The sequence below is a fragment of the Nonomuraea sp. NPDC049684 genome, assembly GCF_044465345.1.
Taxonomy (GTDB): Bacteria; Actinomycetota; Actinomycetes; order Streptosporangiales; family Streptosporangiaceae; genus Nonomuraea.
Genome location: NZ_JBITLO010000007.1, coordinates 112,767 through 167,196, shown reverse-complemented (window position 1 = coordinate 167,196; position 54,430 = coordinate 112,767). Strand labels below are relative to the sequence as shown.

Sequence of the window (54,430 nt, the reverse complement as noted above, 5' to 3'; positions counted from 1 at the left end):
CCTCCCGTCCACGTGAAGGTCCGGTCGGTCACGCTGACGCCGTAGGTGCCCAGGAAGCGGTAGTCGCCGGGGCTGAGGATGAGGTCATAGCGGGCCCAGTCGCCGGTGTAGCTGAAGGCGACGCCGTGCCGCCCGCCGGCGTCGACCGCGTCGGGGGTGACCTGCACCCCCTCGATGGCCGGCAGGGCGCGGAACAGCGCGGCCCGTACCCGCGGGGGCAGCGCCTGCTCGCCCATCAACTGGTAGATCGCCTGGAAGAGCCGCTCGTTCATGGGAGGCGGCGGGTCGCCGGCCGACGCGTCGAGCGGGCGCAGGGCGGCCATGAGCCGGTCGGTCACGGTCTCAGGGGTGACGGGCTCGGCGGCCAGCTCGGCGGCGCCGATGCCGGGGTGGGTGTACTGGACGAGAAGCTTGCCCTTGTCGTCGTACCAGGCGATCTTCTTGCCGTCGACGCTCGTCCACACCTCCGAGGTGATCCGCCTGCTGGTGTCGACGCCGTACCCGCTGTAGGCGCCGGGGGCGGCGTTGAGCTCCTTGACGTAGAGCCACTGGTCGCCGCGGGCTCCCGGTCCTGGGGCGTCCTCGGCCGCATCGGCGGCCCATTCGCTCAGCTGTTGCACGCTCGCCACCGGCGTGGCTCCGGGCTCACGGGTCGCGGCCCAGCCGAGGCCCGCCAGGACGGCCAGGACGGCCGCCGTCACGAGCCGCCACACCGGGCGCGCGGGGCGCCGCCGGGGCGGCGCGGTTCGCACGGGCGTCCGCACGGGCGTCCGCACAGCGGTCAGCAGCCTGGCCCGCGCCGCGCTCTCCGCCTGCGGCGTCATCGCCGGGACGGGGCGGCGCACTCGCCTCACCGCGTTCAGGTCGTCCATCAGTTCTCCTCCTCCGCGGGAAGCACGGCCTTGATCTTCTTGCGCGCGCGGTGCATGCGGGAGCGCGCCGTTCCCGCCGGGATGCCCAGGACCTGCGCGGCCTCCTCCAGGCTCATGTCCTCCCACGCGACGAGCAGCAGGACGTCGCGGTCGCGGGGTGACAGCCCCGCCAGCGCCGCGAGCAGCCGGCGCTCCTCGCCCTGGGCCGCGACGCGCCGGGTCACGACGTCCCCGAGCGGCTCGGGCAGCGGCTCGGCCCCGGTACGGCTCAGCGCCCGCAGGAGCCGTTCCTCGTCGCGCCGGTGCCGGGCGATCAGCCTGGTGGCGATGCCGTACAGCCAGGGCCTGGCCAGGCGGGCGGCGGGATCGTAGGAGCCGCGGCGGCGGAAGGCGGCCAGGAACGTCTCCGCCACGATGTCGTCGGCGGCCTGCGTGCCGAGCCGGCGCGCGACGTAGAGGTGGATCTGCCGGGCGTGGCGGTCGAACAGCGCGGCGAACTGTTCGGGGTCGTCCCGGGAGCGGAGGATCACCTCCGCGTCGTCCTGCTCCGAGAGGTTCTGCAGGGTCACATCGTTCCTTCCACGGGGACGGCGGTCACCTCGCTGTCTCCCGCAGGCCGCATCATCGTTCACGGCGGGGGCGGGGAGGCCGTCGGGGGCCGTCCGGGGAAGGTCAGGGGATGCGGGCCACGGCTCCGTAGTTGCCGGACGAGGAGGGGGCGTCCGCGCAGGCCGGGTCGCCGCCGTCGGGTCGCCATTCGGGCACCCACACCAGGCCCGGCTCCAGCAGGTCGAGGCCGTCCAGCAGGTCGGCGACCTCGGCGCGGGTGCGCACGTTCAGGCCGGGCAGCGTCATGGCCAGCATGCCCCGCACGGCCGGGGCCAGCTCCCCCGGCACGCCGTCGAACGTGATGTGCAGCAGCCCGAGGAAGCTGCCCTCGGGGACGGCGTGCCGCAGCCGCTTGACGACGGTACGGGCGCATTCGTCGTCAAGGCTGTGGGCCGACAGCAGCAGCACCGCGATCGGCCGGTCCCAGTCGAGGAACGTCTGCACCACCGGGTCGCCGAGCATCTCGTCCATCTCCCGCACGTCGCCGTCGACCACGCGCACCAGGTCGCAGAAGGGCTCGATGGTGGCCTGGGCCAGCGTCAGGGCCATCGGGTCGCTCTCGACGTACACGACGCGGACGTCCGGGCCGGGCGAGGTCAGGCGGGCCACCTCGTGCAGGCGGCTGCCGCCCGAAGGGCCGTTCGGCACCCCGCTCCCCACGATCATGAATTGGTCCACGCCTTCGACAGCGGCCAAATGACCGATCACCCGCGACAGGTATTCAAGAACGGCACGGGCCGCGGTGGTGGCGACGGGAGTTACTTGATCGAAATGGCGAACCAGGTCTCTGTCGGCGAGGAAGTTGTTCTTCCCGCCCGCGGCGGCGTCAAGTATCCGCGTGATCCTGGCGTGCGCCGTGCCAAGCCTGGCCAAGTTGCGGACAGCACGCTGGCGCATGAGCGTTGCCCCTTTCCCCTCGCCGCCACCCTCTTGCGGTAGGCGATCTTTGGACTTCACTCGTGACTCAGACCATATGTTCCAACAATTCCAGTTAATGACAATGGGGCAGACCGGTTATTTCGGGAAATGTTTGTTACCAGAACTTACGGGCTAGATCATCGGGCCGCCGTACGCGCGTAGGATCGGCGGATCGACATGGAGGTGGCCGTGGCAGAGGAGCAGGCCGCACCGCTGGCCGGGATGCGAGTCGTGGAGCTGTCCAGCTTCGTCGCCGCGCCGCTGGGCGGGATGACGCTGGCCCAGCTCGGGGCGGAGGTCGTCCGGGTCGATCCGGTCGGCGGCGGGCCCGACGCGCGGCGCTGGCCGCTCGCGCCCTCCGGCCGCAGCCTCTACTGGGCGGGGCTGAACAAGGGCAAGCGCTCGGTCACCGTCGACCTGCGCTCGGCCCGGGGGCGCGCTCTGGTGGCCGACCTGGCCGTCGCGGCGGGCACGGTGCTCACCAACGCGCCGCCCAGGGCCGGGCTGTCGTACGAGGAGCTGGCCGGGCGCCGCCCCGATCTGGTGTACGCGCGGCTGCTCGGCCACCGCGACGGCCGTCCCGCCGTGGACTACACGGTCAACGCCGGGCTCGGCCTGCCGTACGCGACCGGCCCCGGCGGCCACGAGGGCCCGGTGAACCACGTCCTGCCGGCCTGGGACGTCGCCTGCGGCCTGTACCTGGCCGTGGGCCTGCTCGCGGCCGACCGCCACCGGGCCGCGACCGGCCGGGGACGCCGCCTCGACGTGGCCCTGCACGACGTCGCCCTGGCCACCATGGGCAACCTGGGCTTCCTGGCCGAGGCCCAGCTCCGCGGCGCCGGCCGGCCGCGCATCGGCAACGACCTGTACGGCGACCTCGGCCGCGACTTCGCCACCGCCGACGGGCGGCGGCTCATGGTCCTGGTGCTCACCGAACGCCACTGGCGCGACCTGGTCGCCGTCACCGGGCTGTCGCGCGTGGTGTCGGCGCTGGAGGAGGCGCTGCCCGCCGACTTCCGCTCCGAGTCCGACCGCTACGCCCACCGGGAGGCGCTGGGCGGGCTGCTCGCGCCCTGGTTCGCCGCGCGTACGGCGGCCGAGGCCGAGGAGGGGCTGAAGGGCACGTCGGTGCTCTGGTCGCGGTACCGGACGCTGGAGGAGCTGGCCGCCGGCGGGGCGGCGGCGCTGCGCGCCGAGCCGCTGATGGCCGTGCTCGACCAGCCGGGCGTCGGCCCCCATCTGGCCCCGGGCGGCCCCCTGCTCCTGGACGGCCGCCAGACCCCGCCGTCGCCCGCGCCGGAGCTGGGCGAGCACACCGACGAGGTGCTGGGCGAGCTGCTGTCTCTTTCCCCGGCACAGGTGGCCGGCCTGCGCGCGGAGGGCGTGGTCGGCTGACACAATTTGGGCATGCCCGAAACAAGGGTTACGGGCCCGAAAGATGGGAAGTCGCGGGAGCGCTCCCAACAACCCGGAACGCCCGACACGCTGCACCAATGCAGAGACGGTTCAAGATTCACGCAAAAACCGCCGAGCGGAATGCCGTCCGCCCGGACTCCCCGCCGGGTCTTGACATCGCAGGCAGGCCCTTTGCGGTCACTGTTCTCCTGCATCGTTCCAGCCATCGCCTTATGGACGATGACCTGGACTTTCAGGCGGACACTACTGTTAGTCAGCAGGTCCGCAAGTTCCGGTGGGTCCGTTATCCGATATTGCGGTGGCCGCCGCCGGGACAGGTGACATACTGCGTTGGGAGCGCTCCCGTGACCCTTCGATGACGCCCACGAGGACCGGTAGTGAACCATCCCGACCCCCTGCTCGACGCCCCGCGCCCCTGGGCCGCCCACATCTGGTGGATCGCCCTGGCCGTCGGCGCGGCCGGCTTCGCCTTCGTCTGGCTGGCCACCCCGCACGCCCGCGAGATCGACGCCGCCTGGCAGCTCGCCGCCAAGCTGCTCGCCTTCGCCTGCCTGTGCTGCGCGATCGCGTTCTTCCCCTGGGTGTCGCCGCGCCTGCACTGGCTGCTCTACGCGCCGTTCCTGTTCCTGACCGGCTACCTCATCCCGAGGATCAGCTGGTTCTACTACGGCGACGGCGCGCGGGCCCACGGCGACGACTTCTACACCCACCTGTACCTGCTGCTCTACCCGGGGATCGTGCTGACGGTCGCGGCCGCGTACCGGATCGGGGGCGGCTCGCCGGGCCGCTGCCTGAAGATCATGGCGAGCGGGGTGCTGATCGTGTTCTCGGGCTTCCTCGACGTGATGTGGCAGGTGGTCAACCCGGTCGAGATCCCCGACCGGATCGACGCCCCGCACATCAACCTGTTCACCGGCGGGCCGATCCCGTTCTGGGGGGCGGTGGTGTTCACGCTGGCGCACGTCCCGATCCTCGCCGGGATCAACCTGCTGCCCCTGGACCGCTGGATCGGGCGCCTGACCGGGGCCGGCGCCGGCCCGGACGCCACCCGGAGGAGGTGACCCCTTGCCGAACAGGCCGGCCGTCGACGTCTCCGTGGCGGCACCCGCGTACAACGAGGCGGACAACATCGCGGCGGCGGTGACGGAATGGCGGGAGTACCTGGAGCGCCATCCGGGGGTGGCCGCGTGGGAGATCGTCGTGTGCGACGACGGCAGCTCCGACGCGACCGGGCGGATCCTGCGCGAGCTGCGGGAGGACTGCCCGCAGCTCGTCGTCGTCACCTTCGCGCGCAACCGGGGCGCGGGGGCCGCCATCGCCGCGGCCGTCGCGCGCACCCGGCTGGACTGGGTGGTGCTGCTCGACTCCGACGGCCAGTTCCCGATCGCCAACCTCGACGCGTTCCTGGAGCGCATCCGGGCCGGCGGCGGGCCCGCCTTCTCGGGGGCGCGGGTCAGGAAGGCCGACAGCCTGCCGTACCGGTGGGGGTCGGCGGCCAGCGGCGCGGTCAGCAACCTGCTGCACCGCACCCGCTACCGCGACTTCAACTCGATCTTCAAGGTGGTGCGCGGGCCGCTGTTCAGGGCGCTGCCGCTGGAGTCGGCGGGGATGAACTGCTCCACCGAGATCACCGCCCGCGTGGCCGAGCTGGGGCACGTGTGGGAGGAGCTGCCGATCGAGCACCGCGAGCGGGGCGGCGGCAGCAGGGGCTGGCGGTTCTGGCGCGGGGCGCGCGACCGGGCGCTGTTCGTCGGCTACCTCGGGCTGCGCCGCTGGTTGCTGCGCCGGGGCGTGCTGCGGGCGCCGCTCGCGCCGTTCCCGCTGGGCCGCTCCTCGCTGGAGGAGGTGCGATGAGCACGGTGACGCGCACGGTGACGCGCACGGTGTCGGTGGCCCTGTTCGGCGGCGGGCGCGGCGGCGCGGGCATCGCCCGCGCGCTGCTGCGCACCCCGGGGACGAGCCTGTCGCTGCTGGTCAACGGGTACGACAACGGGCTGTCCACGGGCGCGCTGCGCCGCTGGCTGCCCGGCATGCTGGGCCCGTCCGACTTCCGCAAGAACCTGCTGCTGCACCTCGACCCCGGCGACCCGCGCCACACGCTGCTGGAACGCCGGCTCCCGCCCGGCGCCACCCCGGCCGACCTCGACACGCTGATCGGCGACGTCGCCGCGGCGGGCCCGGCGGAGGCGGCGCGGGAGCTGCGGGTCGTCGCGGCCCGCCTGGCCGCCCGGCCCGGCGGGCTCGACCTGGCCGACTGCGCGCTGGGCAACCTGGTGTTCGCGGGGGCGTACCTGCGGCTGGGCGAGGACTTCAACGCGGCCGTACGGGAGTGCGCGCGCACGTTCGGCTCGCCGGTGCGGCTGCTGAACGTGACCGGCGGCGAGAACGCGTTCCTCGTCGCGCTCAAGCAGGACGGCCGGGTGCTGGCCGACGAGGCCGACATCGTCGCGCCGCAGGACGACGTGCCCATCACCGGCCTGTTCCTGCTGCGCGAGCCGCTGTCGGCCGCCGACCGCGCCGCGCTGGCGGGCCGCCCGGCCGAGCGGGTGCGGGAGCTGCTGGCCCGCCGGTCCGCCGAGGTCACGCCGAACCCCGAGGCGCTGCGGGCCCTGGCCGAGGCCGACCTGATCGTGTACGGCCCCGGCACCCCCCACTCCTCGCTGCTGCCCAGCTACCTGACCCCGGGCCTGGCCGACGCCCTGTCCGGGAGCGGGGCCGGGAGCCGGGCAGCGGCCAGGGTGTTCGTCGTGAACGTCGGCGGCGACCACGACGTCCAGGGTCTGACGGCCACCGACCTGGTGGACCGCACGCTGGCCTACCTGGGCGACCCGGGCAACGAGCGGGCCACGATCACGCACGTGCTCAGCGGCCGGGGCGCGGGCGCTCCCGCCGTGCCGGCCCGCGTGCTGGACCGGGGTTCGTGGGCGGGGGCGCGCTGGATCAGCGCCGACCTGGAGGACCCGGCCCGGCCCGGCGCCCACCGCGGCCCGCGTACGGCCGAGGCGCTGCTCGCGGTGCTCGGCGAAGCGCCGCTGGCGCGGGCCGGGTGAGCCGGATGCTGCCCTGGACGGTCTGGCTGTGCGACCTCGACGGCACGCTGGTGGACTCCGCCCCCGCGCACGAGGCCGCCTTCCGCCACGCCCTGGCCGAGCACGCGCCCGGCGCGCTGGACGGCTTCCGCTACGCCGACCACGCGGGCGTGAGCACCGCCGCGGTGGCCGCCCGGCTGACCGGCGACCCGGCGACGGCCGGCCGCCTGGCGCGGCACAAGCAGCGGCTCTACCGCGCCTACGTCGAGGCGGGCCTGGTGCGGCCGTTCCCCGGCGCGCGCCGGCTGCTGGACGCGCTGGAGGCGGCGGGCCGGGCCGCCTACCTGGTCACGGGCGGCAGCCGGGCCTCGGTGGAGCGGGTGCTGGCCGCCTGCCCGCTGCCGGTGCGTGGCGTGCTGACCGCCGACGACGTGCCGGTGAGCAAGCCCGACCCGGGGTTCTACGCCGCGGCCTGCCGCCGCTGGGGCGTGCGCCCGGCCGCGGCCGTCGCGCTGGAGGACTGCGCGCACGGCGTGGCCTCGGCCGTCGGCGCCGGGCTGGCGACGCTGCACGTGCACGCCGCCGAGCCCGCGCCCGGCGCGGTCGCGGCCCCTGACCTGGACCACATCGTGTCCCTGCTGGAGAGGTGATCGGCGACGTGAGTGAACGGCGGGTGTGCGCGGTGATCCCGGCCGCCGGACGCGGGACGCGGCTCGGCCACGACCTCCCGAAGATCATGATCAGCCTGGCCGACGGCGTCACGGTGTGGGACGTCCTGCACCGGCGGCTGCGCCCGGCGGCCGGGCACGTGCACGTCGTGGTCTCCCCGGCGGGCGCGGGCCCGTTCGGCGAGCTGGTGGCGGGGACGCCCGGGGTGTCGGTGAGCGTTCAGGAGCGGCCGACCGGGATGGGCGCGGCGATCTTCGGCGCGGCCGGGCACTGGGCCGGGTACGAGACGATCCTCGTGGTCTGGGGCGACCAGGCGAACCTGTCGGCGCGGACCGTGCGCCGGGTCGTCGCCGCCCATCCGGGCCAGGGGCTGACCCTGCCGCTGGTGCCGATGGACGACCCGTACGTGGAGTACGAGCTGGCCGGGGAGCGGCTCGTCCGGGTGCGGCAGTCGCGCGAGGGCGACGCGTGCCGGCCGGGCGGGCTCAGCGACATCGGGGTGTTCTGCCTGGCCACCGCGGGCCTGCAACAGGCGTGGGAGCGGTACGCGGCGGGCGCGGCGCGCGGCGCGGCCACCGGCGAGGTGAACTTCCTGCCGTTCCTTGCGCATCTGTCGCGGGCCGAGGGATGGCCGGTGACGGTGGTGCCGGTGACCGACCCGGCCGAGGCGCGCGGCGTCAACACGGCCGACGACCTGGAGTTCGCCCGGCGGGCGTACGCGCGGTGCACGGGCTGAGGGGCCGCGCGGCGGGCCTGGTCCGGGGGCACCGGTGGGCGGCGGGGCCGACGCTGGTGAGCACGGCGGCCAGCGGCATCGCGGCGGCCACCACGCTGATCGTCGCGCGCGGCGCGGGGGCGAGCGCGTTCGGCCGGTTCACGGTGGTGCTGTCGATCGCGCTGATCGTCACCGTGGTCATGCTGACGAGCCTGCACTACGTCGTGCTCCAGGAGCTGCCGCGGGCCGCGCCGGGCGAGCGTCCGGCGCTGGTCACGACGGCGCTGGCGGCGACGCTGGCGATGAGCGCCGGGCTGGCCGCGCTGGGCCTGCTGGCCGCCCCGCTGCTCACGCCCGCGCTGAACGTGGACGTCCCGGCGCTGGCCTACGGGCTGGCGCTGGCGGTGTCGATGACGGTCAACCAGCTCGCGGACGGGTTCCTGCGGGGGCTCGGCCGCTTCGCGCTGGTGGCCCGGCTCAAGCTGGCGGTCGCGGTCGCCTACCTGGGCGCCGCCTGCTTCTGCCTGCTGGTGCTGGGGATCAGGGACGCCGGGCCGTACCTGGTCGCGCTGATCGCGACGAACGTGGCGTTCGCGGTGGCGGCGACGGCGGCGGCCGGGGTGCGGCCGCGGGCGTTCTCGGCGCGGCTGGCCCGCTCGCTCTACCGGCACGGCGGGTACGTGACGGCCGTCGCCGCGCTGACCGGCCTGCTGTTCGGCGTGGACGTCCTCTACCTCAACCACTGGGCGGCCCCGGCCGACGTCGGCGTCTACGCGGTCTACAACGGCTTCCCCAAGCGGCTGCTCGGCGTGGTGTTCACCGACGGCGTGCTGCTGGTGCTGCTGCCCAGGATGGCGACCGCCGACAAACCGGCGCTGATGCGGCGGATCGCCCGGCTGGCCCCGGCCGTGGCGGGGGCGACGGCGGTCTTCTCCTTCGCCGCGAGCACGGTGTTCTTCCTGCTGATGGGCGGCGAGTACCCGTACGCGACCGGGCTGATGACGCTGTCGGCACTGGGCATCGGGGCGCACACGGCGTTCAACCTGTATTCGGTGGCGCTGTCCATGGACGGGGTGCGCGGCGCCCGCGTGCTGATCGGCTGCCTGCTCGCCGGCGCGCCGGTCGCGCTCGCCGTCCCGGCCTGGTGCGTGCGGTGGCACGGGGTGGCCGGCGGGCTGGCCGGGTTCGCGCTGGTCAACCTCCTCCTGCTGGCCGTCGTGGCGGTGACGGCCGGGCGCGTCTATCTGAAGGACCTGTCATGAGAATCGCCTGCGTCGTCAACCAGTTCCCGCCCAACGTCACGGCGGGGCTCGGCCGCTACGTCGAGCTGATCACGCCCTGGCTCGCCCGCGACCACGAGCTCACCGTCCACACGCTCAACGTCGGCGACCTGCCCGTGCACGAGCGCGTGGACGGCGTCACCGTGCACCGGCCGCGCGTCCGGCTGCCCGGCGCGCGCGGGCGGCGGCTCAACCGCACCCGCCGCGCCGAGTTCCTGCTGCTGGCCGCGCAGGTCGTGGTCAGCGACTGGCGGTACGTGCGGCGGCTGCGCCGCGGCGCCCGGCCGGACCTGGTCGCCGTGCACGACTCGACGAACTTCCTGGCCGCCCTGCTCTGCCACCACCTGCTGCGGCTGCCGGTGGTCCTGCACGTGCACACCACCGAGTACGGCGTGGCGGCGCAGCGCAGCATCCGCGACCCGCTGAACCTGTTCGCGGCGCTGGAACGCCACCTGGCCCGGATCTCGCGGCGGGTGGTGGTGGCCACGCCCGAGGTGCGCGAGCAGCTGCTGGCCGCGGGGTGGCGGCGCACGCCCGTCGACGTGGTGCCGCTCGGCGGCACGTACGAGCGGGTCGTCGCCGATCCGGCCTTCGACCGGGACGCGCTGCGGCGGGGCGCGGCGGCGCTGCGGCGGCGGCTGGGGTTGTCCGAGCAGGACAAGGTGCTGCTGTTCGTCGGCAGGATCGAACGCCAGAAGGGCGTCTACCAGCTCCTGGAGGCGATGCGCGCGGCGTCGGCCGCCGTGCCGGGGCTGCGGCTGCTGATCGTCGGCGAGGGGGACGAGGTGGGCGTCCGGCGCATCGTGGCCGCGACCGGGCTGCGCGGGCGGGTGCTCACCTCGGGCCGCTTCGTCACGGGCCGCGAGCTGCTGGAGTACTACGAGCTGGCCGACGCGTGCGTGTTCCCCTCGCTGTTCGAGCCGTTCGGGCTGGTCGCGACCGAGGCGATGGCGCTGGGACGGGCGACGCTCCTGGGCGACGGCTTCTCGCGGATCTTCCTCGGGGACGACCCGGCGCGGCCCGCGGCGCGGTTCGTCCGGGCCGCCGAGCCGGCCGACATCGCGCGCGGGATCATCGACGTCATGTCGGACGAGGCGCTGCGCCGGTCGCTGGGCGAGCGCGGCGAGCGGTTCGTCCGCGAGAGCCTGAGCTGGGAGCGCGCGGCGGCGGCGACTGCCGCGGTCTACCGGGCGGCGCTCAAGCCGCCCGGCTCCTGAGGGTCAGGCCGGGCCGCCGCGCAGGACGCGCAGGGAGCCGACGGCCAGGCCGGTGACCAGCACCACGTGCACGGCCAGGTGCACGGCCATGAAGTAGGCGGTGAAGGCCGGGCCGCGCTCCCGGTGGACGAACCGCAGCAGCTCCGGATCGGCCACCACGAACCACCCGACCAGCACGACCGGCACCGCGAACAGCGCCGGCGCGAGCAGGCCGAGCGGCAGGCAGGCCAGCGCCAGCGCGCAGGCGAGGATCCCGGCCCGGCTGTTGGCGTTCTCCGGCTTGGCCGCGCCCCGCCTGGCCGTGGCCAGCGCGAGCGGGATCAGCGGCAGCGCCCGCCGCCACTGCTCCGACAGCACGGGCAGGAAGCGGTGGCCCTCGTCGTGCCGGCCGGCCACGGCGTCGGTCAGCACGATCCGGGTGTGGACGGCCAGGCGGCTGCTGTACTCGACGTCCTCGCAGTCGCGCAGGCTCTCGTCGAGCCGGCCGGCCCGGGCCAGCACCTCGCGGCGGATGGCGGCCAGGGCGAACACGACGCTGTTGACCTCGCCCAGGTGCCGGCGCCGCCAGTGGACCTGGTGCAGCAGCCGGTACCACTCGACCGGGCCGTCGTCGATCAGCGGCTCGGTGTCGTAGACGCCGTGCACGCAGCCGACGCCCGGATCGGCCTCCAGGATCGCGACGGCGTTGGCGACCGCGTCGGGCCGCAGCGCCACGTCGCTGTCCAGGAAGAAGATCACCTCGCCGGTCGTGTGCTCGACGCCGGCGTTCCTGGCCGCCGACACGCCCCGGTTGGCGGGCAGGCGCACGACCCGGCAGCCCAGCTCCTCGGCGATGGCCGCCGAGCCGTCGGAGCCGGCGTCGTCGACGACCACGATCTCGTCGGGCAGGCGGGTCTGGGCCAGCACCGACTCCAGGCACAGGCGCAGGGTCCTGGCCGCGTTGTAGCACGGCACGATCAGCGAAACCGTCGTCACGAGCGTTGCCCTCCGGCGAGTTCCCGGTCGCGGTCACCACGGCCCGCGGCCCTGCTCCATGATCTCGCACGGACCCCCGTCTCAGCCAGTCATGATCCCGCCGAGCACGTCGTCCAGGGTGACGACGCCGAGCACCTGCCCGGACTCGTCGGCGACGGCGGCGAGCTGGGCGCGGCGGGCGCGCATGACGGCCAGCACCTGGGCCAGGGTGGCGGTGGCGGGCACCTGCGGCAGCGCGCGCACGGGCAGCGGCTCGCGGGCGCCGTGGCCGTTCAGCGCGTCCAGGACGTGCAGGTAGCCGCGCAGTTCGGCGGGGTCGGCGCCGTGCACGGGGAAGCGGGAGTGGCCGTGGCGGCCGGCGTACCGTTGCAGGCCGGCGCTGTCGATGGTTTCGGGCACGCTGACGACCTCGCTCATCGGCACCATCACCGAGCCGACCGGGCGGGCGTGCAGGGCGAGGGTGGCGATCAGGCGGTCGCGTTCGTCCTGGCGCAGCAGGCGGTGGCGGCGCGACTCCTCGATGAGCACGGGCAGCTCGCCGGAGGTGTAGACCGTACGGACCTCCTCGGCGGACGGGACGCGCAGCAGCCGCAGCACCACCCCCGCCATGGCCTTGACCAGCGTCAGCACCGGCCGGGTGGCCCTGGCCAGCACGAACAGCGGCGGCACCAGCCACAGCGCGGCCACGTCGGGCGCCGACAGCGCCAGGTTCTTCGGCACCATCTCGCCGATGATCACGTGCGCGGCGACCACCAGCAGCAGGGCCAGCGCGAAGGCGATCGGATGGACCAGCCGCTCGGGCAGCCCGGCGGCGGCCAGCAGCGGCCCGACCGCCCCGGCCACCACCGGCTCCCCTGCCGCGCCGAGCACCAGCGAGGCCAGCGTCACGCCGAGCTGCGCCGCCGCCAGCATGGTCGGGACGGCGTTCATGGCGGCGAGCACGGCCTGCGCCCGCCACGACCCGTCGCGCGCCCGCGGCTCGATCAGGGTGCGGCGGGCGGAGATGAGCGCGAACTCCGCGCCCACGAAGAAGCCGTTGACGGCCAGCAGCAGCACGATGACCAGCCCTTGGGCGAGGCTCACCGGCGCTCCCCCGCCCGGCCCGGGGCGGTCAGCGTGACCTGCTCGATCCGGCGTCCCCGCATGGTCTCCACCCGCAGCACCCATTCGCGCACCGCGACCTCGTCGCCCGGGTCCGGGATGCGGCCGAGGGCGGCCAGCACCAGCCCGGCGAGCGTCTCGTAGGGGCCCTGCGGCATGCGGAAGCCGGTGCGCTCCTCGACCTCGTCGGCGCGCAGCAGGGCCGGCAGGCTCACCGAGGCGCCCGGCGCGAGCAGCACGGGCGAGGGCTCGTCGGACTGCTCCTCGGGCAGGTCGTACTCGTCGGCGATGTCGCCGATCAGCTCCTCCACCAGGTCCTCGACGGTCACGACGCCGGCCAGGCCGCCGTACTCGTCGATCACGACGGCCATCTCGGCGCGGGCGGAGGCCAGGCGCTCCTGCACGACCTCCAGCCGCAGCGTCTCGGGCACCTGGAGGGCGGGCCGGGCGATGGCGGCCACCGGGGTCGTGTCGCGTTCGGACGGGGGCACCGCGCAGGCGCCGGGGACGCTGGCGATGCCGAGGATGTCGTCGCGTTCCGCGCCGCAGACCGGGATGCGCAGGTGGCGGCGGCTCCTGGCCAGCTTGAGGAAGTCGGCGACGCTGGTGGTGCCGGGGACGGTCACGCAGTCCGTACGCGGGGTCATGGCCTCGGCCGCGGTCTTGCCGCCGAAGCGCAGGGCCCGCTGGAGCATGGCGGCGGTGCCGGGCTGGAGCACGCCGGCCTCGGCCGACAGGCGTACCAGCAGGCCCAGCTCCTCGGGCGAGCGGGCGGAGGCCAGCTCCTCCTGGGGCTCGGCGCCGAGCCGTCGGACGATCGCGTCGGCCACCGCGTTGCACAGCCGGATCAGCGGCCCGCACGCCGCCGAGAACGCCCGCTGCGGCGGCGTCGCCAGCCGGGCCACCGCGAGCGGCCTGGACAGGGCGGCGTTCTTGGGCACCAGCTCGCCCAGCACCATCTGCGCCACCGTGGACAGCGCGATCGCCAGCACGACCGGCGCCACCGGGACGCCGCCCAGCAGCGGGTCGAGCAGGTCGGCGATGGCGGGCTCGGCCACGACGCCGAGCAGCAGCGAGGTGACGGTGATGCCGAGCTGGGCGCCCGACAGGTGGAACGACAGCCGTTGCACCGCGGCCTCGACGCCCTGGGCGCCCCGGTCGCCGTCCTCGGCGAGCTGGCGGACCTGGCCGCGTTCGACGGTGACGAGGGAGAACTCGGCCGCGACGAAGATGCCGTTGGCCAGGATCAGGGCCAGGGCCGCGAGCAGGTGGACGGCGTCGAGGAGCACGTCAGCCCGGGCCCTCGGGTAACGCTCCGGGCGGGGCCGCGGCGGGCCGTCGGCCGTACTCAGACTCCACGGGCGAAAGCTAGCATCCGGCTCGGGCCCACGGAAGTCATGACGAACCGCCAGTGATCAGACGTTGCCCATCACGCGCGTCACCCGGATCTCCAGCACCACCCTGGACGGGTTGGGCCGGGGCGGCTTGTAGCGGGCGGTGTACCGGCGTTCGGCGTCGGCGACCTGCTCGGGCTCAGTGCGCACCACGGCCCGCCCCTCCAGGGTGGACCAGCGGCGGCCGTCGACCTGGCACAGCGACACCGCCTCGCCGTCCGGGCCGTTCGCGCCGATCAGGCGGGCCTTGCGGGAGGAGCCCGAGGTGATCACGCGGGCGGTCGCGGTGTCCAGGTCGAGGGTCGCGCCGACAGGAACGACGTGCGGCGGTCCGCCGTCGCGGGCGGTGGCGAGCGTGCACAGGTGCCGCTCCCGCCAGAACGCGGCGAACTCCTCGCCCAGCTCGGCCAGGTCCACGATCCTCCTCAGGGGTTCCGGGCGAGCGTCATCGTACCGGGCCCGCCGGGGCCGGATCGGGGCGGCTCAGGACGGCGGGCCCTGGCGGGCGTGCGAGGTGTAGATCCCGACCTCGTCGGGGCGGATCAGGCCGTCCTGGATGGCGCAGATGAGCAGTTTCTCCTTGGTCGGCGCGGGCCGGCCGGCCGCCGCGTACTTCACCCTGGCCCGGTCGATGTACTGGCGCACGGTGCGTTCCTTGATGCCCATGCGGGCCGCGACCGACGCCTTCGACATCGACTGGAACCAGAACAGCAGCGCCGCCCGCTCCTTGTCCGACAGCTGGGGGCGGTGGGGGCCCTCGTCCGTGGCGATGGCCTGGGCCATGGGCAGCGTCACGGACGGCCGGTCGGCGGCCACCTCCATGATCGTCTCCAGGCAGGACTCGCGGGTGGCGCGTCCCTTGCCGATGAACGCCGACGCGCCCGCGTCCAGCACCGCCCGGACGATCTCGGGCTCCTCGTGCTCGGAGAAGACGATCACCCGCTGGCCGTCCGCGCACAGGCCGCCCACCCGGTCGGCGACCATCGTGCCGTTGAGGTTGAGGTCGAGCAGCAGCACGTCGGCGGCCACGCCGCGGACCGACTCGATCGTGGGCCCCTGGGCGACCAGCTCGACGCCGCTGCCCGGCCCGAACCAGGAGCGCACGCCGTCCACCACCACCTGGTGGTCCTCGACCAGGGCGACCGTCACGGGCGCTGCCAGATGCTGTTGACCCATACCTCCCCTCCCTGGCGCTGATAGGTGACCACGACCCCGCTGGGCTCGCGCACCGGGATGGGGCTGACCGGCAGGTCGTCGTTGTCGGCGACGACGGCCACGCTCACCATCGCCGACATCGCCGACACGGTGACCCTGGCCCGCGAGCGGGCGCCGTCCAGCGCCAGGACGGGCGCCCTGAGCAGATCCTCCCGCACGCCCTCGGGCAGCGCGGGCAGGTTCTCGCCGAACGGCGGCGCGGTCACCAGCACCTGGCGCCGCTCGGCCGCGTCGATGCGCTCGCGCAGCGCGGCCACCAGCGCGTCCGGGACGTCCTCGCGCTCGGTGATCAGCCGGCGCAGCCGCATGGCGCCGGCCGTGCAGTCCTCGCGGACGCGCGGGTCGCCGGGGTCGGCGCCGTCGGCGAGCTGCTGGAGCAGCGACTCGGCCACGTCCCTGATGGCGGCGTACCTGCGGATGCGGTCGGCGTGGATGCTCCTGGCCGACTCCCGCCAGGCGTCGTCGGCGGCGAGCCGCCGGGCCAGCAGCACGGCGTCCTCGGCGCGGGCGCGCAGCAGGGCGCAGCCGGCCGTGTAGCCGAGCTGCATGGTGACGCCGCCGACGACGACCACCAGGTACTTGGCGATCGAGACCCGGTCGAGCGCCCCGGCCACGGCCATCGCGGCCAGCATGACGGCGGCGTTGACGGCCAGGAAGGCGCCCAGCTCCGCCCGCCAGCGCGGCCGGTTCCAGGCCAGCATGACGCCCAGCCAGCCGACCGACCCCCATCCCCAGTCGCTGATGCCGAGCAGGTCCTGCGGGCGGCAGGCCACGATCACCGCGACGTCGGCGGCCAGCGCCGCGACCGCCAGGCCGAGGACGCGGTCCGGGCCGCGCGAGGCGCGCGAGAGCGACAGGCCCGCGATCACGCCGACCGCCGTGTAGACGACCCAGGCGGCCGCGGCGAGCAGCGGCCAGCGGAAGGAGCTCCAGCCGGTGACGGTGACGGTGAGGTCGTAGCCGGTGTGCCAGAAGCCGGCGATGACGGCCGCGCCGAGCGCGGTGTAGCGGGCGTAGCGCTGGGCGACCTGCTCGATGTCGTCGGTCACGGCCGCCACCACATGCTCACCCGCGTGCCGGTGTCGCCGGAGGAGATCCGGGCGCCGCCGCCGCGCAGCGCGTTCATCGTGTCGAGGATCGAGCCGCGCACGCCGAACCGGTCGGGCGGCAGGCGGTCCTGGTCGAAGCCGTGGCCCGCGTCGGCGACCTCCACCCGGATCTCGCCGTCGTGCCCGCTGGAGACCAGGACGGCCTCGGCCACGCCGGCGTGCAGCGCGACGTTGGCCAGGGCCTCGGTGACGGCGCGGGCGAAGTGCTCGGCGACGTCGCCGGGGACGGTCTGCGGGATCAGGCGGCGGCGCACGTCGAGGCCGGGCACGCGGCCGGCCACCTCGTCGAGCAGGGCGTCCAGGGCGATGGGGGAGGTCTCGGGGCGTGGCCGGTCGCGCAGCTTCTCCAGCGCGGCCAGGTCGGCGCCCACCTGGGAGCGCAGGGTGGGCGACGGCTCGTCGTAGGTGCCGAGGCCGACCATGGTCAGGGTGTGCAGGGCGGTCTCGTGGATGCTGGCGACCTGGCGCAGCTCGTCCTCGCGGCGCAGGCGTTCGACCATGAGGGCGATCTCGGCCCGCGCGCTCTCGCGCAGGAACGCGTCGGCGGAGGCGGCCGAGCGGCGCAGCAGGGTCATCAGGATCACGATCGCCAGGAGCTGGACGAGGTGGATGCCCAGCGTGCCGGCCACGTCCTGGGACGGCGCGGCCAGCCGCACCCCCGCCAGGTACGCCCCCGCCACGGCCAGCCCGGCCGGCACGGCGATCCGGGGCCGCCAGGTCACCCCGATGACGACGATCGTCATGGTGACCAGCCCCGCGATCCAGCTCGACCCAGCGTCGAACGCCCGGACCGGCACCAGGTGGCGCTGGGCCAGGCAGGCCGCCACGGTGGTCGCCGCGTCACCGGCCACCAGCCAGTGCGGCAACGGCTCCTCGCCGCGTAACCGGCGCAGGTAGAGCCCGGTCCACACCAGGCCGGCCGCCAGCGCGGGCGCCAGCCACGCGGCCGAGACCGGCGGGACCGCGCCGAGGCCGGCCGCGACCACCGCCACCAGGCCGACGGCCCCGCGCGCGCCCGCGGCGGTACGCGCGACGGCCTTGTCGAGCTGCCGGGTCGCGGAGTCGTACCTCGTGTCGTGTCTCGGGTCGTGTCTCGGGTCGAGCCTCTTGCCGTGACGCGTGGAGCCGGGGTGAGCCATGTGCGATCCGCCCGCGAAGAGGGCACAGGACGGGTCCCACAATATCGACTTTGAACAGGCTTGTTCCCGTCATGACGGTCGGCTGTTTCCATGGCTCTTCCTCGGGGGGCCGGCGGCTCTCCGGCGCGGGTGCGCCGCCCTGCCTCACTGTGGGTCGCGCGGGCCCCGGGCGGCATGACGGCTGATCGGCCGTCGTGCTGCCACGACGGCTGATCGGCCGTCAGTCGCATTCCACGCAAGAGGGATGTACTGGACAGGTGTCGTCGCGTGCGACGGGAGGGACGATCATGACTGTTTTCTCGATCTCTATTCTGCTCGGCTGCCTCTCGGTGATGGCGGTCCGTGGCCGCCGGGGGGACTGGCCGCCCGGCATGCCCGCGGCGCGGCCCCGGCTGGTGACCGCGGGCGGCACGTACGACGGCTCGCACGGCCATCCCTCCGACGCCTACGTCGTCCAGGAGCGGCTGATCGCGCTGGCCGACGGGCAGGGCGGCACGGAGGTCGCGCACACGGCGGCCGCGCTGGCCCTGGGCGCCGTGGTCGCCGCCCGGCCGCAGCACTCCGCCCGGCGGGAGGAGGACCTGGACGAGTGCGCCCAGGCCGCCCACCGGGCCGTCCGGCGGGCCGCGTTGCGCACGCCGTCCAGGCCGGCGCTGGTGACGACGATGGACCTGCTGGTGCTCGTCCCCGGGGAGACGCCGTGCCTGCGCTTCGCCCACGTGGGCAACGGCGCGATCTGGCATTGCGCCAAGGGCGGCAAGCCGCGCCGGCTCACCACGTCGCACTCCTTCGACGACGGCCCGCTGCTGCGCGGGATCGGGCTGGCCTCCACGCTGAACCCCGAGGTCGGCACCGTGCCGCTGCGGCCGGGCGACCGCGTGGCGGTGGTCACCGACGGCGTGCTGAAGGCGCTGGGCGAGCACCGGCTGACCGAGCTGCTCGCCGTCGGCCCGTCCCCGGCAGCCTGCCTGGACCGGCTGTACGACGAGGTGGCCGCCGCGGCGCCCAAGGACGACGCCACGATGGTCGTCGCCGACTTCGTCACCGCCTGACCTCCGGACGCCTGTGGAACGTGCCACCCGACACGTAGGCGGGGGCCGGGTGGCACGCCGGGGATCAGGCCAGGCGCTGGAGGAGCCCGTAGACGAACAGGGCGCGGCGGGGCGTGCCCTCGCAGGCGAAGTCGACCGCCCAGTGGTGCGGGGCCGACCCCTCGCCCTGGAAGCTCACCGGGAAGCTCGCGCCGACGTCGGCCACGACGCATCCCCACGGGGTCAGGTCGGCGGCCGACAGCCGCCGGTCGCCGCCGGGCCGCACGAACCACAGGTTCCACACCTCGCCGCCGGGGCCGGTCAGCGCCTCGAACTCCAGCTCCGGCCAGGACGGCAGCCGCCAGCGGGCCACGTCGCAGGTCAGGCTGCCGAACGGGGCCGCGCCCGCGTGCGCGGGCGGGCCGAGCGCCATCCGCAGCGCGGCCCGGCCCTTGGGCGCCGCCGGGGAGTGGGCCAGCCGGGTCCAGTGAGCGTGGGCGGCGCGCAGCTCGGCGCGGGAGGCGTCCATGTCGGCCAGCGCCTGCTCGACGCGGCCCGGGTTGAGGTCGCGCATGCGGTGCATCAGGGCCAGCTCGAACTGGCGTACGCCGAATCGCATGGCCCCCAGCCTGCCAGGCGTCCTGACCTGCGTATGCTCCCCGTCATGAACAAACGGGGGCAGATCACTCTCCGCGAGCTGCTCGCCTTCGACGAGGGCGGCGTCCTGCGGCTGCTGCTCGCGCCGTCGGGCCAGGACGTGCACGTGTCCGGGATGATCATCGGCGACGAGGGACCCGCCCGCTCGTACGCGGGCCGGATCGTGCTCGCGGCCGGGCTGTTCCACTCCACCGGCGCGGCCACCGCCTCCATCCGCGAGGCGGCGCGGCGCGGCGCCGCGGCGGTGGTCGTGCGGGCGGGCGAGGACCTGGCCGACGACGCGCTCGACGCGGCCGAGCAGGTCGGCATCGCCCTGCTGGCCCGCGCCGAGTGGGCCGACTGGGACGACGTGGCGACCCTGCTGCGCTCGGCCGCCGCCTACGGCGAGGCGGGACGCGGCGACCGGATGGCCGAGGCCACGGCGGGCGGCGGGCTGGCCGCGCTGGCGTCGGTGGTCGCCGAGTTCACCGGCGGCTCGATCACCATCGAGGACACCCAGTTCCGCGTCCTGGCGCACTCGGCCACCGGGCCGGAGGCCGACGAGCTGCGCCGCTCCACCATCCTGGGCGGCCGGGTGCCCGACTGGCGGGTGGACGAGCTGCGCCGCAGCGGCCTGCTCCGTACCCTGTGGTCCTCCGGCGAGGTGATCCACCGGCCCGCCGACGGCGACACCCCCGAGCGGCTGATCATCGCCATCCGCAGCGGGCGGGAGATGCTGGGCTCGATCTGGGCCGCCGCCGACGGCCGCAGCCTGTCGCCCAACGCGGCCAGCGCGCTGAGCCGGGCCGCGGAGGTGGCGGTGCCGTACCTGGTGCAGCACCGGCTGCGGGAGAGCGGCGCGCGGCTGCGCGAGGAGCACGCGCTGCGCGGGCTGCTGGGCGGCGAGGGCGACATGAGCACCCACGCCTGGACGCTGGGCCTGCCGCCCGACCTGCGCTGCGCCGTCGTGATCGCCGAGACCGGCCCCGACGCGGCGGGCGAGGGCGCGGCGGCCCGGGGCCCGGCCGGGGAGCGGGTGCTGGAGGTGCTCGCGCTGCACGCCGCCTCCTACCGGACGGGGGTGCGGGTGCTGCGGGAGACCGGCCGGGTGCTGGCCCTGGTGCCGGTGCGCGGCGGCGACGAGCGGGACGTGCTCGGGCTGGCCCGCGAGCTGGACGGGCTGGCCGCCTCGACGCCGGGCGCCGCCGCGGTGCTGGTGGGGGCGGGGTCGGTGGCCGCCTCGCCGCTGCTCGCGGCGGGCTCGCGGGAGGAGGCCGACCTGGTCGTACGGGTCCTGCGCGGCCGCGACGCCGGTCCCCGCCACGCCCTGGCGGCCGACCTCGGCCCCGCCCTGGACGTGCTGCGCGTCCTGGACGCCGTCCGCCCGGTGTGGGAGCGCGGCAGCGGCCCGGTGTACGACCTGGTCCACGCCGACCTGGCGGCGGGCGGCGAGCTGGTCCGCTCGATCGCCGCCTACCTCGACGCCGCCGGGGACGTCGGCCGCGCCGCCCGCCGGCTGGTCCTGCACCCGAACACCCTGCGCTACCGGCTGCGCCGGGTCCGCGAGCGCTTCGGCGTCGACCTCGACGACCCCGACACCCGGCTGCTGCTCACGCTCGCCGTCCGGCTGGCCGCCTGACCTGGGGCTCCGGATTTTCCTTGGCCGAGTGGACAAAGCCGCATACGGGCTTTGTCCGCCCGGCTGAAGACTTGGCCTGCGGTCATGGCCGAATCTCGTCTGGCCCCCCTCCGAAACTCTCTCTTTCCCGATGCATCCAGGAGCCTTGGACGTGATCCAGAGCAGTGCCACGCTCGCGCCCGCCCCGGCCCGCGGCACCACCGCCGAACGCGCCGCCCACGTGCTGCGCCATGCCGTGCGCGCCGGCGCGCTCGGACCGGGCGAGCCGGTCGCCGGCTTCGTCGACACCGCCGGCGTGCGGGACTCGGTCAGGGCGTTGCACGAGGCGTTCGGCGAGGTCCCGGACGTGCTGCACACCTTCGCCGCCAAGGCCGCGTCGCTGATCCCCGTCCTGCGGCTGCTGGCCGCCTCGGGCATGGGGTGCGAGGTCGCCAGCCCCGGCGAGCTGCGGATCGCGCTGGAGGCCGGGTTCGCGCCGGGCACGATCGTCTTCGACTCCCCCGCCAAGACCCGCGAGGAGCTGCGCCAGGCCCTGTCGCTGGGCGTCGCGGTCAACGCCGACAGCCTGGCCGAGCTGCGCCGCATCGACGAGCTGCGCGCGCCGGACTCCTCCTCGGTGCTGGGATTGCGGGTGAACCCGCAGGTCGGCACCGGCACGATCGGCGCGATGAGCACCGCGACCGCCACCTCCAAGTTCGGCGTCGCGCTGCGCGACCCGGGGGCCCGCGAGGCCGTCGTCCGCGCCTTCGCCGAACGGCCCTGGCTGACCCGGCTGCACGCGCACGTCGGCTCGCAGGGCTGCCCGCTGGAGCTGATCGCGGCGGGCATCGCCGAGACGTACCGGCTGGCCGAGGAGATCAACGCGACGCTCGGGGTCCGCCAGATCACCAGCATCGACATCGGCGGCGGCCTGCCGGTGAACTTCGACGGCGACGAGGTGGCCCCCACCTACGCCGACTACGTCGCCACGCTGCGCGCGGCCGTCCCCGGGCTGTTCGACGGCCGGTACGCGCTGGTCACCGAGTTCGGCCGGTCGCTGCTGGCCAAGAACGGCTTCGTCGCGGCGCTGGTGGAGTACACCAAGGACGCGGGCGGGCGGCGGGTGGCGATCACCCACGCGGGCGCGCAGGTCGCCACCCGCACGGTGCTCATGCCGGACGCCTGGCCGCTGCGGGTCGGCGCGTACGGCCCGGCGGGCGACCCCAAGGACGGCCCGCTGCTCGCCCAGGACGTCGCCGGCCCGTGCTGCTTCGCCGGTGACGTGGTCGCGCACGCCAGGGAGCTGCCCGAGCTGGCCGAGGGCGACATCGTCGTGCTGCACGACACCGGCGCCTACTACTTCTCCACCCCGTGGGCCTACAACAGCCTGCCCTATCCGGCGGTGCACGGCTTCACCGTCACGGCGGACGGCGACGTCCGGCTGAGCGAGGTGCGCCCGGCGCAGACCCTGGACGAGATCGCCGCGGCCAGCGGGCTGGCGCGGGCCGACGCGCTGACCGGTCTCCTGGCGGCCACCGCCTGACGCCTGCCGTCCCAACTATGGCGGTATGTCCTTGTTTGCGAGGATTGTTTTCGCGGGTGGGGGTATGTCTACCAGCGAGTATGGAGTTCTCGCTCCATTTCGGGGGAACCTTCCGGGCCGTCGCCCGGAAGGCGCGACAGGCGGCTCTCCGCCTTGAGGGCCGCCGGATCCGGGGGAACCCACATGCGCAAGACGCTCACCGGCCTGGGGATGGCATTCTGCTTGGCGCTGGCCCCGGCCGCCACCGCTGTGGCGGACACGCCCGTCGTCCAGAGCCAGGCGACGCCGAGCCCGCAACCGACCGAGACCAGACACGACGAGGGCGGCGGCAACGCCGGTCTGTGGGGCCTGCTGGGGCTGCTCGGCCTGCTGGGGCTGGCGGGCCTGCGCAAGGGCCGCAACCCGGTGGGGACGGCTGAGCACATGACCACGCGTCCCACGGGAACCACCGGCACCACCGGCACCACGGGGACCACGGGGACCGCGACGGGGACCACCGCCAACCCCACTCGCCCGCAGCGTCCGTAACGCAGGACGCGGGCGGTGCCCGGCACGCTCCGGCGCGCCGGGCACCACGCTGCCCGGCCCCCCTGGGGCCGCCACAGCACCGCGCCGCCCGGCCCGCCGTGGTCCGGTTCGCGTGGGTACGGGCCTCAGGCCGGGCGGGTGGCGATGACGGCGGTGGCGTCCAGTTCCTCCGAGACCGTGGCCCGCGCCGGGAGCCCCGCCGCCACCGCGGCCCGGACGGTGGCCGCGGCCTGCCGTTCGCTGGTCTCCACCAGCAGGTGCCCGCCCGGCGCGAGCCAGCCGGACGCCCCCGCGATCACCCGCCGCACCACGTCGAGCCCGTCGCCGCCGCCGTCGAGCGCCATCAGCGGCTCGTGCAGGCGCGCCTCGGGCGGCAGCAGGCCGACCGACTCGGTGGGCACGTAGGGCGGGCTGGCGATCAGGATGCCGACGCGGCCGCGCAGCGAGCCGGGCAGGGCGTCGTACAGGTCGCCCTGGTGGACGTGGCCGCCGGGCAGGTTGAGCCGGGCGCAGCGCACGGCAGCGGGGTCGAGGTCGGCCGCGTGCACCTCGGTCTCCTCCCCCAGCGCCGCCGCGACCGCGGCCCCCATCGCGCCCGTGCCGCAGCACAGGTCGAGCACGACGGGCGGACGGCCGGCCCGCCGGGCCAGCGCGACGGCCTGACGGATGAGGAACTCGGTGCGCGGACGCGGCACGAACACGCCGGGCTCGACGGCGACGCGCAGGCCGCAGAACCGCGCCCAGCCCAGGACGTGCTCGAGCGGCAGCCCGCCGGCCCGGCGCTCGACCATCCCGGCCAGCTCGGCAGGGGTACGGGCGGTGGAGACCAGCAGCTCGGCCTCGTCCTCGGCGAAGACGCAGCCGGCGGCGCGCAGCCGGGTGACGACGGCGGACACGGGGATCGGGGAGGGGGACATGGGGAGCCTTTCGGGATGCCGATGGGCGCTCCCCGCGGTCACCTGGCCCAGGTGGGCCGGACGTGTGCCGGAAGGGAGCCCCAGCCTGACGAAGCGGTAATGGGTCTCACCTCCTGCGGACGATCTCGGCCAGAGACCGTCACAGTACCAGAGCCGATCCGGCCCGACGCGGGCGGCTGCCGGGGATCTCCCCCGGTCACGCGCACGCCGCCACACGGATGATCATGTAGTAAAATGTCCGGGAGCTCGGCCGCGGAGATCGTCCCGGCGAGCAGGAAGCGGCCGCGGGAGCCGCGCGACACCTCCCGCCGATCAGCTGACACAGACGAAGCGCACACCGCTACGGTGTGCGCTTTTTGCTGTGCCCGAAACCGGACCGCAGTGAGAGGAACCAGGCACGCATGCCGCACCACGACGACGACAACAAGATCAGCCTGCCCCGGCAGTTCGCCCGCACCCGGCGCTTCACCCTGGGCGCCCCCTCGGCCTTCACCGTCTCGGCGGACGGCTCCGTCGTGCTGTTCCTGCGCAGCCGCGCCGGCGACGACCCGGTCACCTGCCTCTGGGCCCTGGACGCCGGTTCCGGCGAGGAGCGGCTGGTCGCCGACCCCGCCGCGCTGACCGGCGGCGGCGTCCAGGGCATCGGCTCCTACGCCACGGACGACGCGGCCGGCCTGGCGGTGTTCACCCTGGCGGGCGCGCTGTGGGCGGTGGACGTCCCGACCGGCGCGGCCCGCACGCTGCCGGTGCCCGGCACGCCCGGCGACCCGCGGCCCGACCCGACCGGGCGGCTGGTCGCCTACCTCTCCGGCGGCGCGCTGCGGGTGATCGGCGCGGACGGCGCCGGCGACCGGGCCGTGGCCGAGCCCGACGGGCCGGACGTGCGGTTCGGCGTGGCCGAGTACGCCGCCTCCGCCTCGATGGGCCGCTCCCGCGGCTACTGGTGGTCCCCCGACGGCGCCCGCCTGCTGACGGCCCGGGTGGACGAGGCCCGCGTCGCGCTCTGGCACGTCGGCGACCCCGCCGATCCCGCGCGCCCGCCCAGGGCCGTGCGGTACCCGGCGGCCGGCACCGCCAACGCCGACGTCACCCTCTGGATCGCCAGAGTGGACAGCGGGGTGGACGACAGGCTGGACGGCGGGCGCGTCGAGGTCGCCTGGGACCGGGCGGCCTTCGAGTACGTGACGGCCGCCGGCTGGGACGCCCACGGCCCCTACCTCTCGGTGCAGAGCAGGGACCAGCGGACGGTCCGGGTGCTGGCCGCCGACCCGGACTCGGGCCGGACGCGGTTGCTGGCCGAGCAGCACGATCCGCACTGGGTGCAGCTCGTCCCGGGCACGCCCGCCCGTACCGGCTCGGGCCGCCTGGTCGCCCACGCCGACCTGGACGGCACGCGGCGGCTCACCGTCGGCGGCGTCCCGGTCACGCCGCCCGGCCTGCACCTGGAGGCGGTTCTCGGCGTGGACGGCCAGGACGTGCTCTTCACCGCCTCCGACGACCCCGCGCAGACCCACCTGTGGCTGCACACCCCGGCGGCGGGCGCCCACCGGCTCAGCGTCGCGCCGGGGGTGCACGGCGGGGTCCGGCGCGCGGGCACCCTCGTCCACGTCACCCGCACCGCCGAGCAGCCGGGCGAGCGCGTCCGCGTGGAACGACCCGCGGCCGGGGCGGGGTCCCCGGCGCGGAGCGGGGTCGAGGTGGCCTCGGTGGCGCAGCGGCCGGTGCTGGCGCTGCGCCGGTTGTCGCTCGTCACCACCGAGCGCGAGCTGCGCAGCCACCTGCACCTGCCCTCCTGGCACCGCCCCGGCGACCCGGCGCTGCCGGTGCTGCTGGACCCGTACGCGGGGCCGGCCGGGCGCCGGGTCACCGACGAGCAGGCGCCGATGATGTTCGTCTCGCAGTGGTTCGCCGAGCAGGGGTTCGCCGTCCTGGTCACCGACGGGGCCGGCACGCCGGGCCGCGGCCCCGGCTGGGAGCGCGAGGTGCACGGCGACATGTTCGGCCCCGTGCTGGCCGACCAGGTGGCCGCCCTGCACGCGGTCGCCGCCCGCCATCCGGAGCTGGACCTGCGCCGGGTCGCGATGCGCGGCTGGTCGTTCGCGGGCACGCTGGCCGTCATGGCGGTGCTGCGGCGTCCGGACGTCTTCCACGCCGCCACCGCCGGGGCCGGCACCAGCGAGCAGCGCCTGTACGACACCCACTGGCGGGAACGCTTCCTCGGCCACCCGGACCGCCACCCCGACCGCTACGACGCCTGCTCCACCCTGGTCGAGGCGCACACCCTGGCCAGGCCCCTGCAGCTCGTCCACGGCCTGTCCGACGACAACGTGTTCCCGGCGGGCACGCTGCGCCTGTCGTCCGCGCTGCTGGCCGCGGGACGCCCGCACGAGGTGCTGCCGCTGTCCGGCGCGTCCCACGCCCCCACCTCGGACGAGGACGTCTTCGAGGGCCTGCTCCTCCTCCAGCTCGACTTCCTCCGCCGCCACCTGAACCGGTAGCGGGCGGCCGTCGCCGGGGGGGGCGCCGATCGCCCCCCGTCAGCGGCGGGCCGGGCGGATGAGCAGGCGGCCGTAGGGGAGGTCGCCGGTCACCTGGACGTGCGGGTGGCCGGGGCGGGGCCGGCCGGGAACCTTGCAGGTCACCCGCCCCCACTCGGACCGCACCCCGTCGGCGTTCGCGGTCGCCCCCGCGGGCAGGACGATGGTGGCGCTGCCGTACGCCAGCAGCAGCTCGATGTCGACGCGCGCGTACGGCACGTGGGCCCGCGACAGGTCCAGCCGCACCCGGCCGTACTTGCTGTCGACGCACAGGCGGCGCGGGACCTCCCAGTCGCCGGTCCTGGTGACCGCGCCGCCGGTGGAGGCCAGCCGGACCACCTCGTCCGGCAGGTCGGCGACGATCGGCGCCAGCTCGCGGGCCGAGGTGGCGGTGAGCGCCAGTTCGAGCCGCCGCTCCAGCTCGCCGGGGTCGAGCCGGCCCTCCGCGTACGCCTGCTGGACCAGCTCGACCGCGCGCTCGCGGTCCGCGCCGAAGACGGCGCTCATCGGCTGACGGCCCTGTTGTACAGCCGCGTGGCCAGCGGCACGAACACGGCCAGCAGCAGCACGGACCACAGCAGCGACACCGGCACGGCGTGCCGCAGCGGCCAGGCGGCGGGCTGGGGCAGGGCGGCGCTGGTGTTGCCGAACAGCTCACGCGCGGCCTGGACGAGCGTGGAGACCGGGTTCCACTCGGCGATCGGCCGCAGCGGGCCGGGCAGGCGCGTGCTGTCGGCGAACGCGTTGGACAGGAACACCAGCGGCAGCGACGTGAGGGTGGCGAGGTTGTTGAACACCTCGGGCGTGCGCAGGGCCAGCGCGACCGTGGCCGTCACCCAGGAGAAGGCGTAGGCGAACAGCAGCAGCATCGCGAACCCGAGCACCGCCTCCGGCGGCGAGCTGTGGACGCGCCAGCCGACCAGCAGGCCGACGAGCGCCATGGTGGCGATGCTGGTGACGTTCATGATCACGTCGCTGACGGTCTGGCCGGTGAGCACCGCCGTGGGGGACATCGGCAGGGTGCGGAACCGGTCGAAGATGCCCTTCTGCAGGTCCTGGGTGAGGGTGTAGCCGGTGATCTGCGCGCTGGTGACGATCGTCATGACGAAGATCCCGGGCAGCAGGTACTCGCCGTAGGACATGCCGGGCAGCTCGATCATGCTGCCGAAGACGTAGGTGAACAGCACCACGAACACGATGGGCAGCATGATCACGCCGCCCAGCAGGTCGGGGGCTCTGCGGATCTTGAGCGCGTTGCGCCTGGCGATGGTCAGGCCGTCGGCGGCGGCCAGCCGGAGGGCGTTCATCGGACGGTCTCCTTGCTCTTCTCGTCGGCCTGGCGTCCGGTGAGGGTGAGGAACACGTCGTCGAGGGTGGGCCTGCGCAGCCCGGCGTCGCGTACGGCGATCCGCTCGGCGGCCAGGTGGCCTAGCGCCCGGGTCAGGGCGGCCGCGCCGCCGGTCACCGGGATCGTCATGCGCAGGGCGGCGGCGTCGACCTGCATCTCCCCCAGGGCCAGCGGCGCCAGGGCGCGGGCGGCGTGCTCCAGGCTCGCCGCGCTGGTCACCGAGAGCTGGATGCGGTCGCCGCCGACCTGGTCCTTCAGCTCCTCGGCCGTGCCGCGGGCGATCACCCGCCCGTGGTCGACCACCGCGATGCGGTCGGCGAGCCGGTCGGCCTCCTCCAGGTACTGGGTGGTGAGCAGGACGGTGGCGCCCTCCCGGACGAGCTCGGCGATGACGTCCCACAGGGCGATCCTGGCGCGGGGGTCGAGACCGGTGGTGGGCTCGTCCAGGAACAGCACGGGCGGGTCGGCGACCAGGGCCCCGGCCAGGTCGAGGCGCCGGCGCATGCCGCCGGACCAGCCGCGCACCGGCCGGTCGGCGGCGTCGGCGAGGTCGAAGCGGTCCAGCAGCTCGCGGGCGCGCTCGCGGCTGCGCCGGGCGCCCAGGTGGTAGAGGCGGCCGACCATCTCCAGGTTCTCGGCGCCGGTGAGGTGGTCGTCCACGGCGGCGTACTGGCCGGACGCGCCGATGCGGGCGCGCAGCCTGCGGGCGTCGCGGACGACGTCGAGCCCGGCCACCGTGGCGCGGCCGGCGTCCGGTCGCAGGAGCGTGGTGAGGATCCTCACCGTGGTGGTCTTGCCGGCGCCGTTGGGGCCCAGCAGTCCTAAAACCGTCCCCTCCGGGACGGTCAGGTCGACGCCGTCGAGGGCGGACACCTCGCCGTACCTCTTGGTCAGCCCCTCGACCACGATCGCGTCTGGCATGTCGGTCTCCTCGGTCGTCAGGAACGGTGGATGTCGATGTCGCCGTGCGTGGTGTGTGCGTGGATCTCGACGGTCCGGGCCGCGTCGCCGGGGTCGTCGCCGGGGTCGAGGGCGACGTTCACGGTGCCGTAGCGGGAGCTGACGTCGAGCCAGGCGGAGGTGCCCTCGCCGACGCCGACGTCGAGGCCGCCGCCGGTGGTCTCCATGACGACCGTGCCGGACCTCACCTCGCGGATCTCCACGCCGGCGTAGGCGGTCTTGGCGACGACGCCGGCCAGCGGGCGCTCCACGGTGATGTCGCCGTGGGCGCTGTTGAGCCGCAGCTCGCCGGTGACCTCGCCGAGGCGCACGTCGCCGTGGGCGGTCTTGACCGCGGCGGTGCCGTCGATCTCGCCGACGCGGATGTCTCCGTGGTTCGTGGTGATCTCGGCGTGCCCGCGCGCCCTGGTGACGGAGACGGCGCCGTGGGTGCTCCTCAGGCGCAGCCGGCCCGCCTCTTCGACGCGGATGTCGCCGTACGTGCTGGTCGCCGTGACGTCGCCGAGCGGCCCGCGGCACGACAGGCCGCCGGACGTCCTGGCGTCGAGGCGGGACCCGGCCGGCAGCTCGATCGTCACCTCCACCGAGCCCGTGCCGAGCAGCAGCGAGCGCGCCCAGTCGGCGGGCGACTCGACGAGCTTGCCGAGCGAGAGCCCCCAGCCGGGCGCCGGCGCCCCCTGCTCCTTGCCGGCGGCCACCGTGAGCCTGCCGTCGGCGTAATGGACCTGGACGTGCCGGGCGGCCTGGACGTCGGCGTCGTTGTGCTCGTCGCTCGGGCGGACCTCGACCACGGTCTCGGCGCGGTCGCCCGCGACGACGCGGACGGCGGCGGTCGCCAGGTCGAGGACGGCGACGATGGGGCTGGGCGTGTCGAAGGCCGGCATTCCGATCTCCCTGTCATCGGTCGGCATGGTCATCAGCGCACCCAGCCGCTGTAGCGGTTGCCGGTCTGCGGGGCCGGGCGCCGGGTGGCGCGGCGGGTGGCGTCGCCGGGGTCGAGCGCCGCGGAGACGGCGCGGACCAGCCAGGCGTTGACGGACAGCCCGTCGCGCGCGGCGGCCTCCTCGATGCGCGGCTTGAGCGCCTCGGGGACCCGGAGGGAGATCCGGGACGTGCCGCCCTCGTCGGCCTCGGGCGGCGGCGCGGACGGCCGGTCGGCGGGCCCCGCGCTCCCGGGCGTTGCGTCCTGGTCCGGGAACGGGTGGGCGGCGGGCGGTGACGTCACGACGAAGGCGGGGTCGCGTCCGCGCAGCCGCACCTCGACCGAGCCGGGCGCGAGGTCCTGGGTGATCTCGTCGGCGGCGGCCGACAGGGCCTCCAGCAGGGCGAGCCGGGCGGCCGACTCCAGGCTCGCGGCGAAGCGCTCGGCCAGCGCGCGGGCCTCCTCGCCGCCCGTGCCGGCGGCGAGCATGAGCTCGCGCCGGAGTTGATCGACATACGGGGCAAGGTCCATGACGCCATCATGACATGCGAGATGACGCCATTGCAATGCCATGATGACGCCATGATGGCGTCACATGACGCCTCAGGTGGGCGGCGGCCCGGACAGCGCGGTGACCACGCGGTGGCGCAGCAGCTCGTACTGCTCGCGGCACCGGCGCGGCGCGTCCGGGGGACGGTGCTGGAGCTGCGGGTTCACGACGACCTCACCCGGGTGGAACTGGTCGGCGGTGAAGTCGACCTCGGTGCCGCCGGGCAGCACGTTCCAGTAGTGGTGACCGACCTTGACGCCGTCGGCGTGCACCTCGGCCAGGATCAGGTCGCCGCCGAGCAGGTCCTGGACCACCAGCGCGGTGATCCCGCACTGCCCCCTGGCCGGGTTGTCGGGCCGCCACTGCTCGCGCGCGGCGGTGTCGCAGGTGTCGGGCCCCCAGGCGGACAGCAACGCCGGCCGCAACAGTTCCAATATCAACATCCGGCGAGTGTCGCAGGCGGGCCCGACAGTTCACGGCCCGCTCACTCCAGGGCGCCGTCAAGGATCTTGTCGAGGAAGGCGTCCAGGTTGACCGCCGTCCTGGCGACGCGCTCGGCCACGCTCAGCGACTCGAACCGGACGCCCAGCTCGGTCTCCTTGCGGCCCCTGACGTACAGGGAGCAGGCCAGGTCGGCGCACATGTAGGCGCCCACCGTGTTGCCCTGCCGCCCCGCCGCGCCGACCCGGGGCGCGGTGAACAGCGCGACGCCGGTCCCGGCGTGCGGGGTCACGCAGACCGAGCAGAGCGTGCTCTTGGTGAAGCTCCTGCGCACCTCCTGGCCGAGCCGCAGCGCGACGCCGACCGGCGCGCCGCCGCGCTCGGCCACCAGGTACGCCCGCTCGGGCGCCCCCGGATCGCGCCAGCCCAGGAAGTCGAGGTCGGGCCAGGGCAGCTCGGGCAGCCCGCGCGGGACGGCGAGCCGCCGGGACTCGCCCCTGGAGCAGTTGACGAAGGACGAGCGGATCTCGCTCTCGGTGACGGGGTTCATGACGTGCCTGCTTTCGAGGACGGGAGGAACAGGGCGGGCAGGAGGCAGAGCGCGACGGCGGCCAGCGTGACCCAGAAGGCGGGCCGGTAGCCGCCGTGCTGGAGCAGGACGGCCACGCAGGCGGTGCCGGCCGCCGCGCCGACCTGCTGGCCGATGGCGTTGGCGGTGGTCGCGGCGGGCACCTTGGCCGGCGGCAGCGAGTGATAGAGGGTGATCATGGTGGGTGAGACCGCGAGCGCGGCCCCCACCCCGCGGACGAACAGCGCCACCGTCAGCAGCGCCGTGCTCGCGCCGGGGTCGGCCAGCGCGAACGGCAGCGTCCCTGCCGCCAGCAGGACCAGGCCCGTGACGACGATCCGGCGCGGGTTGCCGTTCAGGTCGATCAGCCGGCCGGCCGCCAGCACCGCGACGAGCATGCCGAGCCCCTGCGGCGCGAGCACCAGCCCGGCGCCGAGCGCCCCCGACCCCTCGGCCGTCTGGATGAACAGCGGCACCAGGAACACGGCGGCGAACAGGGAGAAGTTGGCCAGGAAGGCCAGCGCGGCGGAGGCGGCGAAGGCCCGGTCGCGGAACAGGCCGGGCTCGACGATCCGCGGCCCGGAGGTGCGGGCGGCCCGCCACAGGCAGGCGGCCAGCAGCAGCGCGCCGGCGGCCGCGGTCAGCGCGGCCACGGGCTCGCCGGCCCCGCTCAGCCCGTGCAGCAGCAGGGTCAGGCCGCCGCTCACGCCGAGCAGGCCGGCCACGTCGAGGCGTTCGGCCGGGCCGCCGGGCCGGGCGGTGCGCACGTACAGAGCCGAAAGGACGACGCCGGCCGCCACGAACGGGACGTTGACCAGGAACACCCACCGCCACGACAGCGTCTCCACCAGCACGCCGCCGACGACCGGCCCGAGCACGGGCGCGAACACGGCGGGCACGGCCATCAGCGCCATCATCCGGCCGAGCCGCTCGCGCCCGGCCAGCTCGACGACGATGATCCGGCTGAGCGGGAAGAGCATGCCGGCCCCGGCCCCCTGCACGACGCGGAAGGCGATGAGGCTGCCGAGCGACCAGGCCGATCCGCACAGGATCGAGCCGGCCAGGAACACGGCGAGCGAGGCGGTCCAGGCCGTCCCGGCGCCGAACCGCTGGGCCGCCCACCCGGTCGCCGGGATGACCGCGGCCAGGGCGAGCAGGTAGGCGGTCGTCACCCATTGGGTGGCGGCCAGGTCGGCGGAGAAGGCGCGGGCCAGGGTGTGCGTGGCGACGCCGACGACCGTGCCGTCGAGCAGGGCGGTGAAGGCGCCGAGGGTGAGCACCCCGGCGACCGTCAGCAGCCGCCGGTCGAGGCCGGGCCGCGTCGCGGTCGTTCCGGTCATGGGGAAACCTGCCAATGTCTCAGTGCGCTGTCGAGCGCGTCGATGATCGCGTCCCACGAGCTGCGGACGTCGCGGGAGGCCTGGAAGCCGCCGCGGGCCTCCAGGTTGGTGAAGCCGTGGAAGGTGCTGCGCAGCAGCCGGATGGCGTCGGTGTGGGCCGGCTCGGGCAGCCCGTACGCGGCCACGACCGCGTTGGTGGTGGTGAAGATCCGCTGGACGTCGGCGCACCCGGCGACGATCTCGGGGTCGAGCCGGAGCTGGGTGGCCTCGTACAGGCCCGGGTGGGCGAGTGCGAAGTCGCGGTAGGCGGCGGCGAAGGCGGCCAGCGCGTCCTTGCCCGCCTTGCCGGCGACGGCCGCGGTCAGCGCGTCGGCCTGGATGCGGGCGGCGCGCAGGGCCACCCGGACGCGCAGGTCCTGGAGGTTCCTGACGTGGGAGTAGAGGCTGGCGTCCGCGACGCCGAAGCGGCGCGCCAGGGCCGAGACCGTCAGGTTGTCGAACCCGGCCTCGTCGGCCAGTTCCCCGGCCGCCTCCGTCACGCGGTCCGCCGTCAGACCGGCCCGAGCCATCATGATCCACCTCCGCAGCAGGGAACCTAACCTTCCTAGGTTTTATCCTAGGAGTCCTAGGTTTCGCAAATCAGGAAAACTTGGGATCAGGTTGGAACGTGGCTGGAGCAGCCGTTCGTAACGTGGCGGACATGAGAGTGCTCGTCGATCTGAACCGCTGCCTGAGCTACGGCCAGTGCGTGTTCGCGGCGCCGGCGGTCTTCCGGTTCCACGGCGCCGAGTCCCTCGAGTACGACTACGCCCCGGCCGACGCGCTGCGCGAGCAGGTGCGCGAGGCCGCCGCGGCCTGCCCGGTGCAGGCGATCACCTGCTCGCCGGACGACCATGCGTAGCGCGGTGATCGTGGGCGCCTCGCTGGCCGGCCTGCGGGCCGCCGAGACGCTGCGCGCCGAGGGCTTCACCGGGGAGCTGACGCTGATCGGCGACGAGCCGTACGAGCCCTACGACCGGCCGCCGCTGTCCAAGCAGGTGCTGGCCGGACGCGCCTCGCCCGCGCACACCGCGCTCGTCGCGGCGCGGGACCTGCGGGCGCGCTGGCTGCTCGGCGAGCCCGCCACCGGCCTGGACCTGCGCACCCGGCAGGTACGCCTGGCCGGCGGGCGCGAGATCGGCTTCGACCGGGTGCTGATCGCCACCGGCACCCGGGCGCGCCCCTGGCCCGAGCCCGCCGAGGCGGCCCTGACCGGCGTGTTCACCCTGCGCGGACGCGACGACGCGGCGAGCCTGCAAGCCGCCCTCGCCGCCGGGCCGAGCCGGGTGCTGGTCATCGGCGGCGGGTTCACCGGCTCGGAGATCGCCTCCGTGTGCCGCGAGATGGGCCTGGCCGTGACGGTCGCAGAACGCGGCCCGGCCCCGCTGGCCGGCGCCCTGGGCGCGGCGGCCGGCAGCGTCGCCGCCCGGCTGCACCGCGAGCACGGCGTGGACCTGCGGGTGAACACCACGGTGATGGCGCTGGAGGGCGACGCGCAGGGCCGGTTGCGCGCGGCGCACCTGTCCGACGGCGACGTCCTGCCGGTCGAGGTCGCGGTGGTGGCGCTCGGGGCCGTCCGCAACACCGAATGGCTGGCCGGGGCGGGCCTGGCGGCCGACGCGCGCGGGGTGGTGTGCGACGCCGCCTGCCGGGCCTTCGACGCCGACGCGATCGTCACCTCCGACGTGTTCGTGGCCGGCGACGTGGCGCGCTGGCCGCACCCGCACTACGACGGCCTGCTGCTGGCCGTGGAGCACTGGGACAACGCGGTGCGGCAGGCGGCCACCGCCGCGCACAACATGGTCGCCGACCGGCCGCGCCCGCACCGGGGGCTGCCGGCGTTCTGGTCCTACCAGTTCGGCGTCAGCATCAAGTCCGTCGGCCTGCCGACGATCGCCGACGAGGTGGTGGTCACGCAGGGCTCGGTGGCCGAGCGCCGCTTCGTGGCCTGTTTCGGCCGCCAGGGCCGGTGCGTGGCGGCGGTCGCGGTGGACGCGCCGCGCTCGCTGCCCGCCTACGCCGGCCTGATCGAGGCGGCCGCGCCCTTCCCGCCCGACCTGCGGGCCGCCGACGGGCCGCGCACGCTGCTCCCGGTGCCCGCAGGACTGACCGTGGACGGCCAGTCCACGCACAGCCCGACGGCCGCGGTGACCGGGCAGGGCCCGACCGCGCGCGAGGTGCCGCGCGAGCGCGACCCCCGCTCGCCGCTGACCGCGCCGCCGCTGGAATGAGAGCCGGAGGACGACCATGGCCCACCAGGTCACGCAGAGCCTGTTCGCGCAGGTCCTGGACGAGGCGAGCCGCCCCGACCCGTACCCGCTGTACGCCCTGCTGCGCGAGAGGCCCGTCTCCCGCCAGGGGGACGACCTGTACGCGGTGAGCACGTACGCCGAGATCGTCTCGCTGCTGCACGACCCGCGGATCAGCTCCGACGAGCGCAAGAGCAGGAGCGGCTCCGGCTCGTTCGGCGCCTCCGGCAGGCTGATGGCCGGACAGGACGCCCAGGACGGCCAGGAGTCCCGCAAACCGGCGTTCATCTTCCTCGACCCGCCCGACCACGACCGGCTGCGGCGGATCGTCATGCGGCACTTCACCCCGGAGCGCGTCAACCGGCTCGGGGAGCACGTGGTGTCGCTGGTGGCCGAGCTGCTCGACCGCCGCGCCGGCCACGACTCCATGGACGTGGTGGACGACCTGGCCTACCCGCTGCCGGTCACGGTGATCTGCGACCTGCTCGGCGTGCCCAAGGAGGACGAGCCGCGCTTCCACGGCTGGGCCTCGGCGCTGGCCCGCACGCTGGACCCGCCCGAGGGGCTGTCGGAGGAGGAGGTGCGGCAGGCCGAGACCGCCGCGCCGGAGCTGCGCGCGTACCTGGTGGAGCTGGCCGCCGAGCGGCACGCCCGCCCGTCGGACGACCTGCTGTCGGCGCTGCTCACCGACCGCGCGGCCGAGCGCATGGACGCCCCGGAGATCATCGCGACGATGGCCCTGCTGCTCATCGCCGGCCACGAGACCACCGTCAACCTGATCGCCAACGGCATGCTGACGTTCCTGCGCAACCCGGAGGCGCTGGCGCGGCTGCGCGCCGACCCGGGGCTGATCGTCCCGGCCGTCGAGGAGGTGCTGCGCTACGACCCGCCGGTGCAGTTCCGCACCCGCACGACGCTGGCCGACATCGAGATCGCCGGGGTCACCGTCCCCCAGGGCGCGGACGTGGCGCTGCTGCTGGCCTCGGGCAGCCGTGACCCGGCCCGCTTCCCCGGCGCCGACCGCTTCGACCCGGCGCGGCGGGACAACCAGCATCTGGGGTTCGGCGGGGGCGTCCATTACTGCGTGGGGGCGCCGCTGGCCCGGATCGAGGCGCGGGTCGCCCTGGGCGCGCTGGTGAGCAGGCTGGTCGGGCCGGAACTGGCCGACGGGCCGCCGCCGTACCGGCACAGCGCGTCGCTGCGCGGGCCCGCGCACCTGCTGGTCGGCTTCGACCGCCTGCTCTAGCGCCCGCCCCCCTGCGAGGCCCGCCTGCCCTGAGGGCCGCCCGCTCTCGCGCCCGCCTGCGCTAGCGGCCTTCGAGGACGCGGGCCAGGGCGTCCAGGGTCTCCTGCCGGGTTCCCGGGGGCGGCGAGACGCGCAGCACCGGCTCCCGCAGGTCGAGCGGGGCGCGGGCGACCGGCGCGACGCCCACCAGCAGGCCCGCCCCGGCCGCCGCCGCGGCCGTCCTGGTGGCGTCCGCGCCGCCGGGCGGGCGCAGGGTGACGATGGCCGTCGGCTCGTCGTACGGCTCCACCACCCGCCAGCCGCCCCTGCCGTCGAGCGTGCGCCGGGCCGCCGCGCCCAGCTCGGCGAGGTGGGCGCGGACCGCGTCCGGCCCCAGCGCGTGGTGCTCCAGGACGGCGACGCCGAGGCCGATCCGCGCCGCCACCGCCGACTCGGCGCTCTCGTAGCGCGCGGCGCCGGGCAGCGGCCCGGTGCGCGCCGGGTCCGCCAGCCAGACGTGGCCGCCGAGCGCGGGGGCCGCCGCGTCCATGTCCTCGGTGAGGCCGGGCACGATCAGGAAGCCGACGCCGCGCGGCCCGGCCAGCCACTTGCGGGAGGTGCCGACGTAGGCGGCGGCCCGCGCGCCGGTGACGTCGAGGTGGCCGAGCGACTGGCACACGTCCAGGACCAGGGGGACGCCGGCCTCCCGGCACAGGCGGCCGATCTCCGCGACCGGCTGCGCGGTGCCCCGGTGGGAGGGCAGGTGCGGCAGGGTGACCAGGTCCAGGCCGCGGCGCAGGGCGGCGGACAGGGCGTCCAGGTCGAGCCGGGCGTCGTCGTCGGCGGGCAGCTCGGCGAGGGTCCAGCCGCGCTCGGCGGCCAGGCGGTGCAGCAGCATGAGCGTGCTGCCGTACTCCGAGCGGGTGAAGCCGACCCGGGCGTCCGGCGGCAGCCGCCAGCCGCCGAGCAGCGCCGCCATCGCGGCCGTGCCGCTCTCCAGAAAGGCGACGTCGGCCGCGTCCGCGCCGGTCAGGGCGGCCAGCGCGGCCCTGGGCACGGCCAGTCCGGGCGCGGCGGCGTACCCGCCGAGCTCGCGTTCGCGCCGCAGGTGCTCGACCGTCGCGGCCAGCGCCCGGTCGCTGGGCACGTTGCAGCCGGCCGCGTCCAGGTGGCCGGGCGGTCCGGCCGAACGGGCGGCCCGCCAGCGCGCGGCGATCACGCCCCGGCCAGCAGCAGCCCGAAGTCGCCGTCGGGGTCGGTCCACGAGCGCAGGACGGTGAACCCGGCCGCGGCCAGCTCCTCCCCCAGCGGCTCCAGCCGGAACTTGGCGCTGATCTCGGTCCGCATCTCCTCTCCCGCGGCGAAGTCCACGGTCAGGCCGAGCGCGCCGACCGGCACCCGCATGTCCCGGGTGGCCCGCAGCCGCATCTCGATCCACTCGTTGCGCTGGTCGTACAGGGCGACGTGCTCGAACGCCGCCGGCTCGAACCCGGCCGCCAGCTCCCGGTTCACCACGCGCAGGACGTTCCGGTTGAACGCGGCCGTCACCCCGGCGGCGTCGTCGTAGGCCGCGACCAGCCGCCCGGCGTCCTTCACCAGGTCGGCGCCGAGCAGGAACGTGTCGCCGGGCCGCAGGGTGGCCCGCACCTCCTTCAGGAACACCTCGCGGGCGGCCGGTTCGAGGTTGCCGATCGTGCCGCCGAGGAAGGCCACCATGCGCCGGCCCGAGCGCGGCAGCAGCCGCAGGTGGCGCTCGAAGTCGGCGCAGACCCCCCGCACCTCCAGCCCGGGGAAGCGCCCGCCCAGCCGGCGCGCCGCCGCCTCCAGGGTGACGGCGTCCACGTCCACCGGCGTGTACGCGCGCAGCGTGCCCGCCTCGGTGAGCGCGTCCAGCAGCAGGACGGTCTTCTCGCTCGTGCCCGAGCCCAGCTCGACCAGCGTGTCGGCGCCGGAGGCGGCGGCGATCGCGGCCGCCCGCGCGCGCAGGATCGTCAGCTCGCGGCGGGTCGGGTAGTACTCGGGCAGCCGGGTGATGCGCGAGAACAGGTCGCTGCCCGCCTCGTCGTAGAACCACTTGGGCGGCAGCCACTTGGGCGTGGCCGTCAGCCCGGTCCTGACGTCGTGTTCGAGCGCCTGGCGCAGGTAGCCGGGGTCAAGGTGGCTGGTCACATGGACGGTCGGCTGGGTGACGGGCACGAGATCCTCCTGGAAGGTCACAACGGCTGGACGCGTACGTCGTCCGGCGTGGCGGTGAGCAGGCTGCGGTCGGGCGCCTCCTGCCAGCCCGGCCGGTCGTCGAGCGGCTCGCTGGCCACGTACACGCCGTCCTGGTCGGCGCGGAAGAACAGGGTGTCGCCCCAGACGGTCGCGGCCAGCGCCGTGCCGTCGCAGGCGAGCAGGTTCAGCCGGGCGGCGGGGTCCTTCTCCCCCGCGCGCACGACGACGTCGGCCAGCGCCGCGGCCAGGGCGAGACCGGCGCTGCCGCGGGCGAACACGGCGGCGGCCAGCCAGGCCGAGTCGCAGGGGCTCTCGGGCAGGTCGTCGGCCAGGTCCATGACCGCGTCGCGCTCGACCCGGCCGTTGTGGCTGAGCAGCCAGCCGCCCCCGGCGAACGGCGCGGTGGCGCTCTCCTCCACCGGCATGCCGGTCGTGGCGCACCGCACGGCCGCGAGCAGGCACCCGGAGCGGGCGATCTCGGCGAGCGCGGGCAGGTTGGCGTCGGCCCAGATGGGGATGGCGCGGCGGTAGCGCACCGGCTCCGGCCTGGCCGGGTCGTACCAGGCCATGCCGTAGCCGTCGGCGTTGACCGTGCCGTGGCGCTGCCGCCGGGGCGCGTACGACTGGGCGAGCAGGCCGTGCGCCGGCTCGTGGATCAGCGAGGTCAGCGGGCGCGGGACGCCCAGCCAGGCGGCGTGCCGGCACATCTAGGCCCGCTCGGCGTCGCGGGCGCAGCGGAAGCCGGTGAAGATCTGCCGCCGGACCGGGTAGTCCCAGTTGCGGAACGTCGTGCGCACCGCCGCCGGGTCGGCCGCCCACGAGCCGCCGCGCAGCACCCGGTACTCCTGCCCGAAGAAGACCTCGCTGTACTCCTTGTACGGGAAGCTGCGGAACCCGGGATAGGGCTGGAACCACGACCCGGTCCACTCCCACACGTCGCCGACCATCTGCTCGGCCCCGTACGCGCTCGCCCCGGCGGGGTAGGCGCCCAGCGGGGCCGGCCGGGCCGCCCGGTGACCGAGATTGGCCAGGTCGGGACGGGGGTCCTCGTCGCCCCACGGGTACTTGCGGGCGCGCCCGGCCTCCGGGTCCCAGCCGCACGCCTTCTCCCACTCGGCCTCGGTGGGCAGCCGCCGGCCCGCCCAGCGGGCGTAGGCGTCGGCCTCGTACCAGCTCACGTGCTGGACCGGCTCGTCCATCGGGACGTGCTCGGCGCGGCCGAAGCGGGTGCGCCACCACGCGTCGCCCTCGCGGGTCCAGAACAGCGGCGCGGTGGCCCCGCTCTCCTGCCGCCAGCGCCAGCCGTCCGGGTGCCACCAGCGCGGGTCGTCGTAGCCGCCGGACTCGACGAACGCGGCGTAGGCGGCGTTGCCGACGGGCAACCGGTCGATCCAGTAGGCGGGCAGGTCCACCCGGTGGGCGGGGCGCTCGTTGTCGTAGGCCCAGGGCAGGGTGCCGGTGCCCATCTGGAAGGGGCCGGCGGGGACGTACACCTCGGCGGGGCCGGTGGCGCGGCCCGGCGGCAGGTCGCCGTCGCGGACCAGGCCGGGCTGCCGGGACAGTTGCCAGGTGGCCAGCATCGTCTCGTCGTGCTGGTGCTCGTGCTGGATGACCAGGCCGAACACGAACCCGTCGCGGTGCAGCGGGGCGGCGGCCTCCAGGTCGATGGCGTCCAGCACGTCGAGCACCCGGCCGCGCACGCCGCCGATGTACTTCCTGGCCTCGGCCGGGCCGAGGATCGGCAGGGCGGGACGGTCCTTGCGGGGGTGCTTGAAGGCGTCGTAGATGTCGTCGATCTCGGGGCGCAGCGGCGTGATGCCGGCGGCCTCGCGCAGCACCCACAGCTCCTCGTAGTTGCCGACGTGCGCGAGGTCCCACACCAGCGGCGACATCAGCGGGGAGTGCTGGCGCAGCAGGAGGTCGTCCTCGGCCTCGGTGTAGGTCAGCGAACGGTCGCGCACCGCGGTCAGCTCGGCGGCGATGCGTTCCTTGATGTCGTTCATGCCCGTCCTTCTCCGCTCAGCCAGGCCGGCAGGCGCCGTACCGGGTCCGTCATCAGCTCCATCAGGTCGGCCGCCGGGGAGCGGCCCGCGCTCACGTACCGGGCGGCGAAGCCGGACACGCCGTCGACCAGGCCGGCGGGCGCGCCGAGCCGGGGCAGCGCCTCGACGGCGGCGCGGAAGGCCGCCTCGGCGGCGCGGGCTAGCCGCGGGTCGGTCAGGCCGCACCTGGCGGCCGCCTCGGCCAGGCCCGCGACGGGCTCGGCGGCCGACAGTGCGGCGTCGGCGGCGCGGTCGTCGGTGATCAGCGCGTGGGTGACGGCGACGCACACCGGCCAGTCGTCCGGGTGCTGGGCGTCGAGGTAGCGGATCTCCAGCCAGCCGCGCGGCCGGACCGGCGGGAACAGCGTGGTGGCGTGGTAGGCCAGGTCGTCGGGGGTGGGCGGGCGCTCGCCCGCGCCGCCGAGCCAGTCGCGGAAGGTCGAGCCGTCGCCGACCGCGCGGTAGCGGCGCTCGTCCTCGCGGACGAGCATGAGCCGGGCGTCCAGCAGGTACGCCGCCCAGGCCGCCGCCGGGTCGCCTGAGCCGTCGACGGAGCCGTCGCCAGGGCCGTCGACGGGGGCGGTGCGGGTCGGGTCCAGGTTCTCCCAGACGGCCTGGCGGCCCGACATCCAGCCGCAGGGGCGTCCGCGGCTCAGCGGCGAGTTGGCGAAGGCCGCGGTCAGGACGGGCCGGAGCAGCCTGGCGCGCTCCCACCGGACCGCCGGCCGCTCCCCCAGGTCCACGTTGACCTGGACGGACGCCGTCGAGCACATCATCAGCGGCCCGTACGGGCGGCCCAGGAACTCGGCCATGGCGTCGTAGCGCGGCTGGCGGAGCTGCCGCCGGGCCGGGCGCAGCGGGTCGAGCCCCACGCCGCCCAGCACCAGCCCGGCCCGCCCGAGCGCCGCGCGTACGGCGGCCACGTCGGCGGCCAGCCGTCCGATGGCCTCGGCGGGCGGCCCGGCCGGGCCCGACAGCTCGATCTGGCCGCCCGGCTCGTACGTCACCCGGCTCCCGCCGGCCAGCGCCGGGACGACCTGCTTCACCCGGTCCATCGGGACCTGCCGCGCCGGGTCCGCCCGGTCGAAGATCAGGAACTCCAGCTCGGCCCCCACCCGGTCGCCCGGGGCGGGTGCGAAGCACCGGCGTGCGAACTCCTCCACCTCCGGCACGCCCCGGAGCGGCTCGCCGGCCGCTCCCGGGGCGCCGGACCCGCCGGCCGCCGGGCCGGTCATCGCGTGGCGCATGTGCTTACAGACCCGCGAGACCCGCCAGCGTTACACGGAAATTTGATGATCTGCCGGGATTTGCCCCTTTTGCGACTCCTGGGTCGTCAGCCGCGACGGCGGCGGGCTCTGAAGGCGGACATCAGGCGGTCGCGCGTGCCGTCGGACAACTTGCGCTCCGGCGGGAGCTCGCGCAGGGCCCGGACGGTCTCGCGGAACCGGTCGAGCTGCCGCGCGCAGTCGGCGCAGGCCGCCGCGTGCGCCTCGAACGCCTCGCGTTCGGGCCGGTCAAGAGCGCCGTCAAGGTAGGCGGTGATGAGTTCTACCAGCTCGTCGCACGTGAACCGCTTCACGACGTTGACCGCCTCACCTCTGAGCGTTGAACCGTTTAACCTATTCTGACCGCTTCACGGACTGGTAGTAGCCTTCGAGCCGGTCGCGGACCGTGGCTCTTGCCCGGTGCAGGAGCACCCGTTGGTTGGCCGCCGAGATCTCCAGGATCTCGCAAACCTCCTCCGACGTGCATCCCTCCAGGTCACGCAGGGTGATGACGATCCGCTGCCGGGGCGGCAGCCCGGCCAGCGCCTCACCGATGAGACCGCGCGCCTCCGAGGCGAGCACCGCGCCCTCCGGCGTCGGGCCGTGCTCCTTCTGGGCCGGCTCGGCGGGCGGCTCGAACGCGCTCCACGGCAGCGTGCGGCTCTCGCGCAGGCCGCGTTTCTTGGCGGTGTTGACCAGGATGCGGTAGACCCACGTCTTGACCGAGGAGCGCCCCTCGAAGGCGTCGATGGCGCCGATGACCGCCAGCCACGTGTCCTGCACGACCTCCTCGGCCGAGTCGTCGGTGGACACGTAGGACCTGGCCGCCCGCAGCATCCCCCGCGACCAGGTGTCGAGGAGCGCGGCGAACATCGACTCGTCCCCGGCCCGCAGCGCCGCGACGACGACGTCGTCCGGGGGCAGCCCACCGCCCGCGAAAGGCCCCACGATCGTTTCCTCCCGGTCGAGCGTCGGGGACATCATGACATCGGGCCGCGCGTCGTCCACGCCCGGCCTGCCGCCGGGCCCGTGCGGGACGTCATCCTCCAGGCTAGCCCTCGCCTCCTCGCACCTGAAGATCGCACACCGGTCCGCGCCCGCACGTCGTACGGCGGCACCGACAGGGAACCTTCCCCGGCGGAGGCCGTCCAGCCGTGCGGGACCGGGATCGCCGCAGCTCAGTCGCGGTCGTAGTGGCAGACGGCCTCCAGCATGACGCCGTGCGGGTCGAGCCAGAACGCGGCGTGGTAGGGCGGCGGGTACTCGGGGAACTCCCTGGGCTCGTGCAGCACCTGCGAGCCGAGCTCCACCGCCCGCGCGTGCGCCTCGGCCACCGCGGACCGGCTGCGCAGCGAGAACGCGAGGTGTTGCAGGCCGGTGCGGTGCCGCGAGTAGTCGCCGGGCTCCTGCGCGGGGTAGAGGAACAGGTACGTGCCCGGCTTGTCGCTGGCCGGCATGTAGCCGATCTCCTCCTCGCTGCTGAAGAACTCCTTGAAGCCGAGGTACGGCAGGAGGGCGTCGTAGTACTCCTTGGCCGCCCGCAGGTCGGGGACGTTGATGCCGATATGACCGATCATGCAGGGAGTATCGCGGCCTCCGGCGGCCGGCGGCAACGTGTCGGTCCCGGCTGTTACGGTCGCGGGCATGGTAAGAGAAGTGCCGCCGTCCGGTGGCGAGAAGGAGAGCCTGCACGCCAGCCTCGACCGGCACCGCGACGTGATCGTGTGGAAGCTCCAGGGCCTGGGCGAGGAGCAGGTCAGGCGGCCGATGACGCCGTCCGGCACGTCGCTGCTCGGCATCGTCAAACACCTGGCCGCCGTCGAGTACGGCTGGTTCTGCGCCACCTTCGGCCGCGAGGCCGAGCCGCTGTGGTTCGCCCCCGAGGACGACTTCGCGATCGGCGAGCGGGAGACCACCGAGCAGATCGTCGCCTTCTACGGCCGGGCCCGCGCCGCCGCCGACAAGGCGATCTCCGACCTCCCCCTCGACGAGCCGGGCACCTCGTGGGCGGGCCGCCGGGTGACCCTGCGCTGGGTGCTCATCCACATGATCGAGGACACCGTGCGCCACGCGGGCCACATGGACATCCTGCGCGAGCTGATCGACGGCGCCACCGGCGACCACCCCCGCTGATCGTCCTGCGCCGCCGTCACAGGGTGGTGGGCAGCACCGGGCGGCCGCGCACGCCGGGGTCGGCCGCGAACAGGGCGCCCGCCTCCGGCTGCTCCCGGGCGTCCACCCCGAGCCTCGACGTGGTGACGAACAGCCGGTCGAGGCCGAGGCCGCCGAACGTGACCGCGGTGACCTTGCCGACCGGCAGCTCCACCACGGCGTCGAGCCGCCCGCCGGGGGTGTACCGGTGCACGGCGAATCCCTGCCAGAGCGCCACCCACACCCCGCCCTCGGCGTCGACCGTCAGCCCGTCGGGCGCGCCCTGGCCGGGGTCGATCGTCACGAACGGCCTGCGCCCGGTGAGCCCGCCCGCCGGGTCGTGGTCGAGGACGTCCACCCGGCCGGTGGCGGTGTCGGCGTAGTAGGCCAGGCTGCCGTCGGGGCTGAAGTCGAGGCCGTTGGAGACGGTGACGCCGGTGATCACCGGGCTGAGCGCGCCGTCCGGACCGGCCACGTAGAGGGAGCCGGCTCCGGGGGTCTCGTCGTAGGGCATGCTGCCGATGTAGAAGCGGCCCTCGGGGTCGCAGCCGCCGTCGTTCATGCGCACGCCCGGGTCGCTCCACGCCTGGCCGAGCGGGCGCAGCGGCGCGTCGAGGTCGTCGGCGTCGGCCAGCAGCAGCTCGCGTTCGCCGGCCACCACGTAACCGCCGGACGCGCGCGGGCGCAGCGCCGCGGCGACCGGGCCGACGTGCCGCCGCCGCACGCCGCCCGCGTCGTCGAGGGCCAGCACGTCGCCGGCCAGCATGTCCACCCACCGCAGCCCGCCCCAGCGGGCGGACCACACGGGCCCCTCGCCGTGCTCGGCCACCGGCCCGGTCACGGGGTACGCCTGCACGCTCATACCGGCCTCCTCGGCCCGATCCTAGCGGCGGACGCGATCATCGTTTCCCGCCCGCGGGCACGGGGGCCTCCACCGGCTCGGGCGCGGCGCGGTGCCGTACGGGCTGGAGCTGCGCCGCGAGCAGGGCGGCGAGCACGATGACGGCGCCGGCCACCTGCGCGAGCGTGAGCCGCTGGCCGAGCACCAGCCAGCCGAGCGCGGTGGCGACGACGGGGCTGAGCAGCCCGAGGAAGGTGACCTTGGTGGCCGACAGCTCGCGGATGCCCCGGAACCACAGGGTGTAGGCCAGGGCCGAGCCGATGATCGCGAGGTAGGCGTACCCGGCCAGGTTCTCGCCGGTCAGGTGGGCGGGCGGCGGCCCCTCGACGAGGAACGTCACCGGGGCGAGCAGCAGGCCGCCGGCCGTGAGCTGCCAGCCGGTGGTGGCCAGCAGCGGCGCGGGCGACTTCCAGCGCTTGCTGAGCACGACCCCGACCGCCATCACCACCGCGCCGCCCAGCGCGGCGGCCACGCCCAGCAGGTCGAGCCGGGCGTCGGCGCGCAGCACCAGCAGGCTCACCCCGGCCACGCCCGCCGCCGCGGCCAGCGCGACGCGCCAGGTCAGCCGCTCACCCAGCAGGCCCGCCGACAACAACGCGACCAGCAGCGGCTGGATGGCCCCGACGGTGGCGGCCACCCCTCCGGGCAGCCGGTAGGCGCCCACGAACAACAACGCGAAGAACAACCCGATGTTGAGCGCACCGAGCACCAGGGCACGCCACCACCAGTTCCCCTGGGGCAGCCGCCGCGTGATCGCGATCAGGATCAGCCCCGCCGGCAGCGCGCGGATCAACGCGGCCAGCAGGGGGCGGCCGGGCGGCAGCAGCTCGGTGGTGATCAGGTAGGTGGTCCCCCAGATGGCGGGGGTGAGGGCGGTCAGCAGAACGGTTCCCGTTCGATTACTTAGCACTAAGACAAATTAACCGAAGGCTGGACGTTCCAGCCAGGTGATTTTCCTCACCGCTAAGAGACTTGTAGGCTGCGAGGGTGGCTGACCAGGTCGACTACATCCTCAGGCAGTGGCACGCGCAGCGCCCTGACCTGGACGTCTCCCCCATGGCGGTGATCGGGCGGCTGTCGCGGCTGTCCCGGCTCATCGAGGCCGAGCTGGGCCGTACGTTCGCCGGGCACGGGCTCGACCGGGCCTCGTTCGACGTGCTGGCCACGTTGCGGCGCAGCGAACCGCCCCACCGGCTGACCCCCGCCGCCCTGATGCGCGCCTCCATGGTCACCTCGGGGGCCGTCACCCAGCGGCTCGACCGGCTGGAGTCGCGGGGGCTGGTGCGGCGCACCCCCAGCGACTCCGACGGGCGCGGGGTGCACGTGACGCTCACCGCCGAAGGGCTCGCGCTGATCGACCGCGCGCTGCCCGACCATCTGGCGACCGAGCAGCGGATGCTGTCGGCGCTCACCGCGCAACGGCGCGACGAGCTGGCCGCCACCCTGCGCGACCTGCTCGAATCCCTCGGCGACCAGACTTCCTGACCCGCCCCGCGCCACCGGCCGGAGCGGGGGTGGTCCCCCGCCACCGCCCGGCTCCGGCCGCGCGGCGCGGGTCACTCGGGGGTGCCGCCCGCTGATCTGGTGGCCAGGGCGAACAGCAGGGCGGCGGCCGCCAGCGCCGCGCCGGTCGCGTACGTGAGGGCCGCGCCCGACGGCAGCGTGAGCCCGCCGAGCAGCGTGCCCGCGCCGATGCCCGCGTAGATCGCCGAGGAGTTGAGCGAGACCACCAGTGGCGCCTCCCCGGGCGCGGCGGCGATGAGCCGGTGCTGCTGCGGCGGCGTCTGAGACCAACTGCTCGCCCCCCACGCCAGGACCAGCACGCCGACCAGCACCGCCGTGCCACCCGCAGAACCGGCCGCGGTGCCGTCCGCCGGGCCGACCGCCGCCATCCAGGCGAGCAGGCCCAGGCTGGCGGCCATGACCAGGTACGCGACCGGCAGCACCCGGTGGGCGCCCCACCGGTCGGTGGCGTACCCGGCGGCCAGGTTGCCGAGGACGGCGCCGAGCCCGTACAGGAACAGCATGCCCGCCGTCCCCTCCACGCCCACCGCGCGCAGGGCGGGCACGCTGTAGGCGTACACCGTGTAGCTGCCCGCCATCCCGAGCACGGTGAGCGGCAGGATGGCCGTCACCGCCGGCCGCCTCAGCACGTCCAGCCGGGCGCGCAGCGGCACCCGAGGCGCGCCCGGCAGCACCGGCATGATCGCGTACACCGCGGCGGCGACCGCCAGGCAGGCCACGGCCACCGCCCCCAGCGCGTACCGCCAGCCGAGCCGTTCACCGGCCAGGTCGCCGAGCGGCACGCCGAGCGCCGTCGCGACCGTCAGCCCGCCCACCACCACGGCCAGCGCCCGCGCCCGCAGCTCGGGCCGCACCAGGACCGCCGCCACCGCGCCCGCGCCCGGCGTGTACGCCGCCGCCCCGGCCGCCGCCAGCACCCGGCTGACCACCAGCACGGGGAACGACGGCGCCAGCGCCGACCCCAGGTTGGCCAGCCCGAGCACGACCAGCGCCGTCACCAGCAGCACCCGCCGCGGGACCCGCGCGGCGACGGTGGCCAGCACGGGCGACAGCACCGCGTACGCGACGGCGAACACCGTCACCGACTGCCCGGCCGCCCCCTCGGTGACCTCCAGCGACGCGGCCAGGTCCGGCAGGAACCCGGCCACCACGAACGCGTCCGTCCCCACGGCGAACGTCCCGAGCGCCAGCACCAGCGTCGGGGCGAGGCCCCGGGACTCCGTCTTATTCGGGACATTCAACATCCCGATTCTCCTTCCAGATGTGCGCCCCGCGGGCGGGGTCGAGTTCAGCCGCGAAGGCGTTCGTAGTGGCGGCGCGCGCGGTCGGGGGCGTTGGCCGGAGCCGCGTCCATGAGGTCGGCGACCGTCTGGGCGGCCAGCTCGCGCCGCCAGGCGAGCTCGGCCCGGCGCATGGCCGCCGCGACCCCGCACGGGTGCGCGAACTCGCGGGCGGGCGCCTCGGCCCCCGCGCCGCGCTGCCGGATCTCGGTGCACCTGAACGCCTCGTCGGGCCCCTCGACCGCGGCGACGACGTCCATGAGCGTGATCCGGGCGGGCGGCCTGGCCAGCCTGAACCCGCCCTGCGCGCCCGGCACCGAGGCCAGGATGCCCGCGCGGACCAGCGCCTGGAGCCGCTTCTTGAGGTAGACGGGCGGCAGCTCGAACAGCGCCGCCAGCCGCCCGGTGGACAGCGGGGCCTCGTCCTCCAGCCACGCCAGCACCAGGCAGCAGTGGAGCCCCCACTCGACGCCTTCACCCATGCGCATGAAAGGGGATACTACATGTCCCTTTAACGCCGGCCGCGGCGGCCCTGCCTGCCGGGGGAACCGGCCCTGCCGCGCCGGGCGCTCGGCTCCGGCCCGGCGGCGGTGGCCGTCCAGTGGGCGGGACGGGTCAGGGCGGCGGGCAGCCTCGTGGCGGGGCTGCCCTTGGCGGCGTTGACCTGGGCCTGGGTGAGGAAGACGCAGCCGGTGAGGTCGGCCCCGGACAGGTCGGCGCCCCGCAGGTCGGCGCCGATCAGGTCGGCCAGGCGCAGGTCGGCCCCGCGCAGGTTCGCGCCGATGAGGTAGGCGCCGCGCAGGTTGGCCGCGCGCAGGTCGGCGCCCTTGAGGTTGGCGCCGATCAGGTCGGCGCCGCGGTGCTCCCTGCCCCGCCGACCGGCCCTGACCAGCTCGCTCGTACGCAGCAGCAGCGTGTTGACCTGGCCCCGGTGGGCGGCCACGTCGAGCCGTTCCAGGACGCCGGGGCTCTCGCGGGTCAGGCGCTCGGTCTCCTCGTACGCCGCCCGCAGCTCGGGGGCGAGCTCCGCGGCGGCGTCGAGGGTCAGCGCCTCGGCGAGGTACCACAACAGCTCGTGGAGCTGCCGCATGACCGGGAACACGGCGAACATCTGCCCAGACGTCTCAGGCGCGGCGCGCCAGTCGCGGCCCTCGAAGGTGACCTGGGAGACCTTCTGCCCGGCGCCGAAGCAGTCGAAGACCGTGCAGCCGGGGAAGCCGCGCTCGCGGAGCTGGGCGTGGATGCCGCAGCGGAAGTCGTCGCGCAGGTTGACGCAGGGACGGCCGGCGTCCTTGGCGACGGCGAAGTCGGCGGAGGCGGCGAACGGCAGGGCCACGCAGCACAGGCCGAAGCAGCTCTCGCAGTCGGCCAGCAGGCCGAGCTCGCGCGGGGTCCTCTCGGGCAACGCTCTCCTTGTCCTGACGGGGTCTGCCCAGGGTACCGGCGGGATCAGTCCCGCACGTACGGCGTGGTCGTGGTCAGCGGGACGAACCCGAGCCCGAGCAGGATCGGCCGGCTCTGGTCGGAGGCGTCGACCTGGAGGTAGTCGTAGCCACGCTCGGCGGCCCGCCGGGCCCGCCAGGCGACCAGCGCCCGGTAGAGCCCGCGCCCCCGCCAGCCCGGCACGGTGCCGCCGCCCCACAGCCCGGCGAAGCTCGTGCCCGGGGACAGGTCGAGCCGGGCCGCGCTGACCGCCCGCCCGCCCGCCATCGCGAGGACGGGGACGACGGTGTCGTTGGACAGGCGGACCAGCAGGTGGTCGCGCAGCCGTCCGCCGTCGGCGCCGAAGGCCAGCTCGTGCACCTCGACCAGCGCCTGCACGCCCGCCGCGTCGGTGACCGGCAGCAGGCTCACGCCGTCGGGCGGCGCCACCTCGGTGTCGAGGTCGGCGACCCGGGCGACCATCACGGTCTCGGCCGGTTCGGCGGCGAACCCGGCGGCCAGCAGCCGGTCGGCCAGGTCGGCGGGCCGGTCGTGGGCGTACAGCTTCCACTCGAAGCCGAGGCCGAGGTCGCCGAAGAAGCGCACCTGGCGGGCGACGGCCGCGTCGGCGCTCTCTTCGTCGAGGCCGGACCACAGGACGCCGTTCCAGGCGTGCGGCGGGCCGACCTGGCGGACGACGCCGGCGTCCCGCTCGACCCTGACGTCCGGCCCGTCGGGGCGCGCCTCCCGCCGCATCTGCCGGTCGAACAGCGCCAGCACCTCATCGTGATCCATTCCGCCGACCCTACCGCCGGGCCGGGTCACTCGGCGGCCGGCCAGTCGTCGCCCCAGTCGGCGTCGCGGGCCAGCCGGTACAGCTCGCCCTGCCGCTTGGAGACGACCACGTCGCGCACGCCCTCGCCGGCGGTGCACAGGCGCAGCGACACCAGGCCCTTGCGCTTCTGCGGGTGGCGCAGGACGCGTGCCGCCGCCCGCGGCCACTCCCCCCGCACGGCGGCCACGTAGGAGAACTTCTCGTCCTCGAAGCCGAGCGTGCCGGACTTGACGCGGCGGTGCAGGGTGGTGCGCGGCAGGCGTACGGAGAAGTGGCACCAGTCGCGGCCCGGCCGGATGGGGCAGGGGCCGTCGTGCGGGCAGGGGGCGACGACCGTCAGGCCGCACCCGGTGAGCGTCTCCCGGGCGGTGACGATGTTGGCGTACCCGGCGGGGGTGCCGGGCTCGATGACGATCACCATCGTCGCGTCCGCGGCCAGCCAGCGCACGACGTCGGCGTGCCGCTGCGCGGGCAGCTCGTTGAGGGCGTAGGACATGGTGACCAGGTCGGCGGCGGGCCGGTCGAGCCCCGGGTCGATCGAGGCGCGGCGCCAGGTGACGTCGCGGACGGGCGCGGTCCTGGCCAGCCGCCGGCCGAGCTCGATGATCTGCGGGTCGTGCTCGACGACGGTGACCCGCTCCAGCGAGGGCCAGACCGGCCCGGCCGCCCAGACCGCCGCGCCGGTGCCGCCGCCCACGTCGAGCTGCGTCCGCGGCGCGAAGCCCGGGGTCATCGCGGCGGCCATGCGCATGGCCGTGCCCGCGGCGGCGTACGTGGCGGGCATGCGATAGGCGGCGTAGGCCGCGATGTCGGCCGGGGTGCGCAGGTGCGGCGCGGCGTCGGACGGGCCGGTGCGGTAGCGCTCGGTGAGCTGTTCCGTCGCGCGGGACAGGTCGTGCGGCGCGAAGCGGGCCAGGGCCGAGTCCAGGGCGGTCCTGAGCTCGTCGGGAAGCATGGTCATCGTGTGGTCCTGGCGGTCGGGTCGGGGGCGGGGCGGGCGACCGCTGCCAGGCGAGGAACGACCCCTCTGACCTGTCCGGCGACGTCGCGACGCAGCGTACCAAGCGGGCGGCGCACGATGGGACCGGAGCTCAAGGGCCCGGAGCTCTCCGCACCGGGCGAGGGGCGGCCCGCGGCGGCGGCGGAGCTCAGCCGGGCACCGGGGGCCGGAACAGGCGCCAGAACGACTGGGCCGCGGCGGCGTCGCGGCGTCCGCCGCACACCCAGTGCGTGATCACGCCGATGAGCGCCCCGGCCAGGAAGGCGGCGTGCACGTCGGCGGGCACGTCCTCGAATCCCGCCGGACGGCTGCCCGCGGCGAAGCGGCCGGTCAGCTCCTCGGTGAGCCGCTCGCGCATCCGGGCGGCGAAGCGGGCGCTGCCCTGGCCGCCCAGCATGCGCTCGTACAGGGTGGCGTTGGCCGCCACGTGGTCGAACAGCTCCGCCAGCGGGGCCGGCGGCCGGTCGCGGGGGGCGTCGAGCGGGCACAGGGCCGCCGCCCGCGCCACGGCGGTGACGGCGTCCTCCATGGCGTCGGTGACCAGCGCGTCGACGTCCGGATAGTGCAGGTAGATCGTGGCGCGGTTGACCTCGGCGTGCCGCGCCAGCGCCGACATGGTGATGCTGCCCAGTTCCTGCCGGGCGGCCAGGTCCAGCACGGCGGCCTTGAGACGGGCACGCGTACGCCGCGCCCGCGGATCGTCCGGGTTCACGCCGCCACTATACGACACATGTTGACTAATCGACAGTTGTCGCATAGATTGCCCGGCATGCGAATCGAAGTCTGGGCGGACATGGTCTGCGGATGGGCCCACATCGGGAAGCGGCGGCTGGAGAAGGCCCTCGCCTCCTGGGAGGGCGAGCCGGTCGAGGTGGTCTGGCGGCCGTTCCAGATCGATCCGTCGGCCCCGGCGAAGGCCGAGCCGCTGGCGGAGGTGCTGAGCGACCCCATGGTCGACGAGGCGCTGCGGGTCTGCTCGCCCGGCCTGTCCCCGGCCGGCAACCGGGCGCGGGTGGCGGGCCTCGCCGCCGACGAAGGGCTCGGGCAGCAGTGGGGCGCGGCCTGGCGGCCCAACACGCTGGAGGCGCACCGGCTGATCGCCGTGGCGTACGAGGCGGGCGGCGCGGCGCTGCAGTCGGCCGTGGTCGAGCGGGTGCTGTCGGCCCACTTCGTCGAGACCCTCGACATCGGCGACCCGGCGGTGCTGTCGGCGATCGCCGCCGACACCGGCGTGCCGTGGGACGGCCGGGGCGCCGGCCTGGTGCGCGAACTGCTGCTCACGGGCAAGGCCAAGGGCGTGCGCACGTCGCCGACCATCGTGGTGGGCGGCCGCGCCCTGGCCGGGGCCCAGCCGCCGGACGTGATCAGGGACTTCCTGGCCGACGCCGCCGGTCACCCGGTCCGGCGGCTGCCGGCCGAGGTGGAGCGGCTGCGTCACGCCGAGTCGCTGCTCGACCAGCGCGACCCGCTCGGCGCGCTCACGCTGCTGCGCCCGCTGCTCGACGAGCACGGCACGGACCGCGGGGTGCGGCTGCTGGCGGCCCGCGCCTACTTCGCCTCGGCCCAGCTCGGCCGGGCGCGTACGGCCCTGGAGAGCCTGGTCGCCGAGGCGCCCGACGACTCCTACGCCCGTCACCTCCTCGGCCGTACGCTGCACCGCCAGGGTCACCCGGAGCAGGCCGCCCCGCACCTGACGCTGGCCGCCGTGATGACCCCCGACTACGCCTGAGGCTGAGCCCGCGGCGAACGCGACCCGCTCCCCCGCGGGAGTGGGTCGCGGGGGTGAAGATCGCCTTTGACCAGGCGGGGCCCGCGTCGGGCGACGCCGTCGTGCTGGTCCATGCCGGGGTGGCCGATCGGCGCATGTGGGAGCACCGGTTCGCGGCGCTGTCGCGGCGTCATCGGGTGATCCGCCACGACCGGCGCGGCCACGGCGGGTCCGCCGACGCCGCGGCCGTTTCAGCCGCCGTTCCGGCGGTCGGGCTCCAGGCGGCCCCAGGTGCGGCCGGTGCGGGCGGTGTCCTCGGCCAGGATCTCCCCGATGGCCGCGGCCAGCAGGTCGCGGTGGCCCGCGGGCAGGCCGGCGGCCAGCGTCTCCAGGCGGGCCGCCACCCCGTCGTGGGCGCGCACCGCGATCCCGGCGCCCGCCGGGGTCAGCTCGATCAGGCAGGCGCGGCGGTCACGCCCGTCGCGCACCCGGGCCACCAGCCCGCGCCTCTCGGCTCGGTCGACGAGCCCCGTCAGGCTCGACCTCTCCAGGCGCAGCGCCCGGGTCAGCCCGGTCATCCCGATGGGCCCGCCGACCAGCAGGCACAGGAGCTGGGCCTGCTGCGGGGTCAGGTCGTGCTCCCTGCTGACCTCGCCGTAGACCTGCTCGACCAGGTGCGCCAGGCGGACGAGCGCCTCGGTGAGGCTCAGACCCGGGGCTTCGGTGGCGACCATGCGACCAGTGTAATTGACAGTAGTTGGCGGCACGAACTAAATTTACTTCGCACCACCAACAGTTCGTACAACCAACCAATGGGTGAGCCCCTCATGCCCGACTACGGTCACGATCTGCAGTTCAGCGCCAACCTCGTCCCGGCCGCCGGGCAGGCGGACGAGGTCGTGGCCCTCGCCCAGCTCGCCGAGCGCGCCGGGCTGGACCTGGTGACGTTCCAGGACCACCCCTACCAGCCCGCCCTCCTCGACACCTGGACGCTGCTCAGCTTCGTCGCCGCGCGCACCGAGCGCATCCGGCTGGCCGGCAACGTGCACCCGCTGCCGCTGCGCCCGCCGGCCGTGCTCGCCCAGGCGGCGGCCAGCCTCGACCTGCTCAGCCACGGCCGGTTCGAGCTGGCGCTCGGCGCGGGCGGCTACTGGGACGCCATCGAGGCCATGGGCGGCCCCCGGCGCACCCCGTCCGAGGCCGTGGCCGCGCTGGAGGAGGGCATCGGGATCATCCGCGCGGTCTGGGACGCCGGCACGCGCGGCGGCGTCCACCACCGCGGCGAGCACTACCGGGTGGACGGCCTCAAGCGCGGCCCGCGACCGGCCCACGACATCGGGATCTGGCTCGGGGCGTACAAGCCGCGCATGCTCCGGCTCACCGGGCGGCTGGCCGACGGCTGGCTGCCCTCGCTCCCCCGCCTCCAGGACGTCGCCGCGCTCGGCGAGGGCAACGCCGTCATCGACGAGGCCGCGGTGGAGGCCGGGCGGTCGCCGTCCGACGTGCGGCGGCTGCTCAACCTGGGCGGGCCGCTGCCCGCGGCGCAGCTCGCCGAGCTCGCGCTCGTCCACGGGGTGAGCGTCTTCATCCTCATGTCCGGCGAGCCGCGCGAGATCGAGCGCTTCGCCGCCGAGACCGCCCCGGCCGTACGGGAGCTGGTCGCCGCCGGACGCGGCCACTCCCCGGAACCGGACCACCACGCCGGAACCAGCGCCGGAACCCGCGCCGCGGTCCAGGTCTGGGACGAGGCCACCAGGCCCACCGCGCCCGACCCCGCCCCCGGCCGCCGGTACACCCCGGCGGAGCAGGCAGCCGGGCAGCACCTCGTGGACGTGCACAACCACCTGCGCGCCGAGCTGGCCCAGCTCCGCGACCTCGTCGAGCAGGTGGCCGCGGGCACGATCGACGCGGGCGCGGCCCGTTCGCAGATCGCGACCATGACGATGCGGCAGAACAACTGGACGCTGGGGGCGTA

58 protein-coding genes (2 of these 58 only partly in view) are annotated in these 54,430 nt (G+C 75.3%); 20 read left to right on the top strand and 38 right to left on the bottom strand.

What is annotated here, in order from left to right:
* From ACIBST_RS23430 to ACIBST_RS23420, 3 genes are all read right to left on the bottom strand, one after another.
* Positions 1-872: the 5' portion of a CU044_5270 family protein gene (locus tag ACIBST_RS23430; RefSeq protein WP_397174499.1), read on the bottom strand. It extends 88 nt beyond the left edge of the window; the window shows 872 of its 960 coding nt (coding positions 1-872); the start codon lies at positions 870-872; its stop codon lies beyond the left edge, outside the window.
* Positions 872-1,441 carry an RNA polymerase sigma factor gene (locus tag ACIBST_RS23425; RefSeq protein WP_397174498.1) on the bottom strand — a complete coding sequence of 190 codons (570 nt, stop codon included), beginning with the start codon at positions 1,439-1,441 and terminating at the stop codon, positions 872-874. The genes ACIBST_RS23430 and ACIBST_RS23425 overlap by 1 nt, the downstream gene beginning before the upstream one ends.
* Before the next feature lie 103 nt (positions 1,442-1,544).
* Complete coding sequence (locus ACIBST_RS23420; RefSeq protein WP_397174496.1) at positions 1,545-2,378, bottom strand: SAM-dependent methyltransferase; 834 nt, start codon at positions 2,376-2,378, stop codon at positions 1,545-1,547.
* A 210-nt stretch (positions 2,379-2,588) separates the two neighbouring features.
* Here ACIBST_RS23420 and ACIBST_RS23415 point away from each other — a divergent pair, with 210 nt between their 5' ends.
* The 8 genes from ACIBST_RS23415 to ACIBST_RS23380 all read left to right on the top strand — a co-directional run bounded on the left by ACIBST_RS23415 (position 2,589) and on the right by ACIBST_RS23380 (position 10,725).
* Positions 2,589-3,794, top strand: a complete 1,206-nt coding sequence (locus ACIBST_RS23415; protein WP_397174495.1) for a CoA transferase — start codon at positions 2,589-2,591, stop codon at positions 3,792-3,794.
* A gap of 398 nt (positions 3,795-4,192) precedes the next feature.
* Entirely contained in the window at positions 4,193-4,876 is a 684-nt protein-coding gene (locus ACIBST_RS23410) for a hypothetical protein (protein WP_397174493.1), read from the top strand.
* A 4-nt stretch (positions 4,877-4,880) separates the two neighbouring features.
* The gene (locus ACIBST_RS23405) at positions 4,881-5,669 is read left to right on the top strand and encodes a glycosyltransferase family 2 protein (protein WP_397174492.1); all 789 of its coding nucleotides are present in this window, start codon (positions 4,881-4,883) and stop codon (positions 5,667-5,669) included.
* The gene (locus tag ACIBST_RS23400; protein WP_397174490.1) at positions 5,666-6,865 is read left to right on the top strand and encodes a 2-phospho-L-lactate transferase CofD family protein; all 1,200 of its coding nucleotides are present in this window, start codon (positions 5,666-5,668) and stop codon (positions 6,863-6,865) included. Before ACIBST_RS23405 ends, ACIBST_RS23400 begins: the two co-directional genes overlap by 4 nt.
* A 5-nt stretch (positions 6,866-6,870) precedes the next feature.
* A complete protein-coding gene (locus ACIBST_RS23395; protein ID WP_397174488.1) occupies positions 6,871-7,494 on the top strand; it encodes an HAD family hydrolase in 624 nt (207 codons plus the stop codon).
* Between the two features lie 8 nt (positions 7,495-7,502).
* Complete coding sequence (locus ACIBST_RS23390) at positions 7,503-8,249, top strand: NTP transferase domain-containing protein (RefSeq protein ID WP_397174486.1); 747 nt, start codon at positions 7,503-7,505, stop codon at positions 8,247-8,249.
* A complete protein-coding gene (locus ACIBST_RS23385; protein ID WP_397174484.1) occupies positions 8,237-9,490 on the top strand; it encodes a lipopolysaccharide biosynthesis protein in 1,254 nt (417 codons plus the stop codon). The genes ACIBST_RS23390 and ACIBST_RS23385 overlap by 13 nt, the downstream gene beginning before the upstream one ends.
* On the top strand, positions 9,487-10,725 hold the full coding sequence (locus ACIBST_RS23380) for a glycosyltransferase family 4 protein (RefSeq protein WP_397174483.1): 1,239 nt from the start codon (positions 9,487-9,489) through the stop codon (positions 10,723-10,725). The genes ACIBST_RS23385 and ACIBST_RS23380 overlap by 4 nt, the downstream gene beginning before the upstream one ends.
* 3 nt (positions 10,726-10,728) lie before the next feature.
* Here ACIBST_RS23380 and ACIBST_RS23375 read toward each other — a convergent pair whose 3' ends face one another.
* The 7 genes from ACIBST_RS23375 to ACIBST_RS23345 form a co-directional block, all read right to left on the bottom strand.
* Positions 10,729-11,700: a glycosyltransferase family 2 protein gene (locus tag ACIBST_RS23375; protein WP_397174481.1), complete on the bottom strand. Its 972-nt coding sequence runs from the start codon at positions 11,698-11,700 to the stop codon at positions 10,729-10,731.
* Between the two features lie 81 nt (positions 11,701-11,781).
* Complete coding sequence (locus ACIBST_RS23370) at positions 11,782-12,783, bottom strand: hemolysin family protein (RefSeq protein ID WP_397174479.1); 1,002 nt, start codon at positions 12,781-12,783, stop codon at positions 11,782-11,784.
* Positions 12,780-14,090 (bottom strand): hemolysin family protein, encoded by a 1,311-nt coding sequence (locus ACIBST_RS23365; protein WP_397174477.1) that lies wholly within the window; start codon positions 14,088-14,090, stop codon positions 12,780-12,782. The genes ACIBST_RS23370 and ACIBST_RS23365 overlap by 4 nt, the downstream gene beginning before the upstream one ends.
* 126 nt (positions 14,091-14,216) lie before the next feature.
* On the bottom strand, positions 14,217-14,612 hold the full coding sequence (locus tag ACIBST_RS23360; RefSeq protein ID WP_397174475.1) for a pyridoxamine 5'-phosphate oxidase family protein: 396 nt from the start codon (positions 14,610-14,612) through the stop codon (positions 14,217-14,219).
* Positions 14,613-14,678: 66 nt separating this feature from the next.
* Complete coding sequence (locus ACIBST_RS23355; protein WP_364338633.1) at positions 14,679-15,371, bottom strand: sigma factor-like helix-turn-helix DNA-binding protein; 693 nt, start codon at positions 15,369-15,371, stop codon at positions 14,679-14,681.
* Positions 15,341-16,459 carry a hypothetical protein gene (locus tag ACIBST_RS23350; RefSeq protein ID WP_397174473.1) on the bottom strand — a complete coding sequence of 373 codons (1,119 nt, stop codon included), beginning with the start codon at positions 16,457-16,459 and terminating at the stop codon, positions 15,341-15,343. Before ACIBST_RS23350 ends, ACIBST_RS23355 begins: the two co-directional genes overlap by 31 nt.
* A complete protein-coding gene (locus ACIBST_RS23345) occupies positions 16,456-17,658 on the bottom strand; it encodes a sensor histidine kinase (protein WP_397174471.1) in 1,203 nt (400 codons plus the stop codon). Before ACIBST_RS23345 ends, ACIBST_RS23350 begins: the two co-directional genes overlap by 4 nt.
* Positions 17,659-17,945: 287 nt before the next feature.
* On the opposite strand from ACIBST_RS23345, the gene ACIBST_RS23340 reads away from it, so the two are divergent.
* On the top strand, positions 17,946-18,710 hold the full coding sequence (locus tag ACIBST_RS23340) for a PP2C family protein-serine/threonine phosphatase (RefSeq protein WP_397174469.1): 765 nt from the start codon (positions 17,946-17,948) through the stop codon (positions 18,708-18,710).
* A gap of 64 nt (positions 18,711-18,774) precedes the next feature.
* Here the strand turns inward: ACIBST_RS23340 and ACIBST_RS23335 are convergent, their stop codons facing one another.
* A complete protein-coding gene (locus ACIBST_RS23335; RefSeq protein WP_397174468.1) occupies positions 18,775-19,308 on the bottom strand; it encodes a hypothetical protein in 534 nt (177 codons plus the stop codon).
* Between the two features lie 45 nt (positions 19,309-19,353).
* Here ACIBST_RS23335 and ACIBST_RS23330 point away from each other — a divergent pair, with 45 nt between their 5' ends.
* From ACIBST_RS23330 to ACIBST_RS23320, 3 genes are all read left to right on the top strand, one after another.
* Positions 19,354-20,964 (top strand): PucR family transcriptional regulator, encoded by a 1,611-nt coding sequence (locus ACIBST_RS23330; protein WP_397174466.1) that lies wholly within the window; start codon positions 19,354-19,356, stop codon positions 20,962-20,964.
* A 151-nt stretch (positions 20,965-21,115) separates the two neighbouring features.
* Positions 21,116-22,486: a diaminopimelate decarboxylase gene (locus tag ACIBST_RS23325; protein WP_397174465.1), complete on the top strand. Its 1,371-nt coding sequence runs from the start codon at positions 21,116-21,118 to the stop codon at positions 22,484-22,486.
* Between the two features lie 183 nt (positions 22,487-22,669).
* Positions 22,670-23,014: a WGxxGxxG family protein gene (locus tag ACIBST_RS23320; RefSeq protein ID WP_397174463.1), complete on the top strand. Its 345-nt coding sequence runs from the start codon at positions 22,670-22,672 to the stop codon at positions 23,012-23,014.
* A 125-nt stretch (positions 23,015-23,139) separates the two neighbouring features.
* On the opposite strand, the gene ACIBST_RS23315 is transcribed toward ACIBST_RS23320, so the two are convergent.
* A complete protein-coding gene (locus ACIBST_RS23315) occupies positions 23,140-23,931 on the bottom strand; it encodes a putative protein N(5)-glutamine methyltransferase (protein ID WP_397174461.1) in 792 nt (263 codons plus the stop codon).
* Positions 23,932-24,332: 401 nt separating this feature from the next.
* Here ACIBST_RS23315 and ACIBST_RS23310 point away from each other — a divergent pair, with 401 nt between their 5' ends.
* Positions 24,333-26,429: a prolyl oligopeptidase family serine peptidase gene (locus ACIBST_RS23310; protein WP_397174460.1), complete on the top strand. Its 2,097-nt coding sequence runs from the start codon at positions 24,333-24,335 to the stop codon at positions 26,427-26,429.
* 39 nt (positions 26,430-26,468) lie between these two features.
* On the opposite strand, the gene ACIBST_RS23305 is transcribed toward ACIBST_RS23310, so the two are convergent.
* The 9 genes from ACIBST_RS23305 to ACIBST_RS23265 form a co-directional block, all read right to left on the bottom strand.
* Complete coding sequence (locus tag ACIBST_RS23305) at positions 26,469-26,975, bottom strand: DUF1707 domain-containing protein (RefSeq protein ID WP_397174458.1); 507 nt, start codon at positions 26,973-26,975, stop codon at positions 26,469-26,471.
* On the bottom strand, positions 26,972-27,775 hold the full coding sequence (locus ACIBST_RS23300) for an ABC transporter permease (RefSeq protein ID WP_397174457.1): 804 nt from the start codon (positions 27,773-27,775) through the stop codon (positions 26,972-26,974). The genes ACIBST_RS23305 and ACIBST_RS23300 overlap by 4 nt, the downstream gene beginning before the upstream one ends.
* Entirely contained in the window at positions 27,772-28,737 is a 966-nt protein-coding gene (locus ACIBST_RS23295) for an ATP-binding cassette domain-containing protein (RefSeq protein WP_397174455.1), read from the bottom strand. Before ACIBST_RS23295 ends, ACIBST_RS23300 begins: the two co-directional genes overlap by 4 nt.
* Positions 28,738-28,754: 17 nt before the next feature.
* On the bottom strand, positions 28,755-29,687 hold the full coding sequence (locus ACIBST_RS23290) for a DUF4097 family beta strand repeat-containing protein (protein WP_397174453.1): 933 nt from the start codon (positions 29,685-29,687) through the stop codon (positions 28,755-28,757).
* A gap of 5 nt (positions 29,688-29,692) precedes the next feature.
* Positions 29,693-30,229, bottom strand: a complete 537-nt coding sequence (locus ACIBST_RS23285; RefSeq protein ID WP_397174452.1) for a toxin-antitoxin system HicB family antitoxin — start codon at positions 30,227-30,229, stop codon at positions 29,693-29,695.
* 72 nt (positions 30,230-30,301) lie between these two features.
* The gene (locus ACIBST_RS23280) at positions 30,302-30,691 is read right to left on the bottom strand and encodes a hypothetical protein (protein WP_397174450.1); all 390 of its coding nucleotides are present in this window, start codon (positions 30,689-30,691) and stop codon (positions 30,302-30,304) included.
* A gap of 41 nt (positions 30,692-30,732) precedes the next feature.
* Positions 30,733-31,239 carry an FBP domain-containing protein gene (locus tag ACIBST_RS23275; RefSeq protein WP_397174448.1) on the bottom strand — a complete coding sequence of 169 codons (507 nt, stop codon included), beginning with the start codon at positions 31,237-31,239 and terminating at the stop codon, positions 30,733-30,735.
* Positions 31,236-32,597, bottom strand: coding sequence for a DHA2 family efflux MFS transporter permease subunit (locus tag ACIBST_RS23270; RefSeq protein WP_397174446.1), 1,362 nt, complete (start codon positions 32,595-32,597; stop codon positions 31,236-31,238). Before ACIBST_RS23270 ends, ACIBST_RS23275 begins: the two co-directional genes overlap by 4 nt.
* A complete protein-coding gene (locus ACIBST_RS23265; protein WP_352327684.1) occupies positions 32,594-33,166 on the bottom strand; it encodes a TetR/AcrR family transcriptional regulator in 573 nt (190 codons plus the stop codon). Before ACIBST_RS23265 ends, ACIBST_RS23270 begins: the two co-directional genes overlap by 4 nt.
* 131 nt (positions 33,167-33,297) lie before the next feature.
* Here ACIBST_RS23265 and ACIBST_RS23260 point away from each other — a divergent pair, with 131 nt between their 5' ends.
* The 3 genes from ACIBST_RS23260 to ACIBST_RS23250 are packed head-to-tail and all read left to right on the top strand — an operon-like array spanning position 33,298 to position 36,131.
* Positions 33,298-33,498, top strand: a complete 201-nt coding sequence (locus tag ACIBST_RS23260; RefSeq protein WP_352355003.1) for a ferredoxin — start codon at positions 33,298-33,300, stop codon at positions 33,496-33,498.
* Positions 33,491-34,867 (top strand): NAD(P)/FAD-dependent oxidoreductase, encoded by a 1,377-nt coding sequence (locus tag ACIBST_RS23255; RefSeq protein ID WP_397174444.1) that lies wholly within the window; start codon positions 33,491-33,493, stop codon positions 34,865-34,867. Before ACIBST_RS23260 ends, ACIBST_RS23255 begins: the two co-directional genes overlap by 8 nt.
* A 16-nt stretch (positions 34,868-34,883) precedes the next feature.
* Positions 34,884-36,131: a cytochrome P450 gene (locus ACIBST_RS23250; RefSeq protein ID WP_397174443.1), complete on the top strand. Its 1,248-nt coding sequence runs from the start codon at positions 34,884-34,886 to the stop codon at positions 36,129-36,131.
* A gap of 61 nt (positions 36,132-36,192) precedes the next feature.
* Here ACIBST_RS23250 and egtE read toward each other — a convergent pair whose 3' ends face one another.
* From egtE to ACIBST_RS23210, 8 genes are all read right to left on the bottom strand, one after another.
* Positions 36,193-37,329, bottom strand: a complete 1,137-nt coding sequence (egtE, locus tag ACIBST_RS23245) for an ergothioneine biosynthesis PLP-dependent enzyme EgtE (RefSeq protein ID WP_397174441.1) — start codon at positions 37,327-37,329, stop codon at positions 36,193-36,195.
* On the bottom strand, positions 37,326-38,306 hold the full coding sequence (egtD, locus tag ACIBST_RS23240; protein ID WP_397174439.1) for an L-histidine N(alpha)-methyltransferase: 981 nt from the start codon (positions 38,304-38,306) through the stop codon (positions 37,326-37,328). The genes egtE and egtD overlap by 4 nt, the downstream gene beginning before the upstream one ends.
* Before the next feature lie 17 nt (positions 38,307-38,323).
* On the bottom strand, positions 38,324-39,034 hold the full coding sequence (gene egtC, locus ACIBST_RS23235) for an ergothioneine biosynthesis protein EgtC (RefSeq protein WP_397174437.1): 711 nt from the start codon (positions 39,032-39,034) through the stop codon (positions 38,324-38,326).
* The gene (egtB, locus tag ACIBST_RS23230) at positions 39,035-40,330 is read right to left on the bottom strand and encodes an ergothioneine biosynthesis protein EgtB (protein ID WP_397174436.1); all 1,296 of its coding nucleotides are present in this window, start codon (positions 40,328-40,330) and stop codon (positions 39,035-39,037) included. It lies immediately after the preceding gene.
* Complete coding sequence (gene egtA / locus ACIBST_RS23225; RefSeq protein ID WP_397174435.1) at positions 40,327-41,616, bottom strand: ergothioneine biosynthesis glutamate--cysteine ligase EgtA; 1,290 nt, start codon at positions 41,614-41,616, stop codon at positions 40,327-40,329. The genes egtB and egtA overlap by 4 nt, the downstream gene beginning before the upstream one ends.
* An 86-nt stretch (positions 41,617-41,702) precedes the next feature.
* Positions 41,703-41,948 (bottom strand): zf-HC2 domain-containing protein, encoded by a 246-nt coding sequence (locus ACIBST_RS23220; RefSeq protein WP_397174433.1) that lies wholly within the window; start codon positions 41,946-41,948, stop codon positions 41,703-41,705.
* Positions 41,949-41,988: 40 nt separating this feature from the next.
* Complete coding sequence (locus ACIBST_RS23215) at positions 41,989-42,582, bottom strand: RNA polymerase sigma factor (RefSeq protein ID WP_397174432.1); 594 nt, start codon at positions 42,580-42,582, stop codon at positions 41,989-41,991.
* Between the two features lie 230 nt (positions 42,583-42,812).
* Complete coding sequence (locus ACIBST_RS23210; protein WP_397174430.1) at positions 42,813-43,211, bottom strand: VOC family protein; 399 nt, start codon at positions 43,209-43,211, stop codon at positions 42,813-42,815.
* A gap of 67 nt (positions 43,212-43,278) precedes the next feature.
* On the opposite strand from ACIBST_RS23210, the gene ACIBST_RS23205 reads away from it, so the two are divergent.
* Positions 43,279-43,767: a DinB family protein gene (locus ACIBST_RS23205; protein ID WP_397174428.1), complete on the top strand. Its 489-nt coding sequence runs from the start codon at positions 43,279-43,281 to the stop codon at positions 43,765-43,767.
* Positions 43,768-43,783: 16 nt separating this feature from the next.
* On the opposite strand, the gene ACIBST_RS23200 is transcribed toward ACIBST_RS23205, so the two are convergent.
* A complete protein-coding gene (locus ACIBST_RS23200) occupies positions 43,784-44,647 on the bottom strand; it encodes an SMP-30/gluconolactonase/LRE family protein (protein ID WP_397174427.1) in 864 nt (287 codons plus the stop codon).
* A 37-nt stretch (positions 44,648-44,684) separates the two neighbouring features.
* Positions 44,685-45,596, bottom strand: a complete 912-nt coding sequence (locus ACIBST_RS23195) for an EamA family transporter (protein ID WP_397174425.1) — start codon at positions 45,594-45,596, stop codon at positions 44,685-44,687.
* Between the two features lie 77 nt (positions 45,597-45,673).
* On the opposite strand from ACIBST_RS23195, the gene ACIBST_RS23190 reads away from it, so the two are divergent.
* The gene (locus ACIBST_RS23190; protein WP_397174423.1) at positions 45,674-46,171 is read left to right on the top strand and encodes a MarR family winged helix-turn-helix transcriptional regulator; all 498 of its coding nucleotides are present in this window, start codon (positions 45,674-45,676) and stop codon (positions 46,169-46,171) included.
* A gap of 71 nt (positions 46,172-46,242) precedes the next feature.
* On the opposite strand, the gene ACIBST_RS23185 is transcribed toward ACIBST_RS23190, so the two are convergent.
* The 6 genes from ACIBST_RS23185 to ACIBST_RS23160 form a co-directional block, all read right to left on the bottom strand.
* Positions 46,243-47,454 (bottom strand): MFS transporter, encoded by a 1,212-nt coding sequence (locus ACIBST_RS23185; RefSeq protein ID WP_397174421.1) that lies wholly within the window; start codon positions 47,452-47,454, stop codon positions 46,243-46,245.
* A gap of 44 nt (positions 47,455-47,498) precedes the next feature.
* The gene (locus tag ACIBST_RS23180; protein WP_397174419.1) at positions 47,499-47,978 is read right to left on the bottom strand and encodes an RrF2 family transcriptional regulator; all 480 of its coding nucleotides are present in this window, start codon (positions 47,976-47,978) and stop codon (positions 47,499-47,501) included.
* Positions 47,979-48,001: 23 nt separating this feature from the next.
* Positions 48,002-48,895, bottom strand: coding sequence for a pentapeptide repeat-containing protein (locus ACIBST_RS23175; RefSeq protein WP_397174418.1), 894 nt, complete (start codon positions 48,893-48,895; stop codon positions 48,002-48,004).
* 44 nt (positions 48,896-48,939) lie between these two features.
* Positions 48,940-49,707, bottom strand: coding sequence for a GNAT family N-acetyltransferase (locus tag ACIBST_RS23170; RefSeq protein ID WP_397174416.1), 768 nt, complete (start codon positions 49,705-49,707; stop codon positions 48,940-48,942).
* A gap of 26 nt (positions 49,708-49,733) precedes the next feature.
* Positions 49,734-50,708, bottom strand: coding sequence for a small ribosomal subunit Rsm22 family protein (locus tag ACIBST_RS23165; RefSeq protein ID WP_397174414.1), 975 nt, complete (start codon positions 50,706-50,708; stop codon positions 49,734-49,736).
* 187 nt (positions 50,709-50,895) lie between these two features.
* A complete protein-coding gene (locus tag ACIBST_RS23160; protein ID WP_397174412.1) occupies positions 50,896-51,459 on the bottom strand; it encodes a TetR/AcrR family transcriptional regulator in 564 nt (187 codons plus the stop codon).
* A gap of 57 nt (positions 51,460-51,516) precedes the next feature.
* Between ACIBST_RS23160 and ACIBST_RS23155 the strand changes: the two genes are divergently transcribed.
* Positions 51,517-52,476 (top strand): DsbA family protein, encoded by a 960-nt coding sequence (locus ACIBST_RS23155; protein WP_397174410.1) that lies wholly within the window; start codon positions 51,517-51,519, stop codon positions 52,474-52,476.
* 230 nt (positions 52,477-52,706) lie between these two features.
* Here ACIBST_RS23155 and ACIBST_RS23150 read toward each other — a convergent pair whose 3' ends face one another.
* Positions 52,707-53,189, bottom strand: coding sequence for a MarR family winged helix-turn-helix transcriptional regulator (locus ACIBST_RS23150; RefSeq protein WP_397174408.1), 483 nt, complete (start codon positions 53,187-53,189; stop codon positions 52,707-52,709).
* A gap of 78 nt (positions 53,190-53,267) precedes the next feature.
* On the opposite strand from ACIBST_RS23150, the gene ACIBST_RS23145 reads away from it, so the two are divergent.
* Positions 53,268-54,430, top strand: partial view of an LLM class flavin-dependent oxidoreductase gene (locus ACIBST_RS23145; protein WP_397174407.1) — the 5' portion only. It continues 304 nt past the right edge of the window; 1,163 of the gene's 1,467 nt are visible here — the first part of the coding sequence; it begins with the start codon at positions 53,268-53,270; its stop codon lies beyond the right edge, outside the window.

What these genes read in the sequence shown, in the direction of transcription:
- ACIBST_RS23420 (WP_397174496.1), bottom strand. Translation starts at nt 2,378, where the DNA reads ATGCGCCAGCGTGCTGTCCGCAACTTGGCCAGGCTTGGCACGGCGCAC.
- ACIBST_RS23400 (WP_397174490.1), top strand. Translation starts at nt 5,666, where the DNA reads ATGAGCACGGTGACGCGCACGGTGACGCGCACGGTGTCGGTGGCCCTG.
- ACIBST_RS23395 (WP_397174488.1), top strand. Translation starts at nt 6,871, where the DNA reads ATGCTGCCCTGGACGGTCTGGCTGTGCGACCTCGACGGCACGCTGGTG.
- ACIBST_RS23380 (WP_397174483.1), top strand. Translation starts at nt 9,487, where the DNA reads ATGAGAATCGCCTGCGTCGTCAACCAGTTCCCGCCCAACGTCACGGCG.
- ACIBST_RS23355 (WP_364338633.1), bottom strand. Translation starts at nt 15,371, where the DNA reads ATGGGTCAACAGCATCTGGCAGCGCCCGTGACGGTCGCCCTGGTCGAG.
- ACIBST_RS23345 (WP_397174471.1), bottom strand. Translation starts at nt 17,658, where the DNA reads ATGGCTCACCCCGGCTCCACGCGTCACGGCAAGAGGCTCGACCCGAGA.
- ACIBST_RS23340 (WP_397174469.1), top strand. Translation starts at nt 17,946, where the DNA reads ATGACTGTTTTCTCGATCTCTATTCTGCTCGGCTGCCTCTCGGTGATG.
- ACIBST_RS23335 (WP_397174468.1), bottom strand. Translation starts at nt 19,308, where the DNA reads ATGCGATTCGGCGTACGCCAGTTCGAGCTGGCCCTGATGCACCGCATG.
- ACIBST_RS23330 (WP_397174466.1), top strand. Translation starts at nt 19,354, where the DNA reads ATGAACAAACGGGGGCAGATCACTCTCCGCGAGCTGCTCGCCTTCGAC.
- ACIBST_RS23320 (WP_397174463.1), top strand. Translation starts at nt 22,670, where the DNA reads ATGCGCAAGACGCTCACCGGCCTGGGGATGGCATTCTGCTTGGCGCTG.
- ACIBST_RS23315 (WP_397174461.1), bottom strand. Translation starts at nt 23,931, where the DNA reads ATGTCCCCCTCCCCGATCCCCGTGTCCGCCGTCGTCACCCGGCTGCGC.
- ACIBST_RS23310 (WP_397174460.1), top strand. Translation starts at nt 24,333, where the DNA reads ATGCCGCACCACGACGACGACAACAAGATCAGCCTGCCCCGGCAGTTC.
- ACIBST_RS23305 (WP_397174458.1), bottom strand. Translation starts at nt 26,975, where the DNA reads ATGAGCGCCGTCTTCGGCGCGGACCGCGAGCGCGCGGTCGAGCTGGTC.
- ACIBST_RS23300 (WP_397174457.1), bottom strand. Translation starts at nt 27,775, where the DNA reads ATGAACGCCCTCCGGCTGGCCGCCGCCGACGGCCTGACCATCGCCAGG.
- ACIBST_RS23295 (WP_397174455.1), bottom strand. Translation starts at nt 28,737, where the DNA reads ATGCCAGACGCGATCGTGGTCGAGGGGCTGACCAAGAGGTACGGCGAG.
- ACIBST_RS23290 (WP_397174453.1), bottom strand. Translation starts at nt 29,687, where the DNA reads ATGCCGACCGATGACAGGGAGATCGGAATGCCGGCCTTCGACACGCCC.
- ACIBST_RS23285 (WP_397174452.1), bottom strand. Translation starts at nt 30,229, where the DNA reads ATGGACCTTGCCCCGTATGTCGATCAACTCCGGCGCGAGCTCATGCTC.
- ACIBST_RS23280 (WP_397174450.1), bottom strand. Translation starts at nt 30,691, where the DNA reads ATGTTGATATTGGAACTGTTGCGGCCGGCGTTGCTGTCCGCCTGGGGG.
- ACIBST_RS23275 (WP_397174448.1), bottom strand. Translation starts at nt 31,239, where the DNA reads ATGAACCCCGTCACCGAGAGCGAGATCCGCTCGTCCTTCGTCAACTGC.
- ACIBST_RS23270 (WP_397174446.1), bottom strand. Translation starts at nt 32,597, where the DNA reads ATGACCGGAACGACCGCGACGCGGCCCGGCCTCGACCGGCGGCTGCTG.
- ACIBST_RS23265 (WP_352327684.1), bottom strand. Translation starts at nt 33,166, where the DNA reads ATGGCTCGGGCCGGTCTGACGGCGGACCGCGTGACGGAGGCGGCCGGG.
- ACIBST_RS23260 (WP_352355003.1), top strand. Translation starts at nt 33,298, where the DNA reads ATGAGAGTGCTCGTCGATCTGAACCGCTGCCTGAGCTACGGCCAGTGC.
- ACIBST_RS23255 (WP_397174444.1), top strand. Translation starts at nt 33,491, where the DNA reads ATGCGTAGCGCGGTGATCGTGGGCGCCTCGCTGGCCGGCCTGCGGGCC.
- ACIBST_RS23250 (WP_397174443.1), top strand. Translation starts at nt 34,884, where the DNA reads ATGGCCCACCAGGTCACGCAGAGCCTGTTCGCGCAGGTCCTGGACGAG.
- egtC (WP_397174437.1), bottom strand. Translation starts at nt 39,034, where the DNA reads ATGTGCCGGCACGCCGCCTGGCTGGGCGTCCCGCGCCCGCTGACCTCG.
- egtB (WP_397174436.1), bottom strand. Translation starts at nt 40,330, where the DNA reads ATGAACGACATCAAGGAACGCATCGCCGCCGAGCTGACCGCGGTGCGC.
- egtA (WP_397174435.1), bottom strand. Translation starts at nt 41,616, where the DNA reads ATGCGCCACGCGATGACCGGCCCGGCGGCCGGCGGGTCCGGCGCCCCG.
- ACIBST_RS23210 (WP_397174430.1), bottom strand. Translation starts at nt 43,211, where the DNA reads ATGATCGGTCATATCGGCATCAACGTCCCCGACCTGCGGGCGGCCAAG.
- ACIBST_RS23205 (WP_397174428.1), top strand. Translation starts at nt 43,279, where the DNA reads ATGGTAAGAGAAGTGCCGCCGTCCGGTGGCGAGAAGGAGAGCCTGCAC.
- ACIBST_RS23200 (WP_397174427.1), bottom strand. Translation starts at nt 44,647, where the DNA reads ATGAGCGTGCAGGCGTACCCCGTGACCGGGCCGGTGGCCGAGCACGGC.
- ACIBST_RS23185 (WP_397174421.1), bottom strand. Translation starts at nt 47,454, where the DNA reads ATGTTGAATGTCCCGAATAAGACGGAGTCCCGGGGCCTCGCCCCGACG.
- ACIBST_RS23180 (WP_397174419.1), bottom strand. Translation starts at nt 47,978, where the DNA reads ATGCGCATGGGTGAAGGCGTCGAGTGGGGGCTCCACTGCTGCCTGGTG.
- ACIBST_RS23170 (WP_397174416.1), bottom strand. Translation starts at nt 49,707, where the DNA reads ATGGATCACGATGAGGTGCTGGCGCTGTTCGACCGGCAGATGCGGCGG.
- ACIBST_RS23165 (WP_397174414.1), bottom strand. Translation starts at nt 50,708, where the DNA reads ATGACCATGCTTCCCGACGAGCTCAGGACCGCCCTGGACTCGGCCCTG.
- ACIBST_RS23155 (WP_397174410.1), top strand. Translation starts at nt 51,517, where the DNA reads ATGCGAATCGAAGTCTGGGCGGACATGGTCTGCGGATGGGCCCACATC.
- ACIBST_RS23150 (WP_397174408.1), bottom strand. Translation starts at nt 53,189, where the DNA reads ATGGTCGCCACCGAAGCCCCGGGTCTGAGCCTCACCGAGGCGCTCGTC.